The sequence below is a fragment of the Escherichia sp. MOD1-EC5433 genome, from assembly GCF_002966005.1.
GTDB lineage: Bacteria > Pseudomonadota > Gammaproteobacteria > Enterobacterales > Enterobacteriaceae > Escherichia > Escherichia ruysiae.
The window spans coordinates 57,672-115,342 of record NZ_PTRL01000001.1 but is presented as its reverse complement, the minus strand read 5'-3'; the positions used below and the strand labels follow the sequence as shown (position 1 = coordinate 115,342).

General features: G+C 52.7%; 50 protein-coding genes (2 of these 50 cut by a window edge). 21 read left to right on the top strand and 29 right to left on the bottom strand.

Annotated elements, in window-relative coordinates:
• On the bottom strand, positions 1–733 hold the 5' portion of the coding sequence (locus C3D30_RS00590; RefSeq protein ID WP_105286318.1) for a diguanylate cyclase regulator RdcB family protein. 140 nt of this gene lie to the left of the window's left edge; 733 of the gene's 873 nt are visible here — the first part of the coding sequence; it begins with the start codon at positions 731–733; its stop codon lies beyond the left edge, outside the window.
• Positions 730–2,958 carry a clamp-binding protein CrfC gene (gene crfC, locus C3D30_RS00585; RefSeq protein WP_000288530.1) on the bottom strand — a complete coding sequence of 743 codons (2,229 nt, stop codon included), beginning with the start codon at positions 2,956–2,958 and terminating at the stop codon, positions 730–732. Before crfC ends, C3D30_RS00590 begins: the two co-directional genes overlap by 4 nt.
• A 400-nt stretch (positions 2,959–3,358) precedes the next feature.
• On the opposite strand from crfC, the gene C3D30_RS00575 reads away from it, so the two are divergent.
• Positions 3,359–3,694: a zinc ribbon domain-containing protein YjdM gene (locus C3D30_RS00575; RefSeq protein WP_001300891.1), complete on the top strand. Its 336-nt coding sequence runs from the start codon at positions 3,359–3,361 to the stop codon at positions 3,692–3,694.
• Positions 3,695–3,833: 139 nt separating this feature from the next.
• The gene (gene yjdN / locus C3D30_RS00570) at positions 3,834–4,277 is read left to right on the top strand and encodes a VOC family metalloprotein YjdN (RefSeq protein WP_001131296.1); all 444 of its coding nucleotides are present in this window, start codon (positions 3,834–3,836) and stop codon (positions 4,275–4,277) included.
• 63 nt (positions 4,278–4,340) lie between these two features.
• Here yjdN and yjdP read toward each other — a convergent pair whose 3' ends face one another.
• From yjdP to C3D30_RS00555, 3 genes are all read right to left on the bottom strand, one after another.
• Positions 4,341–4,670: a DDRRRQL repeat protein YjdP gene (gene yjdP / locus C3D30_RS00565; protein ID WP_105286317.1), complete on the bottom strand. Its 330-nt coding sequence runs from the start codon at positions 4,668–4,670 to the stop codon at positions 4,341–4,343.
• Positions 4,671–4,738: 68 nt separating this feature from the next.
• A complete protein-coding gene (locus C3D30_RS00560) occupies positions 4,739–5,371 on the bottom strand; it encodes a GNAT family protein (protein WP_000636711.1) in 633 nt (210 codons plus the stop codon).
• A 112-nt stretch (positions 5,372–5,483) separates the two neighbouring features.
• A complete protein-coding gene (locus C3D30_RS00555; protein ID WP_105286316.1) occupies positions 5,484–7,748 on the bottom strand; it encodes a hybrid sensor histidine kinase/response regulator in 2,265 nt (754 codons plus the stop codon).
• 113 nt (positions 7,749–7,861) lie between these two features.
• Here C3D30_RS00555 and C3D30_RS00545 point away from each other — a divergent pair, with 113 nt between their 5' ends.
• From C3D30_RS00545 to C3D30_RS00530, 4 genes are read left to right on the top strand one after another with little or no spacing between them, the layout of a single operon-like run.
• Complete coding sequence (locus tag C3D30_RS00545; RefSeq protein ID WP_105286315.1) at positions 7,862–9,382, top strand: sugar ABC transporter ATP-binding protein; 1,521 nt, start codon at positions 7,862–7,864, stop codon at positions 9,380–9,382.
• Complete coding sequence (locus C3D30_RS00540) at positions 9,379–10,353, top strand: ABC transporter permease subunit (RefSeq protein ID WP_000213465.1); 975 nt, start codon at positions 9,379–9,381, stop codon at positions 10,351–10,353. The genes C3D30_RS00545 and C3D30_RS00540 overlap by 4 nt, the downstream gene beginning before the upstream one ends.
• A 30-nt stretch (positions 10,354–10,383) precedes the next feature.
• A complete protein-coding gene (locus C3D30_RS00535) occupies positions 10,384–11,325 on the top strand; it encodes an ABC transporter substrate-binding protein (protein WP_001237477.1) in 942 nt (313 codons plus the stop codon).
• 60 nt (positions 11,326–11,385) lie between these two features.
• Entirely contained in the window at positions 11,386–12,387 is a 1,002-nt protein-coding gene (locus tag C3D30_RS00530; protein ID WP_105286314.1) for a carbohydrate kinase family protein, read from the top strand.
• On the opposite strand, the gene C3D30_RS00525 is transcribed toward C3D30_RS00530, so the two are convergent.
• Complete coding sequence (locus C3D30_RS00525) at positions 12,384–13,091, bottom strand: response regulator transcription factor (RefSeq protein WP_105286313.1); 708 nt, start codon at positions 13,089–13,091, stop codon at positions 12,384–12,386. The genes C3D30_RS00530 and C3D30_RS00525 overlap by 4 nt on opposite strands.
• 290 nt (positions 13,092–13,381) lie before the next feature.
• On the opposite strand from C3D30_RS00525, the gene yjcS reads away from it, so the two are divergent.
• The 7 genes from yjcS (at position 13,382) to yjcO (ending at position 23,543) form a co-directional block, all read left to right on the top strand.
• Entirely contained in the window at positions 13,382–15,367 is a 1,986-nt protein-coding gene (yjcS, locus tag C3D30_RS00520) for an alkyl sulfatase YjcS (RefSeq protein WP_105286312.1), read from the top strand.
• 208 nt (positions 15,368–15,575) lie between these two features.
• A complete protein-coding gene (locus C3D30_RS00515; protein WP_010351753.1) occupies positions 15,576–15,851 on the top strand; it encodes a YtcA family lipoprotein in 276 nt (91 codons plus the stop codon).
• 18 nt (positions 15,852–15,869) lie between these two features.
• The gene (gene mdtN / locus C3D30_RS00510) at positions 15,870–16,901 is read left to right on the top strand and encodes a multidrug efflux transporter periplasmic adaptor subunit MdtN (protein WP_000446396.1); all 1,032 of its coding nucleotides are present in this window, start codon (positions 15,870–15,872) and stop codon (positions 16,899–16,901) included.
• Positions 16,901–18,952: a multidrug efflux transporter permease subunit MdtO gene (gene mdtO, locus C3D30_RS00505; RefSeq protein ID WP_105286311.1), complete on the top strand. Its 2,052-nt coding sequence runs from the start codon at positions 16,901–16,903 to the stop codon at positions 18,950–18,952. Before mdtN ends, mdtO begins: the two co-directional genes overlap by 1 nt.
• Positions 18,949–20,415 carry a multidrug efflux transporter outer membrane subunit MdtP gene (mdtP, locus tag C3D30_RS00500; protein WP_105286310.1) on the top strand — a complete coding sequence of 489 codons (1,467 nt, stop codon included), beginning with the start codon at positions 18,949–18,951 and terminating at the stop codon, positions 20,413–20,415. The genes mdtO and mdtP overlap by 4 nt, the downstream gene beginning before the upstream one ends.
• 197 nt (positions 20,416–20,612) lie before the next feature.
• Positions 20,613–22,760, top strand: a complete 2,148-nt coding sequence (gene fdhF / locus C3D30_RS00495) for a formate dehydrogenase subunit alpha (protein WP_077629246.1) — start codon at positions 20,613–20,615, stop codon at positions 22,758–22,760.
• Between the two features lie 93 nt (positions 22,761–22,853).
• Positions 22,854–23,543 carry a Sel1 family TPR-like repeat protein YjcO gene (yjcO, locus tag C3D30_RS00490; RefSeq protein WP_105286309.1) on the top strand — a complete coding sequence of 230 codons (690 nt, stop codon included), beginning with the start codon at positions 22,854–22,856 and terminating at the stop codon, positions 23,541–23,543.
• A gap of 82 nt (positions 23,544–23,625) precedes the next feature.
• Here yjcO and gltP read toward each other — a convergent pair whose 3' ends face one another.
• The 8 genes from gltP to nrfA all read right to left on the bottom strand — a co-directional run bounded on the left by gltP (position 23,626) and on the right by nrfA (position 31,657).
• A complete protein-coding gene (gltP, locus tag C3D30_RS00485; protein WP_000789605.1) occupies positions 23,626–24,939 on the bottom strand; it encodes a glutamate/aspartate:proton symporter GltP in 1,314 nt (437 codons plus the stop codon).
• 341 nt (positions 24,940–25,280) lie between these two features.
• Positions 25,281–25,877 carry a heme lyase NrfEFG subunit NrfG gene (gene nrfG / locus C3D30_RS00475; RefSeq protein WP_105286308.1) on the bottom strand — a complete coding sequence of 199 codons (597 nt, stop codon included), beginning with the start codon at positions 25,875–25,877 and terminating at the stop codon, positions 25,281–25,283.
• On the bottom strand, positions 25,874–26,257 hold the full coding sequence (gene nrfF / locus C3D30_RS00470; RefSeq protein ID WP_105285622.1) for a heme lyase NrfEFG subunit NrfF: 384 nt from the start codon (positions 26,255–26,257) through the stop codon (positions 25,874–25,876). The genes nrfG and nrfF overlap by 4 nt, the downstream gene beginning before the upstream one ends.
• Positions 26,250–27,968 carry a heme lyase CcmF/NrfE family subunit gene (locus C3D30_RS00465; RefSeq protein ID WP_176242206.1) on the bottom strand — a complete coding sequence of 573 codons (1,719 nt, stop codon included), beginning with the start codon at positions 27,966–27,968 and terminating at the stop codon, positions 26,250–26,252. Before C3D30_RS00465 ends, nrfF begins: the two co-directional genes overlap by 8 nt.
• Before the next feature lie 19 nt (positions 27,969–27,987).
• Positions 27,988–28,944 carry a cytochrome c nitrite reductase subunit NrfD gene (gene nrfD / locus C3D30_RS00460; protein ID WP_016159887.1) on the bottom strand — a complete coding sequence of 319 codons (957 nt, stop codon included), beginning with the start codon at positions 28,942–28,944 and terminating at the stop codon, positions 27,988–27,990.
• The gene (gene nrfC / locus C3D30_RS00455; protein ID WP_000220281.1) at positions 28,941–29,612 is read right to left on the bottom strand and encodes a cytochrome c nitrite reductase Fe-S protein; all 672 of its coding nucleotides are present in this window, start codon (positions 29,610–29,612) and stop codon (positions 28,941–28,943) included. Before nrfC ends, nrfD begins: the two co-directional genes overlap by 4 nt.
• Complete coding sequence (gene nrfB / locus C3D30_RS00450) at positions 29,609–30,175, bottom strand: cytochrome c nitrite reductase pentaheme subunit (protein ID WP_010350662.1); 567 nt, start codon at positions 30,173–30,175, stop codon at positions 29,609–29,611. Before nrfB ends, nrfC begins: the two co-directional genes overlap by 4 nt.
• A gap of 45 nt (positions 30,176–30,220) precedes the next feature.
• The gene (nrfA, locus tag C3D30_RS00445; RefSeq protein WP_000196877.1) at positions 30,221–31,657 is read right to left on the bottom strand and encodes an ammonia-forming nitrite reductase cytochrome c552 subunit; all 1,437 of its coding nucleotides are present in this window, start codon (positions 31,655–31,657) and stop codon (positions 30,221–30,223) included.
• A 393-nt stretch (positions 31,658–32,050) separates the two neighbouring features.
• Between nrfA and acs the strand changes: the two genes are divergently transcribed.
• From acs to actP, 3 genes are all read left to right on the top strand, one after another.
• The gene (gene acs, locus C3D30_RS00430) at positions 32,051–34,009 is read left to right on the top strand and encodes an acetate--CoA ligase (protein WP_105285618.1); all 1,959 of its coding nucleotides are present in this window, start codon (positions 32,051–32,053) and stop codon (positions 34,007–34,009) included.
• 266 nt (positions 34,010–34,275) lie between these two features.
• Positions 34,276–34,590: a DUF485 domain-containing protein gene (locus tag C3D30_RS00425; RefSeq protein WP_001296646.1), complete on the top strand. Its 315-nt coding sequence runs from the start codon at positions 34,276–34,278 to the stop codon at positions 34,588–34,590.
• Positions 34,587–36,236 carry a cation/acetate symporter ActP gene (gene actP / locus C3D30_RS00420; RefSeq protein WP_000832546.1) on the top strand — a complete coding sequence of 550 codons (1,650 nt, stop codon included), beginning with the start codon at positions 34,587–34,589 and terminating at the stop codon, positions 36,234–36,236. The genes C3D30_RS00425 and actP overlap by 4 nt, the downstream gene beginning before the upstream one ends.
• 38 nt (positions 36,237–36,274) lie before the next feature.
• Here the strand turns inward: actP and C3D30_RS00415 are convergent, their stop codons facing one another.
• Complete coding sequence (locus C3D30_RS00415) at positions 36,275–36,964, bottom strand: LrgB family protein (protein ID WP_000181101.1); 690 nt, start codon at positions 36,962–36,964, stop codon at positions 36,275–36,277.
• The gene (locus tag C3D30_RS00410; RefSeq protein ID WP_000109437.1) at positions 36,957–37,367 is read right to left on the bottom strand and encodes a CidA/LrgA family protein; all 411 of its coding nucleotides are present in this window, start codon (positions 37,365–37,367) and stop codon (positions 36,957–36,959) included. The genes C3D30_RS00415 and C3D30_RS00410 overlap by 8 nt, the downstream gene beginning before the upstream one ends.
• Before the next feature lie 103 nt (positions 37,368–37,470).
• Between C3D30_RS00410 and C3D30_RS00405 the strand changes: the two genes are divergently transcribed.
• Positions 37,471–38,355 (top strand): LysR family transcriptional regulator, encoded by an 885-nt coding sequence (locus C3D30_RS00405; RefSeq protein WP_105286305.1) that lies wholly within the window; start codon positions 37,471–37,473, stop codon positions 38,353–38,355.
• A 35-nt stretch (positions 38,356–38,390) separates the two neighbouring features.
• Here C3D30_RS00405 and C3D30_RS00400 read toward each other — a convergent pair whose 3' ends face one another.
• The 3 genes from C3D30_RS00400 to soxR all read right to left on the bottom strand — a co-directional run bounded on the left by C3D30_RS00400 (position 38,391) and on the right by soxR (position 42,551).
• Positions 38,391–40,040: a Na+/H+ antiporter gene (locus C3D30_RS00400; protein WP_000402211.1), complete on the bottom strand. Its 1,650-nt coding sequence runs from the start codon at positions 40,038–40,040 to the stop codon at positions 38,391–38,393.
• 150 nt (positions 40,041–40,190) lie between these two features.
• Positions 40,191–41,540 carry a guanine/hypoxanthine transporter GhxP gene (gene ghxP / locus C3D30_RS00395; protein WP_000106865.1) on the bottom strand — a complete coding sequence of 450 codons (1,350 nt, stop codon included), beginning with the start codon at positions 41,538–41,540 and terminating at the stop codon, positions 40,191–40,193.
• Between the two features lie 546 nt (positions 41,541–42,086).
• The gene (gene soxR, locus C3D30_RS00375) at positions 42,087–42,551 is read right to left on the bottom strand and encodes a redox-sensitive transcriptional activator SoxR (protein ID WP_000412428.1); all 465 of its coding nucleotides are present in this window, start codon (positions 42,549–42,551) and stop codon (positions 42,087–42,089) included.
• Between the two features lie 85 nt (positions 42,552–42,636).
• Between soxR and soxS the strand changes: the two genes are divergently transcribed.
• Entirely contained in the window at positions 42,637–42,960 is a 324-nt protein-coding gene (gene soxS, locus C3D30_RS00370) for a superoxide response transcriptional regulator SoxS (RefSeq protein ID WP_000019358.1), read from the top strand.
• Between the two features lie 2 nt (positions 42,961–42,962).
• Here the strand turns inward: soxS and pdeC are convergent, their stop codons facing one another.
• Positions 42,963–44,549: a cyclic di-3',5'-guanosine monophosphate phosphodiesterase PdeC gene (pdeC, locus tag C3D30_RS00365; protein WP_000019885.1), complete on the bottom strand. Its 1,587-nt coding sequence runs from the start codon at positions 44,547–44,549 to the stop codon at positions 42,963–42,965.
• A gap of 447 nt (positions 44,550–44,996) precedes the next feature.
• On the opposite strand from pdeC, the gene C3D30_RS00355 reads away from it, so the two are divergent.
• Positions 44,997–45,278: a YjcB family protein gene (locus C3D30_RS00355; RefSeq protein WP_016159882.1), complete on the top strand. Its 282-nt coding sequence runs from the start codon at positions 44,997–44,999 to the stop codon at positions 45,276–45,278.
• A 98-nt stretch (positions 45,279–45,376) separates the two neighbouring features.
• Here the strand turns inward: C3D30_RS00355 and ssb1 are convergent, their stop codons facing one another.
• Positions 45,377–45,913: a single-stranded DNA-binding protein SSB1 gene (gene ssb1, locus C3D30_RS00350; RefSeq protein WP_000168309.1), complete on the bottom strand. Its 537-nt coding sequence runs from the start codon at positions 45,911–45,913 to the stop codon at positions 45,377–45,379.
• Between the two features lie 250 nt (positions 45,914–46,163).
• On the opposite strand from ssb1, the gene uvrA reads away from it, so the two are divergent.
• Entirely contained in the window at positions 46,164–48,986 is a 2,823-nt protein-coding gene (uvrA, locus tag C3D30_RS00345) for an excinuclease ABC subunit UvrA (protein WP_000357756.1), read from the top strand.
• Between the two features lie 229 nt (positions 48,987–49,215).
• Here uvrA and C3D30_RS00340 read toward each other — a convergent pair whose 3' ends face one another.
• The 6 genes from C3D30_RS00340 to dnaB form a co-directional block, all read right to left on the bottom strand.
• Positions 49,216–49,572, bottom strand: a complete 357-nt coding sequence (locus C3D30_RS00340) for an MmcQ/YjbR family DNA-binding protein (RefSeq protein ID WP_000155671.1) — start codon at positions 49,570–49,572, stop codon at positions 49,216–49,218.
• 3 nt (positions 49,573–49,575) lie between these two features.
• The gene (locus tag C3D30_RS00335; protein WP_000270381.1) at positions 49,576–49,992 is read right to left on the bottom strand and encodes a secondary thiamine-phosphate synthase enzyme YjbQ; all 417 of its coding nucleotides are present in this window, start codon (positions 49,990–49,992) and stop codon (positions 49,576–49,578) included.
• Positions 49,993–50,102: 110 nt separating this feature from the next.
• Positions 50,103–50,816: an acid phosphatase AphA gene (aphA, locus tag C3D30_RS00330; RefSeq protein WP_010344812.1), complete on the bottom strand. Its 714-nt coding sequence runs from the start codon at positions 50,814–50,816 to the stop codon at positions 50,103–50,105.
• Between the two features lie 335 nt (positions 50,817–51,151).
• Positions 51,152–52,345 (bottom strand): aromatic amino acid transaminase, encoded by a 1,194-nt coding sequence (gene tyrB, locus C3D30_RS00325; protein WP_105285613.1) that lies wholly within the window; start codon positions 52,343–52,345, stop codon positions 51,152–51,154.
• A 242-nt stretch (positions 52,346–52,587) separates the two neighbouring features.
• Positions 52,588–53,667: an alanine racemase gene (gene alr, locus C3D30_RS00320; protein WP_001147290.1), complete on the bottom strand. Its 1,080-nt coding sequence runs from the start codon at positions 53,665–53,667 to the stop codon at positions 52,588–52,590.
• 52 nt (positions 53,668–53,719) lie between these two features.
• Positions 53,720–55,135 (bottom strand): replicative DNA helicase, encoded by a 1,416-nt coding sequence (dnaB, locus tag C3D30_RS00315; protein WP_000918355.1) that lies wholly within the window; start codon positions 55,133–55,135, stop codon positions 53,720–53,722.
• 82 nt (positions 55,136–55,217) lie between these two features.
• On the opposite strand from dnaB, the gene C3D30_RS00310 reads away from it, so the two are divergent.
• Positions 55,218–56,201 carry a quinone oxidoreductase gene (locus C3D30_RS00310; RefSeq protein ID WP_000235547.1) on the top strand — a complete coding sequence of 328 codons (984 nt, stop codon included), beginning with the start codon at positions 55,218–55,220 and terminating at the stop codon, positions 56,199–56,201.
• Positions 56,202–56,364: 163 nt separating this feature from the next.
• On the opposite strand, the gene pspG is transcribed toward C3D30_RS00310, so the two are convergent.
• Together pspG and dusA are read right to left on the bottom strand one after the other, a co-directional pair.
• Positions 56,365–56,607, bottom strand: coding sequence for an envelope stress response protein PspG (gene pspG / locus C3D30_RS00305; protein WP_000891404.1), 243 nt, complete (start codon positions 56,605–56,607; stop codon positions 56,365–56,367).
• A gap of 135 nt (positions 56,608–56,742) precedes the next feature.
• Positions 56,743–57,671 carry the 3' portion of a tRNA dihydrouridine(20/20a) synthase DusA gene (gene dusA / locus C3D30_RS00300; protein WP_001272043.1) on the bottom strand. 67 nt of this gene lie beyond the right edge of the window, so the window shows 929 of its 996 coding nt (coding positions 68–996); its start codon lies off the right edge, out of view — the gene reads right to left on this strand; the stop codon is at positions 56,743–56,745.

Below are 57,671 nucleotides of genomic sequence, written 5' to 3'. Positions count from 1 at the left end.
TGCCAAGCCAACTTAAAAAGTCAGCATGATCCCCGCCAGTCGGGGTAGTAGGAGAGGAAAACCACTGATGGTAATAATGGCGAGTAGTCGGTGCCGCATTGATACTTTCAGCCAGATATTGCGTCGCTTTCACGCGTAAATCGTCAAGCAACAACGCCGCTGCTTGTGGGTTTCCCAGACGGCAGGCATCACCAAACGCCCCCCAGCGCAGCTCTTCCAGAGCAATAAAACAACGTCCCGGCAGCGACCAGGCGTTGTACGCACCAGCACACCAGCGGGTAAAAATTTGTTCACTCTGCTCACCTGCCTGAACCAGTAACCCTCGTTGCATTAACGCTTTTTCCTTCCAGCGACAGCGGGCAGAAAACCACTCATACAAGGCGGCAATTTGCTGGGGAAGTTCCGGGAAAGCGGAGTGCGAGCGGTGATCCATTTTTTGCAATAGCGCCAGATGTTGCGTGATCTGCGTCAGCGCCAGATGGCCGGGATCCAGCATCGCCGCCAGTTTTTCCACCAATGTCAGGCGCAGGCTAAGTGGCGCATTTAACATTCCGACATTCGCCCACGCCTGAAGCTGTGCGCGCGCAAGGATCTCCTGCATCAGTCGTTCACGAAACTGCTGCTGATGGGCTTGTGGATAGCGGGCATCATCGCCCTGCGCCAGATCCACCAAAAAGCGGGGATAAACCGACTCCAGTACGCGACCGGAGCCGTCCAGTAACGTCTTTGTCAATACTGTTCTGCCATGAAAAGAGTTTGAATATCATCGCGTAACAACTGAGAGTCCGTATAAATCCAGCCATGAATCATCACGGTCTGTTGCAATTGCTGCTGCATCATCCTGACCACGGATTCATTTTGTTGACGCAGAGCCAGACTATCGCGTAAACGCGCCTGTAATTCCGTCAAACATAACGCGAAATCAGCGAAAAAAGTGTTCATGCCTGCCGTGACAGAATCATCGACCTGAACCGCCAAAGCTTTAGCCATTTGTTGGCAATAAAGGTCTACTTCTTCGGTTAACGTTCGTTGTAGCGCACTGTAATCAACGGCCTCTGGCGGGGATTTCTCACCACCCCGTCCCCAGTCAGGCTGATTCAGCCAGCGCGAGAACGTCTCACGCACAATGCCAAAACGGCTGCTCTGCTCATCCGTTGCTTCCTGGTGGGATATTGCATCGCTGAACAACTGGCGAGTATTGAAGTGTGGGACTGCGCCATGAAAAGCAGGAAAATGAAAGCCGGGGCGAAACCCGGACTCATTCAATTCTGTTTTTACCCGCTGCTCGATGGGGTGAATAACATCGGTTAACACCCGGCAAAGGGTTGATTCCAGTTCAGCAAAACGCAGCGTAAAATCACGGCTGATTTTGGTCTGCGCCGCCTGTAACAGCGTCTCGCAGCGGGTACGAATCTCGCTTAACGACCATGAATCATGTTGAAAAAGTACAGCTAACTGGGTATTCACCTCATCTTGCTGCTGACGCAGAAAGTCGTTGGCTGATACCAGAGCCACCTCGATTTCATGTTTAATCTCGCCACTCACCTGCACCTGATTGAGCTGCAATAGCTGCATATTTTCTTCAACCTGGCGGATATTTTGCCGCAATTGCTCGCAGACGACGTTCAGCCCGTGTGCGCGAAAATCAAGGTATTCCCGCGCTTGTTGGGCATAATTCAACAACTTATGCGAGGCAGATCGCAGAGCATATAACGACGCGTTGGCGTAGGCAGCATGGAGTAATGCCTGAACCGGTTGCGCGAACAGCGAATCTTCCCACAGTTGATCGGCGGCATGACGAATACGGTCGATATCTGCCAGATCGGCATTGCGCCAGCGCCTGCCAAGCGCGGCATGGGCAAAATCCTCCACCCAGCGTTGTTGCTCCGGCGCAGGCAACTTCCCATTGTTAGCTAACTCATGACGTGCCCGATTCGCCAGATAGCCCCACATCGACGATACCGGAAATATCTGCCCTGGCGTAACACAGCCTTTCATCAGCGTTCCGGAAATCAGCGCCCGCACCTGTTCGGCATCGTCACTGTTACGATCCTGCTGATCGAACTTATTGACGAGCACATACAGCGGTACTGATTTCCCCACCGCTAAAACCGCCTCACGCACCTCTTCATCGGAGATTGACTTCAGTTGCGTATAGTCCAGCACCGCCAGCACTGCGGAGGCGCGCGCCAGTTGCTCGTTAAGCATTTTTTGCAGATGCGGTTGTCCGGCTTCATTCGGTCCGGGGGTATCCAGCAACGTCAATTGACCGGGATAACTCTCCAGCCCCGCCAGATGGACAAACTCCACTTCAATTACTGGAATATGCTCAATGGCGGCGTAAGCAGAAAAAGGAAAATCGACGTCCAGCGCCTTCGCCAGACGCACCAAATCATTCAAACTTTTCAGACAATGAAAAATTGGCTGGGCACCAAGATAATATTTTTCAAAAGCAACGCCATTTTCGATCCGCTGCATAAGCGCACGCATATCTTTATCTATTTCCAGCAGTTCGGTCAGATGCTCAATATCGCAATCGCGCAGGCGTTGTTGTAATTGTTGGATTAAACAGTCGATTGGTGCGACATGTGAAAAATGCAGCACCGGTTCTTTTTGCCCCGGCGTATGGCGAATAAGCGTCGGCAGCGCAGTCATAGGGCGATTGCGATTAGGCAGAACTTCAGTGCCAACAATAGCGTTAATGGTGGTTGATTTCCCTGCTTTCATGGTGCCAATAATCGCCAGCACCATTTCCAGACGGGAAATTTTACGCAGCTCATTATTCAGCATCGCATGACGCTCGGCGATATTAGGCTGACTCCAGGGTAAAGTCAGTGGTGGTGCATCTTCTCCGGGCACAGAGAGCGGCATTTTTTCCAGTAACTGCAACTGTTGTCGGGAAAGCTGTAACAGACGCTCAGCCTCCTGACTTAATTCATATATTGTCTGTGTGTACATGGAAAATTCTTCCTTAAGGCAAATTTCATTATTTTTTATTTAGCCAGATCGTTTTTTAGTTCTGTTGTCGGCTTTTATAATTACTGCAGGAAATAATTTTTATATTTAATATATTGTTTTTATTAGGATGAATAAATCTCTTCCGACAAGTTAAAAGTCAGAAAGATAAAATAACAATTTAATTAAAAAAAGAACAAGAAGAGAGTTAACCTTAACTTAAATAATAAACAGAGGCAAAAAGATTATTTTCTTTTTGCGTTGTCTTTCAAATGAAAACGATCGTCGACTAAAATCAGCAGTACCCCCGACAAACTCAGGGATTTTGTGTATAATTGCGGCCTTTTTCGGCAATCTGCCGTTTTTTGGCGCTTTTGCCCTGCTGACTTTTGAGGAAATCCACATGTCATTACCACACTGCCCGAAATGCAACTCCGAATACACCTACGAAGATAACGGCATGTACATCTGCCCGGAATGCGCCTACGAATGGAACGACGCCGAACCTGCACAGGAAAGCGACGAGCTGATCGTTAAAGATGCTAACGGCAACCTGCTGGCTGACGGCGACAGCGTTACCATCATTAAAGATCTGAAGGTGAAAGGTAGCTCTTCGATGCTGAAAATTGGCACCAAAGTGAAAAACATCCGCCTGGTTGAAGGCGACCATAACATCGATTGCAAAATCGACGGTTTTGGTCCGATGAAACTGAAATCTGAGTTTGTGAAAAAGAACTGATTTCGAATGCCGGGTGCGATACATCCGGCAACGGTGCCAAATGCCTGATGCGACGCTTGCGCGTCTTATCAGGCCTACTCTTCATCTGTACAAAATTCAAACTACACTTAACTGACTTCTCTTAACTGAGGTCACCATCATGCCGTTAAGTCCCTATATCTCTTTTTCCGGTAACTGTGCCGACGCGATAGCCTATTACCAACGCGCGTTAGGCGCGGAACTGCTCTATAAAATCAGCTTTGGGGAAATGCCGAAACCCACGCAAGAAAGCACCGAAGGCTGTCCCTCAGGGATGCAATTTCCCGATACTGCCATCGCCCATGCTAACGTGCGCATTGCCGGAAGCGACATCATGATGAGCGATGCCATACCGTCAGGAAAAGCCAACTACTCCGGCTTTACGCTGGTGCTCGATTCGCAACAGGTCGAGGAAGGGAAACGTTGGTTTGACAACCTTGCCGCCAACGGAAAAATCGAAATGGACTGGCAGGAAACCTTCTGGGCGCATGGCTTCGGCAAAGTTACCGATAAATATGGTGTGCCGTGGATGATTAATGTCGTTAAGCAGCAGTCAACACAATAGCCGGGCTTTAATAGCTGATGGGGAGAATTAGGGGGAGGGGCGATGCCTGCTCCACACCCAACATCACCGCCCATACTCATCTTCCATTCTCCGCTCTTCATCTTCCAGCTGCCGACGCTCCTGATCAAGCTGGCGCTGGCGGTCGTCAAGCTGCCTGCGGCGATCTTCAAACTGGCGGCGGCGGTCGTCATATTGTCTGCGACGATCGTCGCTCACTTGACGCTGCCAGCCGTCGTCGCGCGAATCTTCATAGTCACGCCCACGGTCAGGGTTATAAGCGTCGTTAATCGCCTGCTGAATATTACCAATCGTGTCGTCAATAATATCGGCCTCAGCCGGAACGGTGGTCAGCGTGAGCAGGGTGAAAAGAAAGAGCGTGGAGTAAGGTTTCATAAGTCAGTCTCTGTGATGGACTGGCTTAACGTTAGTTGAGTGTGAATAACCGGAGTAGCGGAGTAATCTCAAATACGGTAAGGCGCAGACTCTTCCATTAGCTGGATAGCTCGCCGTTTATTTTCCGCCACCAGCACAATGCTATGACATTTTTGATCCGGAGAAATACTCCAGATACGTTCTTCCGGAATGCAGCCACCATCGTAGATCACTTTCGTGCCATCGTAAGGCCAAAATGTCTCTTGTTCAGTGTCTAATATAAACACTGAAATCTGATCGGACTCGCGCGCGATCTTCTGCCAGAGCATCTTCCCGCCATCATACTGATCAAAATCGCTGATGAGTGTGATTCCGCATTGCAGGATTAACGCTTCATACAGTCGCGTTGCCAGACCTTTATCGCGTTCACCTGGGGAGACGCAGATACCTTCCACTTGTACCAGATCCGAGTCTTCCCACCAGCGTTCAACGGCAATAATATCGCTGCCGAACTCTTTTTTACGCTGCAGGTCGAGAGCGGCAAGTACCCGATGACGTGGCACGCCTGCAAAAACTTCAATGTCCGCTTCAATGATGGCCGCTCTTGGCGTCTGGCTGTCATAAATCACCTGTAACAGACGCCCGGAAAGCTCGATCTCTTCCACCACGCGAAAAGAACGAGCAACCGTCATTGGGCTATAGGTGGTTGGCATCACGATCATATGTGAATCGCCTCTTGTCAGTACTGGCATAATTCCTTTTATATCCCATTCAGAGCAGAATTGCTCACAATAGCAGCACATTTGCTCCAGGCCTCTTGATAAATTCTGAAAATCATCCCTCAATTTGCCCCAATGCCTGCGCCAGTTGCACGCGGGTAAAAGGTTTGCGCAGCAGCGCCACTTCTGGCAACGCGGGGTTATAGCTGGGGCGTAAATCCTGACCGCTGATAAGCAACAGCGTCAGGTGTGGGTAGCGTTTGCGTGCTGCATTGACCACTTCTGCGCCGCTCATACCGCCTGGGAGCATTAAGTCGCTGATAAAGATATCGATTTCCGCTGATGCCGCCAGCAGATCCAGCGCCTGTTCGCCGCTGCTGGCTTCCAGCGTCAAATAGCCCAGTAGGTGCAACTGTTCGCAGATTGTCTGGCGTACCGCAGCTTCATCTTCCAGCACCAACACCAGCTTATCGCCGCTGACGGCTGTCTGTTCTACCACCGCTGACGATACATTTTTCGCCGCCAACAACGCACGGGGAAGCTGTAGTCTGACTGTCGTTCCCTGCCCCGGCGCACTTTCGATTTCCACCCTCCCGCCGGACTGACGCACGAAACCATAGACCATCGACAAGCCCAGCCCGCTGCCGCTCCCCGTCTGTTTGGTGGTAAAGAACGGTTCGAACACCTGGTCTTTCACCTCCTGCGACATTCCACAGCCATGATCGATAACCTCCAGAGCCACCATGTCCTGACGCTGCCCACCGCTACGGGTGACACGCTGGTTCCAGGTGCGGATTTTGAGGGTTCCCGTCAGCCCTTCCATCGCATCACGAGCGTTCATCACCAGGTTGATGATGGCATTTTCCAGTTGGCTGACGTCAATCCACGCAGGCCACGCCGGAGACTGCGCTTCAATCTCCAGCGTCAGCGTTGCCGGTAAGGAGTGGCGCATCAATTCGCTTAACTCTTCCAGCAGTGTTTTCAGTTCAATGGCTTGTGGATGTAAGGACTGCTTGCGGGAAAATGCCAACAGCCGTTGGGTCAGTAGCGCGCCACGTTCGGCGGCTTGCTGCGCCCGCTGTATTCGCGGCGCGTCGGGCGAGTCCGTGTTCACCAGCTCCAGGCTGCCAATAATCACCGCCAACAGATTATTAAAATCATGCGCCAGTCCCCCCGTCAGTTGCCCGACCGCTTTTAGCTTCTGGCTGTGCAATAGCGCCTCTTCCAGCCCCTGCCGCTCGGTTTGGGCAATCTCCATCTGCGTGGTTTTCTCTTTCAGCAGCCGTGACGTCCGTTCAAGCGATGCGGTATTACGGGCGAAGACGTTAAAGGCGCGTGCCAGTTCCCCCAACTCATCGCGCCGCTGTAACGCCGGAAAGCTGACGTCTGCTTCACCGTGCGCCAGACGACTCATGGCGCGAGAAATCGCCGTCAGGTTTGAGCCAAGATTGCGATAGATGTACCAACCTGCAAACGCGGTGATCACCACCGCTAACAGGGCAAAGATCATGATCACTCTCTCGCCGGAGCGCAGATCCTGGTAACTTTGCGCTACCCGCTGACCTGAAAGCATCGCCACCTGTTCGGCATAATGGTTAATATCGCTGTTAAGGATCGCCACCAGAGCTTTGATGTGAAACATATACCAGCTAATCGCCAGATCGCTTTGCTCCAGAGCGGCAGAAAGCGGCGCGAGTTTACGTAGTTCATCATTGAAATCAGTAAGTAGCGTATTTACTAACGGCGTATCACTATGAGTCGGCAGCGCAGACATCACTTCAACCAGTTGATGAATAATCGCCTGCGGTGCTGGAGTGGCAATGGCGGCAACAATCAGCCGGTTCATCTCGTTAAGCAAAAGATCATCTTCCGCGTAAGCGACTTTTTGCAGATGCCGCAGATAACTTAAGTTTTGATATAGCGAACTTAACAGCGCGTTACGCTCCAGATGCCGCCTTTGCCCCCGCTCCAGCATTCCGCCGACGCTGGTTTGCAGTTCATTGCTGCGCTGGATGATTCGCGCCACCAGCCCGGCGTCCTGCTGTGCTAAAGGCGCTGTCGCCAGTTGCTCAAGTGAGTTTTTTAACGCCCGCTGTGTCTCCAGCAATCGCTCGGCTTCGCCTTTATATTCCAGCGCCCCCACCACCTGTGACAATCGCACCGCCGCCGTCGCCACGTTTGCCGTGTCGCGCGCCAGATTCAGGCTGCCGGTCATATCATCTACCGTTTGCTGCTGCACCTGCTCCTGCATCTGGCTGGCATGACGAAAGCCCATTACCGCCACGCCGCTGACCATCAGCGTCACTGCCACCACCAGCAAATTCAAAAGCAGCAATCGCCCGCGCGCGCTGGCAAAAAAGTGACGTCCGGGGTGCGCCATATCACGCTCCGTGAAGAAAATTCGCAATATGACAAATATGAACGGCTTCTGACATTTTGCATTTACTTTCCTGTGATGGAGTGCTGATATCGACAACCTCGCAGGAGTCCACCATGAACAGCACGCCAGTTCTGGAGATGCGCAATATTGCCAAAGCCTTCGGCAAATTTTATGCGCTCAAAGGGGTGGATTTGACGGTTTACCCTGGCGAGATCCATGCCCTGATGGGGGAAAACGGCGCAGGAAAAAGCACGCTGATGAAGGTGCTGGCAGGGGCTTATACCGCCACCAGCGGCGAGATCCTGATTGATGGCAACCCCTTTCACATTCGCACGCCAAAAGATGCCTTAAGCGCCGGTATTACGCTGATTTATCAGGAGATGCAGCTGGCACCCAATTTGACGGTGGCAGAGAACATTTTCCTCGGCAGCGAGCTTTCCCACGGCGGGCTGGTGCAGCGTAAAGAGATGCTGGTACAGGCGCAAAAAGTGATCGACCGCCTTGGCGCGCAGTTCAAGGCCAGCGATAAAGTCATGACGCTGACCATTGCCGAACAACAGCAGGTCGAAATTGCCCGCGCGCTGCATCGCAACAGCCGCATTCTGGTGATGGACGAACCCACCGCCGCCCTCTCCTCCCGCGAAACTCACCGCTTGTTTGAACTGATTATGCGGCTGCGCGATGAAGGGATGGCGATTATCTACATCAGCCACCGCATGGCAGAAGTGTATGAGCTTTCCGATCGCGTCAGCGTGCTGCGCGACGGGCAATACGTTGGCAGCCTGACCCGCGACAACCTCAACGCTGCTGAACTGGTGCGGATGATGGTTGGCAGGCCGCTGAGCGATCTGTTCAATAAAGAACGCGATATCCTGCCCGGCAAAGCCCGCCTGAACGTTCACCACCTGACCGACGGCGGCAAAGTGCAGCCGAGCAGTCTGCTGGTGCGTTCCGGCGAAATTGTCGGCCTCGCAGGGCTGGTGGGTGCCGGACGTTCCGAACTCGCGCAGTTAATTTTCGGCGTGCGTAAAGCAACGGGCGGAATGATTGAAGTGGATGGCGAACCGGTGGTGATCCACTCCCCGCGCGAAGCCATCGATCTTGGCATTGGATTTCTGACCGAAAACCGTAAAGAACAGGGGCTGTTCCTTGAAATGGCGGCAGCCGAAAACATCACCATGGCAACCCTGGAGCGCGATGCCAGCTGGGGGATGCTCAACCGCAAAAAAGCGCAAACCATCTCCGATGACGCCATTAAGTTGCTCAACATTCGTGTGCCACATTCCCAGGTGCGAGCGGGCGGGCTTTCCGGCGGTAATCAGCAAAAACTGTTGATCTCCCGCTGGGTGGCGATTGGCCCGCGCATTTTACTGCTCGATGAACCCACGCGCGGCGTGGATGTCGGCGCAAAAAGCGAGATCTACCGGATCATGAACGAGATGGCGCGCAAGGGCGTGGCGATCCTGATGATCTCCAGCGAACTGCCGGAGATAGTCGGGATGAGCGATCGCGTTTATGTAATGCGCGAAGGCAGCATTGCCGGTGAGTTAAACGGCAACAACATCACCCAGGAAAACATTATGACCTTAGCGACCGGCGTCAACGACGCCCATTCCCAGGCGGTGCGCTCATGACAACATCTGCAAAGACCTCTGCCAAAAAAATGTTAATGAGCGATCTGATGCAAACGGTCGGCATTTTGCCGATTCTAATCCTGATCGTGGCAGTTTTTGGCTTTATCGCGCCAAACTTTTTTACCGAAAGCAACCTGCTGAATATTACCCGCCAGGCGTCAATCAACATTGTGCTGGCGGCGGGAATGACCTTCATTATTTTGACCGGCGGGATCGATCTTTCTGTAGGTTCAATTCTTGGCACCACGGCGGTAGCGGCGATGGTCGTCTCCCTTAGCCCGGAGTTCGCCATGCTGTCGATCCCGGCTGCGCTGATGCTCGGCCTGCTGCTGGGGTTGTTCAACGGCGCGCTGGTGGCCTTTGCCGGATTACCGCCGTTTATTGTCACACTCGGCACCTATACGGCGCTGCGCGGGGCAGCGTATCTGCTGGCGGATGGCACTACGGTTATCAACTCCAACATTAATTTCGAGTGGATAGGCAATAACTATCTTGGGCCGATCCCCTGGCTGGTGGTCATTGCGCTGGCGGTAATCGTGCTGTGCTGGTTTATTCTGCGCCGTACCACGCTTGGCGTTCATATCTACGCCGTCGGCGGCAATATGCAGGCGGCACGTCTTACCGGCATAAAAGTCTGGCTGGTGCTGCTGTTTGTTTATGGCATGAGCGGCCTGCTTTCAGGGTTGGGCGGGATTATGAGTGCCTCGCGACTGTACAGCGCCAACGGCAACTTAGGCATGGGTTACGAACTGGACGCCATTGCGGCGGTGATCCTCGGCGGCACCAGTTTTGTCGGCGGCATCGGCACCATCACCGGCACGCTGGTGGGGGCGCTGATTATCGCCACGCTAAACAACGGCATGACCTTAATGGGCGTCTCTTACTTCTGGCAACTGGTGATCAAAGGGGCGGTGATCATCATTGCGGTGCTGATCGACAAATACCGTACCCGACACCATCAAAGCGCATAACAACAATACCCTACATATGAGGAATACAGCATGAGATTGAAGCCCTTAGTGACCGCGCTCTGTGCAGGCGCGCTGCTGGTCGCAGCACCGTTCGCCCAGGCGAAAGAACTGAAATCGATAGGCGTGACGGTGGGCGATCTGGCGAACCCGTTCTTCGTGCAGATAACCAAAGGCGCGGAGTTGGAAGCGCGCAAACTGGCAGGCGATAACGTCAAAGTGACGCTGGTGTCCAGCGGCTACGATCTGGGCCAGCAGGTGTCGCAAATAGACAACTTTATCGCCGCCAACGTCGATATGATCATTTTGAATGCTGCCGATTCAAAAGGGATCGGCCCGGCGGTGAAACGGGCGAAAGACGCCGGGATCGTGGTAGTGGCGGTTGACGTAGCGGCAGAAGGTGCCGATGCCACCATCACCTCCGATAACACCCAGGCGGGCGAAATGGCCTGTAAATACATCACCGATCGCCTGAAAGGCAAAGGCAACGTGGTGATCATCAACGGGCCGCCGGTGTCCGCCGTGCAGAACCGCGTCGAAGGCTGCCAGACCGAATTTAAACGCCATCCTGACATCAAGGTGCTCTCTGACAACCAGAACGCCAAAGGCAGTCGTGAAGGTGGGCTGGAGGTGATGACCGGGCTGCTGGCGGCGAATCCGAAGATCGACGGCGTGTTTGCGATTAACGATCCCACCGCGATCGGTGCCGATCTGGCAGCAAAACAGGCACAACGTAACGAGTTCTTTATTGTTGGCGTGGATGGTAGTCCGGACGCCGAAGAGGCGCTGAAGCGTGAGAACTCGTTGTTTGTCGCGACTCCCGCGCAAGACCCACAGGTGATGGCGGCGAAAGCAGTTGAGATCGGTTATGACATTTTGCAGGGCAAACCCGCGCCGAAAGAGCCGGTGCTAATCCCGGTGACGATGATCGACAAAGACAACGTCGGCAATTACAAAGGCTGGACGGTGAAATAAGTCCGAGGCCGGGCGGCGACGCTGCCCGGCGGTAGCGCATTAGCTAATCCAGGAGCTGGCATGATGGAACGTAAAGGTATTATCGCAGCAGGAAATATGTTGGTTGATCACGTCCACCAGATTATCCAGTGGCCGGAGCGCGGCTGGCTGGCGGAGATCACCCACAGCGAACGCTCTACCGGTGGCGCACCGCTTAACGTCCTGCTGACGCTGGCGAAAATGCGCGCCGGGCTGCCTTTGCAGGCGGTCGGACTAATCGGTCAGGATAGCGATGGCGATTACATTATGGCAATGCTGGAGCAATATCACGTCAACCGCCAGCATGTGCAGCGCACCACCTTTGCGCCGACGTCGATGTCGCAGGTGATGACCGATCCCAGCGGACAGCGCACATTTTTCCATTCACCGGGCGCTAACCGGCTGCTGGATCTCCCGGCGTTCGACCAGCTTGATAGCAGCATGAAAATCTTCCATCTCGGCTATCTGCTCCTGCTCGAAAGCCTGGATATGCCAGACGATGTTTATGGCACTCGCAGCGCCCGCCTGCTGGCGCAGATGCATGACGCTGGCTATGAAACCTGTCTCGATCTGGTTTCCCGCAAGGGCGATCCGCGCTATCAGCCGCTGGTATTGCCCGCGTTGCGTCATCTGGATTATCTGGTGATTAACGAACTGGAGGCTGGGGAATTTAGCGGGCTGGAGATTCGTTTGCCTAACGGCGAGCCACATATCGCGCATATTGCCGCCGCCGCGCGCGAACTGTTAGATGCGGGCGTGCGCCAGCGCGTGGTGATTCACTGCGCGGAAGGCGCATGGGGAGAGACGCCAAAACAGGGCGGCATGTGGATACCCTCACGGAAATTAGAACCGCGCGAGATTATCGGTAGCGTCGGCGCGGGTGATGCGTTTTGTGCCGGATTTTTGTATGGCTGCCACGAACGCTGGACGCTTACCGAGAGCATCAAACTGGCACATGCCTGCGCACGCGCGAGCCTGTTATGCGCCAACGCCATCGACGGGGCAAAAACACTGGAAGAGCTGCAAACAGAAATGTCGGATTAATGCACGTCGGCAGCGAAGACATAACCCAGACCGCGCAGAGTTTTAATCAACATTGGCTGATGCGGGTTCAGTTCGATTTTGCGTCGTAGTCGCATGATTAATACGTCGATGGTGCGATCAAACACCTCTATGCTGTCACTATGGGTAAACTCCAGCAACTGCTCGCGGCTCAATACCCGACGGGCGTTTTGTGCCAGAGCCAGCAACAAGCCATATTCGCCCTGAGTCAGCTCAACAAGTTGCTGTCGCGGATTGTGTAGCTGGCAGCGTGTGGTATCGAGATACCAGCCATTAAATGACAGCCCGGCATTTTTCTCCTCATTGACCGCCAGCACGCCAACGCGCCGTAACACCGCTTTTAGTCGCGCGACCACTACCCGTGGGGTAAATGGCTTGCAGATGTAATCATCCGCGCCCATTTCCAGCCCGACCACCACATCAGACTCACTGCCCAGACCGGTCAGCATCACCACCGGCAATGCAGGACGCATTTTCTGTAGTTGTTGTAATACCATCAGGCCGTTGGTATCAGGCAACATCATATCCAGCACCACCAGCGCAATGTCAGGATCGCCTTCACTACACGATATTGCCTCCTGTCCGGTATGGCAGACTGAAACCGTAAAGACATGTTCGCTTAACACGTCCTGCAACAGTGCACAGATAGCCGCGTCATCATCCACCACCAGCACCACGGGTTTCATGGTTACACTCCGCATTATTCACCTGATTAATCATTGTGCGTACTTCCTGGCGAAGTGAAAGAGGAAAGCAATATATATAATGAAAATATAATTCATGTCACATTATTGATATTATTAATAGATATGCCGTACTTTTTCACCTTCAGCACAAATGCCTAATAAAATGGCTCGTTCCGCTCACACTTCCGTTTATTAAAGTCGTCGTTTCCCAATTATGATAACGCCAGCTTTAAATGACGTATTTTGCATGGATTACATATTTACGACATAAATGATAAATGGAGATTTATATGAATAACTCTCAGTTATTCCGTTTGAGCAGGATTGTTATTGCCTTAACCGCCGCCAGCAGCATGATGGTAAATACCGCTTACGCAACAGATGAAGCGAAAGCCGCCACTCAATATACGCAACAGGTAAATCAGAATTACGCCAAATCATTACCGTTTAGCGATCGTCAGGATTTTGACGATGCCCAGCGTGGATTTATCGCCCCGCTGCTCGATGAAGGTATTCTGCGTGATGCGAACGGCAAAGTTTACTACCGCGCGAACGATTACAAATTTGATATTAATGCCGCTGCGCCGGAAACGGTAAACCCCAGCCTGTGGCGTCAGTCGCAGATCAACGGTATTTCTGGCCTGTTCAAAGTCACCGATAAAATGTATCAGGTGCGTGGTCAGGACATCTCCAACATTACGTTCGTGGAAGGCGAGAAAGGCATTATTGTTATCGACCCGCTGGTGACGCCACCAGCCGCAAAAGCTGCACTTGACCTTTACTTCCAGCATCGTCCGCAAAAACCGATTGTTGCGGTTATCTACACCCATAGCCACGCCGACCATTATGGCGGTGTGAAAGGCATTATCTCTGAAGCTGATGTTAAATCGGGAAAAGTTCAGGTGATCGCTCCGGCTGGCTTTATGGACGAAGCCATCAGCGAAAACGTACTGGCGGGTAATATTATGAGCCGCCGTGCGCTCTACTCTTACGGCCTGTTACTGCCGCACAACGCGCAGGGTAACGTGGGTAACGGCCTCGGCGTGACGCTGGCAACCGGTGACCCAAGCATTATTGCGCCAACCAAAACTATCGTCAGAACTGGCGAGAAGATGATTATCGACGGTCTGGAGTTTGACTTCCTGATGACCCCTGGCAGCGAAGCGCCAGCGGAAATGCACTTCTATATTCCGGCACTGAAAGCCCTATGTACCGCCGAGAACGCTACTCATACCCTGCACAACTTCTACACTCTGCGCGGCGCGAAAACCCGCGACACCAGCAAGTGGACCGAGTATCTGAACGAAACGCTGGATATGTGGGGTAACGAAGCGGAAGTCCTGTTTATGCCGCACACCTGGCCGGTATGGGGCAATAAGCATATCAATGATTATATTGGTAAATATCGCGATACCATCAAGTACATTCACGATCAAACCCTGCACCTGGCAAACCAGGGCTACACCATGAATGAAATCGGCGACATGATTAAGCTGCCGCCAACGCTCGCCAATAACTGGGCCAGCCGTGGCTATTACGGTTCTGTCAGCCACAACGCCCGTGCGGTATATAACTTCTATCTCGGCTATTACGACGGTAACCCGGCAAACCTGCATCCGTATGGACAGGTGGAGATGGGTAAACGTTATGTGCAGGCGCTGGGCGGTTCCGCACGCGTCATCAACCTGGCGCAAGAAGCGAACAAGCAGGGTGATTATCGCTGGTCGGCAGAACTGCTGAAACAGGTGATTGCCGCCAATCCTGGTGATCAGGTAGCGAAGAATCTGCAAGCCAATAACTTTGAACAGCTCGGTTATCAGGCAGAGTCCGCCACCTGGCGCGGTTTCTACCTGACTGGCGCGAAAGAGCTGCGCGAAGGGGTACATAAGTTCAGCCACGGCACCACCGGTTCCCCGGATACCATTCGCGGGATGTCGGTCGAAATGCTGTTCGACTTTATGGCTGTTCGCCTCGATAGCGAAAAAGCCGCCGGGAAGAATATCAGCCTGAACTTCAATATGAGTAACGGCGATAACCTCAACCTGACCCTGAACGATAGCGTGCTTAACTACCGTAAAACGCTGCAACCGCAAGCCAACGCCTCTTTCTACATTAATCGTGAAGATCTGCACGCCGTGCTGACCGGACAGGCGAAAATGGCGGATCTGGTAAAAGCGAAGAAAGCCAAAATTATTGGCAATGGTGCGAAACTGGAAGAAATTATTGCTTGTCTGGATAATTTTGATTTGTGGGTGAATATCGTAACCCCGAATTAATTCCACTCATTTTCGGGGGCATTCAAGCCCCCGAAAGCATTTATATTAAAAATATATGCAGCAAATTAATACACAATATATATAAGTTATGAATGCGGTGGCTGAATAAAGCTATTTTTATTCATCAAGAAAATAGCCATACTGACGCCTTCAATGGATATTGATATTCACTACAGATATTGTTCGCAGCAGACAGGATGTATTTAATATGCCAACAGTTCTCTCTCGCATGGCGATGCACCTCAAAAAAACAGCCTGGATAGTTCCCGTCTTCATGGTTTCGGGATGCTCATTATCTCCGGCAATCCCGGTGATCGGCGCTTATTATCCCAGCTGGTTTTTCTGCGCCATTGCCAGCCTTATTTTGACGCTCATCACGAGGCGAATTATTCAGCGGGCAAATATCAATCTGGCATTTGTCGGAATTATTTATACCGCCCTTTTTGCTCTCTACGCCATGCTGTTCTGGCTGGCATTTTTCTAATCTATTTGAGATGCGCTCATGGAAAGTACGCCGAAAAAAGCTCCTCGCAGTAAGATCCCTGCCCTGCTGGTCGTTGCGCTGGCGCTGGTTGCCCTTGTTTTCGTTATCTGGCGCGTAGACAGTGCGCCATCAACCAACGACGCTTATGCTTCTGCCGATACCATCGATGTGGTGCCGGAAGTCAGCGGTCGTATTGTGGAACTGGCAGTCACAGACAACCAGGCAGTCAAACAGGGCGATTTGCTGTTTCGTATCGATCCTCGCCCTTACGAAGCGAATCTGGCGAAAGCCGAAGCCTCCCTCGCCGCACTGGATAAGCAAATTATGCTCACCCAGCGTAGTGTTAACGCCCAACAGTTTGGCGCCGACTCAGTTAACGCCACGGTAGAAAAAGCCCGCGCCGCCGCTAAACAGGCCAGCGATACATTGCACCGTACCGAACCATTACTGAAAGAAGGTTTTGTTTCTGCTGAAGAAGTTGACCGTGCGAGAACTGCACAGCGCGCTGCAGAGGCCGACCTTAATGCCGTATTGTTGCAGGCGCAGTCAGCCGCCAGCGGCGTCAGCGGCGTCGATGCACTGGTCGCCCAACGTGCAGCGGTGGAAGCGGATATCGCGCTGACCAAACTGCATCTGGAGATGGCAACCGTTCGCGCGCCGTTTGATGGTCGGGTCATTTCCCTCAAAACCTCGGTTGGACAATTTGCCTCCGCAATGCGCCCTATTTTCACGCTAATCGACACCCGTCACTGGTACGTTATTGCCAACTTCCGCGAAACCGATCTGAAAAATATTCATGCTGGTACGCCTGCGACAATTCGCCTGATGAGCGACAGCGGCAAAACCTTCGAGGGTAAAGTGGATTCCATTGGCTACGGCGTGCTGCCGGATGACGGCGGTCTGGTGCTTGGCGGCCTGCCGAAAGTGTCTCGCTCTATTAACTGGGTTCGCGTCGCCCAGCGTTTTCCGGTCAAAATCATGGTCGATAAACCTGACCCGGAAATGTTTCGCATCGGCGCGTCGGCAGTCGCTAATCTTGAGCCGCAATAATGAGCGCCCTCAACTCCCTGCCATTACCGGTGGTCAGGCTGCTGGCGTTCTTTCATGAAGAGTTAAGCGAGCGGCGGCCTGGTCGTGTGCCGCAGACCGTGCAGCTCTGGGTTGGCTGCCTGCTGGTGATTCTGATCTCAATGACCTTCGAGATCCCCTTCGTGGCGTTATCACTGGCGGTGCTGTTTTACGGTATTCAGTCGAACGCGTTTTACACCAAATTTGTGGCGATCTTGTTTGTGGTCGCCACGGTGCTGGAGATCGGCAGCCTGTTTTTGATCTACAAATGGTCATACGGCGAACCGTTGATCCGATTGATCATCGCAGGTCCTGTCCTGATGGGCTGTATGTTTTTGATGCGCACCCATCGGCTGGGACTGGTCTTTTTCGCCGTCGCCATTGTCGCTATTTACGGGCAAACCTTCCCCGCCATGCTCGACTATCCGGAAGTGGTCGTGCGTTTAACGCTGTGGTGCATCGTTGTCGGCCTCTATCCAACCTTGCTGATGACGTTAATCGGCGTGCTGTGGTTTCCCAGCCGCGCCATTACGCAGATGCATCAGGCGCTTAATGATCGGCTTGATGACGCGGTACGTCACCTGGCAGAAAGTCTTGCGCCGCTACCCGAAACGCGGATTGAAAGAGAGGCGCTGGCGCTGCAAAAACTGAATGTCTTTTGCCTCGCGGACGACGCCGACTGGCGAACCCATAGCGCATGGTGGCAAAGCTGCGTGGCAACGGTAACCTACATTTACTCCACGCTGAATCGCTACGATCCCACCTCTTTTGCGGATTCGCAGGTAATCATTGAGTTTCGGCAAAAATTAGCCTCTGAAATCAACAAGCTGCAACATGCTATTGCCAAAGGGCAGTGCTGGCAAAGCGACTGGCGGCTTAGTGAAGATGAAGCGATGGCGGCACGGGAATGTAACCTGGAGAATATCTGCCAGACACTGTTACAGCTTGGTCAGATGGACCCGCACACGCCGCCAACGCCCGCCGTCAAACCGCCGTCAATGGTCGCCGATGCCTTTACTAATCCGGACTATATGCGTTACGCGGTAAAAACACTGCTGGCCTGTTTGATCTGTTACACCTTCTACAGCGGCGTGGACTGGGAAGGCATTCACACCTGTATGCTGACCTGCGTGATCGTCGCTAATCCAAATGTCGGTTCGTCGTACCAGAAGATGGTGCTGCGTTTTGGCGGAGCTTTTTGCGGTGCAATTCTGGCGTTGCTGTTTACGCTACTGGTCATGCCATGGCTGGACAATATTGTCGAATTGCTGCTCGTACTGGCACCGATTTTCCTGGTGGGCGCGTGGTTCGCCACCAGCTCTGAGCGTTCTTCTTATATCGGCACGCAGATGGTGGTGACCTTTGCTCTCGCCACGCTCGAAAACGTCTTTGGTCCAGTTTACGACCTGGTGGAAATACGCGATCGTGCCATCGGCATTCTTATCGGTACGGCGGTATCGGCGGTGATTTACACCTTTGTCTGGCCTGAAAGCGAAGCGCGCGCGCTGCCGCAAAAACTGGCTGGCGCGCTGGGTATGTTAAGCAAACTGATGCGTATCCCGCGCCAGCAGGAAGTCACGGCTCTGCGCACTTATCTGCAAATTCGTATAGGTCTACATGCGGCGTTTAATGCCTGTGAAGAAATGTGCCAACGCGTGGCGCTTGAACGTCAACTGGACGGCGATGAACGCGCCTTACTGATTGAACGCTCGCAAACAGTTATTCGTCAGGGACGCGACGTTCTTCACGCCTGGGATGCCACCTGGAACTCGGCTCAGGCGCTGGATCACGCGCTCCAGCCGGACAGAGCCAGCCACTTTGCCGATGCACTGGAGAAATACGCTGCCGGTCTGGCAACCGCGCTCAGCCATTCTCCCCTGATAACGCTTGAAGATATACCCGCCTCGCAGGCCATCCTGCCCACCTTATTAAAACAGGAGCAACACGTCTGTCAGCTCATCGCCCGCTTGCCAGACTGGACAGCCCCGGCATTAACGCCCGCCACGGAACAGGCACAAGGAGCCACTCAATGATCAATCGTCAACTTTCACGCTTGTTGTTGTGCAGCATTCTCGGCAGCGCGACGCTGATTTCCGGCTGTGCGTTAGTGCGTAAGGATTCAGCCCCTCATCAACAGCTTAAACCAGAGCAGATCAAACTTGCCGATGATATTCATCTTGCCAGTTCCGGCTGGCCGCAAGCGCAGTGGTGGAGACAGTTTAATGATCCACAACTGGATGCGCTGATCCAACGGACGTTAAGCGGTTCTCACACCCTCGCCGAAGCGAAATTGCGGGAAGAAAAAGCGCAGTCGCAGGCAGATTTGTTAGATGCTGGTTCACAATTGCAGGTGGCGGCATTAGGGATGCTCAACCGCCAGCGCGTCTCTGCCAACGGCTTTTTAAGCCCTTATGCGATGGATGCGCCCGCACTGGGAATGGATGGTCCGTACTACACCGAAGCCACCGTAGGTTTATTTGCCGGATTAGATCTCGATTTATGGGGCGTACATCGCTCAGCGGTTGCCGCTGCCATTGGAGCGCATAACGCCGCGCTGGCAGAAACCGCAGCGGTGGAGCTATCGCTCACAACGGGCGTGGCGCAGCTTTATTACAGTATGCAGGCCAGCTACAAGATGCTCGATCTGTTAGAGCAAACCCGCAGCGTGATTGATTACGCAGTGAGAGCGCACCAGAGTAAAGTGGCGCACGGCCTGGAAGCGCAAGTACCGTTCCACGGCGCGCGGGCGCAGATTCTGGCCGTCGATAAACAAATTGCTGCCATCAAAGGGCAAATCACTGAAACACGAGAATCTCTGCGCGCATTGACTGGCGCGGGCGCCAGCGATATGCCGGAGATCAAACCAGTGGCATTACCGCAAGTCCAGACCGGTATTCCGGCGACACTCTCTTATGAGTTGCTCGCCAGACGTCCGGATCTGCAAGCCATGCGCTGGTATGTTCAGGCGTCATTAGATCAGGTGGATTCCGCACGGGCGCTGTTCTACCCAAGCTTTGATATCAAAGCGTTTTTCGGACTGGATTCCATCCACCTGGATACCTTATTCAAAAAAACCAGTCGCCAGTTCAACTTCATTCCGGGTCTGAAATTGCCGTTGTTTGACGGTGGGCGGTTGAATGCCAATCTCGAAGGCACTCGTGCTGCCAGCAACATGATGATTGAACGTTACAACCAGTCCGTGCTGAACGCAGTGCGCGACGTTGCAGTCAATGGCACGCGTCTGCAAACGCTGAATGACGAGCGGAAGATGCAGGCAGAACGCGTAGAAGCGACCCGCTTCACCCAGCGCGCCGCCGACGCCGCCTACAAGCGCGGTTTAACCAGCCGCTTACAGGCAACCGAAGCCGAATTGCCGGTGCTTGCCGAAGAGATGTCACTACTGATGCTGGATAGCCGCCGCGTGATCCAAAGTATTCAGTTGATGAAATCGCTGGGCGGCGGGTATCAGGCGGCTCCCATCACCGAGAAAAAATAAAATGTCTGCCGCGTGATGGCTGTCACGCGGTATTTCGTTTCGTCACGTCAAAACTGACGACAGCCTGTTTTTCGTCAGAGTTTTGAATAAATAGTGCCCGTAATATCAAGGAATGTCCCCAAATAAAATGTGGCATAAAAGATGCATACTGTAGTCGAGAGCGCGTATGCGTGATTTGATTAACTGGAGCGAGACCGATGAAAAAAGTCGTCACGGTTTGCCCATATTGCGCATCAGGTTGCAAAATCAACCTGGTCGTCGATAACGGCAAAATCGTCCGGGCGGAGGCAGCGCAGGGGAAAACCAACCAGGGTACTCTGTGTCTGAAGGGTTATTATGGCTGGGATTTCATTAACGATACCCAGATCCTGACCCCGCGCCTGAAAACCCCCATGATCCGTCGCCAGCGTGGCGGCAAACTCGAACCTGTTTCCTGGGATGAGGCACTGAATTACGTTGCCGAGCGCCTGAGCGCCATCAAAGAGAAGTACGGTCCGGATGCCATCCAGACGACCGGCTCCTCGCGTGGTACGGGTAACGAAACCAACTATGTAATGCAAAAATTTGCGCGCGCCGTTATTGGTACCAATAACGTTGACTGCTGCGCTCGTGTCTGACACGGCCCATCGGTTGCAGGTCTGCACCAATCGGTCGGTAATGGCGCAATGAGCAATGCTATTAACGAAATTGATAATACCGATTTAGTGTTCGTTTTCGGGTACAACCCGGCGGATTCCCACCCAATCGTGGCGAATCACGTAATTAACGCTAAACGTAACGGGGCGAAAATTATCGTCTGCGATCCGCGTAAAATTGAAACCGCGCGCATTGCTGACATGCACATCGCACTGAAAAACGGCTCGAACATCGCGCTGTTAAATGCGATGGGCCATGTCATTATTGAAGAAAATCTGTACGACAAAGCGTTCGTCGCTTCTCGAACAGAAGGCTTTGAAGAGTATCGTAAAATCGTTGAAGGCTACACGCCGGAGTCGGTTGAAGATATCACCGGCGTCAGCGCCAGTGAGATTCGTCAGGCGGCGCGGATGTATGCCCAGGCCGAAAGCGCATCCATTCTGTGGGGCATGGGGGTTACCCAGTTCTATCAGGGCGTGGAAACCGTACGTTCTCTGACCAGCCTCGCAATGCTGACGGGTAACCTCGGTAAGCCACATGCGGGCGTTAACCCGGTTCGTGGTCAGAACAACGTGCAGGGTGCCTGCGATATGGGCGCGCTGCCAGATACGTACCCAGGCTACCAGTACGTGAAAGATCCGGCTAACCGCGAGAAATTCGCCAAAGCCTGGGGCGTGGAAAGCCTGCCTGCTCATACCGGCTATCGCATCAGCGAGCTGCCGCACCGTGCGGCACATGGCGAAGTCCGTGCGGCGTACATTATGGGCGAAGATCCGCTGCAAACTGATGCGGAACTGTCGGCAGTACGTAAAGCCTTTGAAGATCTGGAACTGGTCATCGTCCAGGATATCTTTATGACCAAAACCGCGTCGGCGGCGGATGTTATTTTACCGTCAACCTCGTGGGGCGAGCATGAAGGTGTCTACACTGCGGCTGACCGTGGCTTCCAGCGTTTCTTCAAGGCGGTTGAACCGAAGTGGGATCTGAAAACGGACTGGCAAATCATCAGTGAAATCGCCACCCGTATGGGTTATCCGATGCACTACAACAACACCCAGGAGATCTGGGATGAGTTGCGTCATCTGTGCCCGGATTTCTACGGTGCGACTTACGAGAAAATGGGCGAACTGGGCTTCATTCAGTGGCCTTGCCGCGATACATCAGATGCCGATCAGGGGACTTCTTACCTGTTTAAAGAGAAGTTTGATACCCCGAACGGTCTGGCGCAGTTCTTCACCTGCGACTGGGTAGCGCCAATCGACAAGCTCACCGACGAGTACCCGATGGTGCTGTCAACGGTGCGTGAAGTCGGTCACTACTCTTGTCGTTCGATGACCGGTAACTGTGCGGCGCTGGCGGCGCTGGCTGATGAACCTGGCTACGCACAAATCAATACCGAAGACGCCAAACGTCTGGGTATTGAAGACGAGGCATTGGTTTGGGTGCACTCGCGTAAAGGTAAAATTATCACCCGCGCGCAGGTCAGCGATCGTCCGAACAAAGGGGCGATTTACATGACCTACCAGTGGTGGATTGGTGCCTGTAACGAGCTGGTTACCGAAAACTTAAGCCCGATTACGAAAACGCCGGAGTACAAATACTGCGCCGTGCGCGTCGAGCCGATCGCCGATCAGCGCGCCGCCGAGCAGTACGTGATTGACGAGTACAACAAGTTGAAAACTCGCCTGCGCGAAGCGGCACTGGCGTAAATCAGTCCCTCTTACAGCCTCCTTTCGGAGGCTGTTTTTTTATCTATTCGAACTCTTTATACTGGTTACTCCCTACCCAATCGTATTATCAAAATGAAAAAAATTATCGCATTGATGTTATTTTTGACATTCTTTGCCCACGCAAACGACTCCGAACCCGGCAGCCAGTATGTAAAGGCAGCAGAGGCCGGAGATAAACGCGCACAATATTTTCTTGCCGATAGCTGGTTTAGCTCCGGCGATTTGAGCAAAGCCGAATATTGGGCACAGAAAGCCGCTGACAGCGGTGATGCCGATGCCTGCGCGCTGTTAGCGCAGATCAAAATCACTAATCCGGTCAGTCTGGACTATCCACAAGCAAAAGTTCTTGCCGAGAAAGCGGCACAGGCGGGCAGTAAAGAAGGTGAAGTGACGCTGGCGCATATTCTGGTAAATACTCAAGCGGGTAAACCGGATTATCCAAAGGCGATTTCGCTGTTAGAAAACGCCTCGGAAGATTTAGAGAATGATACTGCCGTTGATGCCCAGATGCTGCTTGGCTTGATTTACGCCAACGGCGTGGGCATTAGGGCCGACGATGACAAGGCAACCTGGTATTTCAAACGCAGCTCTGCAATTTCCCGAACCGGTTATTCCGAGTACTGGGCGGGAATGATGTTCTTAAACGGTGAAGAAGGTTTTATCGAGAAGAACAAGCAAAAGGCGCTGCATTGGTTGAACCTGAGCTGTATGGAAGGGTTTGATACCGGGTGTGAAGAGTTTGAAAAATTAACCAACGGCTAAGCCAGGCCTGATAAGACGCGTTAAGCGTCGCATCAGGCATCCACACATTGCCGGGTGGATATGACCTCCCGGCAATCTTCAATTACTGATCCGCAGTCTTATCAAATTTGCCCAGCATTTCACGTTCATAGGCCATCGCCTTTTTGCGGTCAAATTTGTGTTCCCACTTGGCAATCACCAGCACCGCCAGCGCATTACCCACCACGTTCAGCGCGGTACGTGCCATGTCGAGGATACGGTCAACACCGGCAATAAACGCCAGGCCTTCCAGCGGAATACCCACGCTCCCCAGCGTTGCCAGCAGCACCACAAACGACACGCCCGGCACGCCTGCAATCCCTTTCGAGGTCACCATCAGCGTCAGCACCAGAATGATTTCCTGCCAGATGGAAAGGTCAATGCCATACAACTGCGCGATAAAGATAGCGGCAATACTTTGATACAGCGTCGAACCATCGAGGTTAAAGGAGTAACCGGTCGGCACCACGAAGCTGGTGATCGACGCCGGTGCACCGTAGGCTTCCATCTTTTCAATAATTCGCGGCAGCACGCTTTCAGAGCTGGCAGTGGAGTACGCCAGAATCAGCTCATCTTTCAGAATGCGAATCAGGATCCAGACGCTCAACCCGCACAGACGCGCCACAATTCCCAGCACCACCAGCGCGAAGAACAAAATAGCGAAATGCACCAGCAGCACCAGTTTCGCCAGTGGCCACAGAGAAGAGAAACCGAAGTTAGCCACCGTCACCGCAATCAGCGCAAATACACCCACCGGTGCATAACGCATCACCATGTGAGTCACTTTAAACATGGTTTCAGAGATGGAGCGGAACACAGTCACCAGCGGTTCACGATGCGTCGCTGGCAGGGAGGAAAGCCCCAGACCAAACAGCACCGAGAAGAAGATGATCGGCAGCATTTCACCTTTCGCCATCGACGCCACAATGTTCGTCGGCACCAGCGACAAAATCGTGCCCATAATGCCGTGGGAACTGCTTTGTACCGCTTCCGTAGTGCTCTGATATTTCGAGATATCAACGGTCGCCAGCTGCGACATATCCACCCCGGCACCGGGCTGGAAGACGTTTGCCAGAGTGATCCCCAGAATGATGGCGACGGTGGTGATCACTTCAAAGTAGATAATGGTTTTCGCGCCGATACGCCCGAGCTGTTTAGCATCACCAACACCTGCAATCCCAACCACCAACGTGGAGATAACAATCGGCACAACAATCATTTTGATCAGGTGGATGAAGATATCACCCGCCGGAGAGAGCAAATTGACGACCAGCCATTCTCGACTGTCGCTATGGTAGTGCAGGTAACTTCCCAGGAGAATGCCCAGCACCATAGCAAACAGAATCTGCCAGGCCAGGCTGAATTTTATATTTTTCATATGAATGACTTCCTCAATGGAGCGCCGTTCCCCGCTCAGAAACGCGAGAACGTGACATACTGCCAGGGCATGAATTGTGTTGCGTTGGTTTGTAGATTTTTTTAACGCTTATGATCAGTATCATTTGCGCGGTATGTTGCGCAACCCTTTAACAACAGAGCTTTTCGCTGCATTAATGCATAATAACGCGAGTTTATGACAGGTTATATGAATAACCATTTGTTATGGAAAGATTTTTATTTGTTTAATCTGCAATAATACTGATTGGTGATTATTTTTTACATGTGTTCATTCGATTATTTTTTACGCAGCTCAATAACATAATCTGCAATACCGAATGATTAGTCCGATCGCCGTTGAAGGAGTTTTGCCATATTAATCGACTCAACCAACTGTGTCCGGTTGACCCTGGGTGAATTGAGATCCATCACTTTTTGCCATAGTTCGATGGCTCGCGCGTAATTCGCCTGCATAAACGCATCGGAAGCCAGCAGCATCAGGGCGGTGATTTCGTTTTCGTCCAGCGCGAGAGCTTTGTCGATCATCGCGCGAGTCTGGGCGGTCATATGCTGGCTGGCCTGGTAATAAAGCACCGTCGCCAGCGCCGCGTACAGTTCTGCATTTTCACCACGCAGCCGTAGCGCCTGACGGTACGCCAGCAGCGAATTACTGTAATCGTTTTGCCACAGGTAATACTCGCCCAGCAACGCCCATTGTTCGCTGTTTTGCGGGTTGGCGCGGATTTTATCTTGCAATGCCAGAAGCTGTGTCTCTGGTGTTTGCTGGCTGGCAAACTGATGCAACGGATCGCGCTGACGCTGATACTCCGCATGTACCGCCTGCCATTTTGGGGTTAACAGATAACTGCCAATACAGACAAATACCATCAAAATCGTGAGTGTTACCAGCATTTTTACCGGCATTTTAGGCTTTTTCATCGCTTCACCCTCACCCGCCAGAGGATCAGCACCATCAGCAGTAACAGCACCACTGGCAGCGCCCAAAGGAGCAAAGTCTGACCGGTCAGCGGTGGGTTATAGCGAACAAAATCACCGTAGCGTTCGGTCATCCAGCCAATGATTTCAGCTTCGCTTTTCCCCTCCGCCACCATGCCGTAAACCTGATGACGCATACTGACTGCCACCGGCGCATTAGATTCCAGTAAGTTCTGATTCTGGCACTGCGGACAGCGTAACTGACTGGCAATACTTAACGCCTGTTCCTGTTGTTGCGGATTGGCGAATTGCCAGGTGTCTACGACCTGAGCGTGCACAAAACAGGCGAACAGCAGCAGCAAAGTGAGAAGCCCTTTATTCATCGCGCTTCCTCCCCCGCCATCCGCTTAATAACGCGCCCGCAATCATCAACAATCCTCCCCCCCAAATCCAGCGCACACCGCTTTGTACATACAAACGAAATGCATAGCGATCCGACCCGGTTTTTTCTCCCATGACCGCATACCAGTCATGGATGCCGTTCCAGCGAATTGACGGCTCCATCATTTGCTGGCGACGAGCTTCATAAAAACGCCGCTCCGGCGTTAATTCACCAATACGTTGCTGATGGTCAAACAGCGCCACTATCGCTTTTTCGCTGGTGTAATTGCCTTTGGCTTGTAGATCGAGGCGTTCAAAACGGAAGGTGTATCCTGCCAGCGTCACCTGCTGACCCGGCTGTAAATTCAGGCTGATCTCCTGACGGCTGACGCTGGAGACCACAATCCCGGCGGCAAACAACAGCACGCCCGCATGTGCCAGCAGAGCCGGAAGCTGCGCGCGTTTGCCAGAGACAAGCGTCGCCAGCACAATCACCACCAGCATCAACAGGCCAAATGGTAACGTCGCGCGGTTAAAATACGGCGCGCCAACGGAGAGGCGTCCCCAGCCCAGCAGGCCGTAAATCATCGGATAAAGCGTTCCCACCAGCACGATCAGTAGCACCGCGCAAAACAGCAGCAGCGTTGCGAGGATTAACATTTCTCGCGATAACCCCGAAAAACGCCCCGCCGGCTCACCGTCCCGCGCTCGCCAGCCATATAGCGCCAGAGACGCAAGGCTAATCAGCGCAAACAGGCTAAACAGCGGCACAGCGCGGACATTATCCAGCGCGAACGCATGAACCGAAACCAGAATGCCAGAACGGACAATCAACGTGCCCAGCAAGGACAACATCAGGGTAACTATCGCCAGCAGCAGCGACCAGTGGCGGAAAATCCCCCGCTGGCGTGTCAGGGACAAACTGTGCAGCAGCGCAGTGGCAGAAAGCCAGGGTAATAAAGAGGCGTTTTCCACCGGATCCCAGAACCACCAGCCGCCCCAGCCCAGTTCGCAATAGGCCCACCAGGAACCGAGGATGATCCCCGCCGTTAATGCGCTCCAGCCAGGTAGTGCCCAGCGCCAGCAAATTCGGGCGCTGGCCGCATCAAACTCGCCGCGCAGTAAACTCGCCAGCGCCACGCTCGCCGCCACCATCAAACCGCCATAGCCGAGATAAAGCAGCGGTGGATGAAAGATAAGGCCGGGATGTTGCAGCATCGGATTGAGATCGCGACCTTCAATTGCTGGCGGAAATATCCGTACAAAGGGATCGGACCACAGCACCACAAACAGCAACAGTGCGGCGAGCATGAGAGATAAAACGGCTAACGTCAGCGGAAATAACGGATCGGTTTGCTGCCGATAATGCCAGGCAAACAGCGCGCTCCAGGCGGAAAGTAACAACACCCAAAGTAGCAACGAACCTTCATGACCGCCCCACACCGCCGCCAGTTTGAGTTCCCACGACAGCAGGCTGTAGCTATGTTGGGCGACATAAATGACCGAGAAATCGCTGATGAGAAAACAATATGTCAGCACGCCAAAGGCGAGCAGCAGGAGCACGAACTGCGCCAGAATGCCGATGCAAGTGAGTCGCATCATGGCAGGCCAGCGCAACCGCACTCCCGCGAAGGTCGTCAACGGGGTCAACACATTGACCCCAAGACTTAACAACAACGCCAGAAAACCGACTTCAGGAAGGAATACGTCCAGAAACCACCTCTTTTCTGGTTTACGCCACCGTCAACTGTCCGGCGTAGAGAATGAAAAAGCGCAGCATCAATACACCGACCAGGCTGGCTCCACACGCCGCCAGCACGGCAGGAATGCCGGAACTGCGATTCACCCACGGTTTGAGCAGCATTGGCACAATCAGCCCCAGCCCGGCAACACCAAGCCAGAACCACCACGTCCAGAAACCGCCGCCCAACGCCGCCACCAGCGCACGCACTTTACCGTCATCGCCCAGCGCCAGACCGACGAAAAACGCCACCAGCAGGAAGATTTCACCCCATACCACGGGAATTTCCATACGGTGAACAAAGTGCGCTTCCGTAGAATGCGGATTACTGCGCTGGCGTATCGCCATGGCGATCAGCGCCACCGCCGCACCGGACGAGATACCGGAGAACAGGAACAGCACCGGCAGGATCGGGTTATTGAGGAACGGATACGATTTCAGCGCCGACAGCAGAAAGCCGGTATAAGCCCCCAACAACACCGCCAGCACCAGCATCAGCGTTTCCAGTCCGCGATGAACGGGCGTCAGCAGGTTCAGAACCTTTTGCACGATCCCCAGCTTCGGCAACCAGCGTTGTTGCAGGGCAAGCAAATCGTGTTCAAAGATTTTCGCCAGCCACAGCACCAGCACCACCATGTAGAGCTGAAACAGCATTACCCCCATCGACATCACCGAGGTAAAACTGTAGTGGAACATCAGCTTCCAGAAGGTCCACGGCCTCGTCAGATGGAAGACGAGGATCAACAGACCGAGGATCACCGCGCCAGGCCCGACAATCAGCGTGGTTCGCAGCAACGTACTGTCTGCGCCGCCCGCCTGCGGGTAGAAGCGACGCAGCAACACCGCCAGCGTCACCAGCCCGGCAGAAATCCCCACCAAAAACAGATAGATGGCAATCGGCCAGTCCCACACCAGCGATTCAAAATGAAATGCGGAAGCCTGCGTCATTGGCTCACCTCCCCGTATTTAAACGGTACGCGGTACAGCTTCGGTTTGGTTCCCAGCGCCAGCTTGTAGCGGTAAGTGGGCTTCTGGCGCAGCAGTTGCGAAATCTCACTGTTGGGATCGTCCAGATTGCCAAACGTCAGCGCCTTCGTCGGACAAGCCTCGACGCACGCGGGCAGCTTACCGGCCTGCAAATTGGTCTTACGGCAGAAATCACATTTGTCCGCCGTCTTCGTGACCGGATGGATAAAGCGCACGCGGTACGGACAGGCGGCGATGCAGTACTGACAACCGACGCAGAGATCCGGGTTAACATCGACAATCCCGCTGGCAGCATCGCGAAAAGACGCACCTGTCGGGCAGACGTCAACGCACGGCGCATGGTCGCAGTGCTGGCAAGATTTACGGAAGAAGCGATATTTCACATCAGGAAATTCGCCCTGTGGCTCGCTACGAATAATCGTCAGGCGCGAGACACCTTCCGGCACCTTGTTCACTTCCCGACAAGCATCCATACAGGCGGTACAGCCGATGCATAACGACTCGTCATGCACCATGCCGTAACGCACGCCATTAATATTCAACGTTTTCGCCACCACGCGCCCTGCGGTGCCGCTGACGGCTGCCAGCACGCCGACGCCGGTGAGAAACTGGCGACGAGACCAGGTCATGGCTGCTCCTTAAGCAACGGAACAGACGCCGGGTTAAAGTTCGGATTGGTGCGCTGATCGCTGTGGCAATCGACGCAAATCTTAATCCGTCCTTTGTCACTTAACGTCTGCATCGTATCTTGCTGTGGATGCAGGGAATGGCAGCTGGCGCACGCCACTTTGGTCACGTGGACATCGTGCGGCCAGAACGCTTTTTGCAACTGTTCCGGCAGATGGCAGGACATACAGACGCTGTTCTGCTCTCCAACCTTGTACATCGGCTCGTTAAAGCGCATCACATCTTTCACCCCTTCGCGGTGTTGCGGTGATGGCTGGCCGTGACAGTTGGTGCAGGTGACCGGCAGTTTGTTATTCGGGTTGATAACGGAAGCATGTTTACCATGCATACCTTCGGTATCTGGTTTATGACAGTCCAGACAGGCGGCATCCGGGTTACGCTGCTGGGTAACTTCGTAGCGATCTTCCGATGCCTGCGCCGCAGGGGTAGCGGTAATTCCGTTCAGGCTCCACAACAGGCCCGACGCCAGCACCCCGGCAGTTAATAACGAACGTAATACGCTCATATTCACTCCATTGTGTTTTCCGCCCCTTGCGAGGCGGAACGGGGGTTATTGGCTTAACAGACCGTTTTTACGTGCCTGCTCTTCCCACTGCGGGATCACCGTTTTGATGAAGTCCTGCTTCTCGGCCTTGATTTGCTCCATGTTCAGGCCAATTGCCTGCTGGGCTTTCTCTTTGGTCGAGATATCCGGGATCTGGATTTCATGGGTGATGCCTTTGGTCGCCAGCAAACGCGCCAGTTTGGTACGCGCATCCGCCGCTTTATCCATCGCCGTGCCAAGCATCCGCAGACCTTCTTCCGGCGCGTGCATATGAATGCCGTGGGAAGCGATCGCCAGATCCCAACGCCACTGAGCATGACGGATATCGTCCTGAATCGGCTTCATTTCGGCTTCCGTCGCGCCTGCATCCAGCGCCGCTTTCGCTTCGAAGTGGGCGTGAACCAGTTGATCTTCGACCTTGATTTTCAGGTCGTTAATCGACTGTTTACGCTCCGCGACCACTTTTTGCAGCGTGGCTTTGTCCTGGGTATGGCAGTTCGCACAGGTCTGGGCAAAGTTATCAAACGGATTGCCAATTTTATGGTCGGTGTAGAGTTTGCCTTCGGCGTTCTGCACTTTCGGCATGTGACAGTCGATACAGGTCACGTTATTTTTGCCGTGAATGCCCGCACTCCAGGTTTCATATTCCGGATGCTGCGCTTTCAGCATTGGCGTTTTGGACAGGGAGTTAGTCCAGTCAGAGAAGGCAATTTTGTCGTAATACTGCTCCATGTTTTCGACTTTCATGCCGTTATCCCACGGGAATTTAACGGCCTTATCTTTACCGTCAAAGTAATACTCCACGTGGCATTGACCGCAGACCATTGACTGCTGGTCGAAGCGTCCGCCTTTCTCAAAAGGTTTACCAATCGCTTCCATCGCACGAGCCGCATACGGACGTGAAAGGGTTAACTCCGGTTTGCCTTTGGCGAACTCTGGTGAGGCGGTGTTATGGCAGTCAGCACAACCCAAGTTGTTGACGATTTCCGGGCCGCCGCGCGCCCATTTACCGTGGAAGTAGCCATCTTCGCCGTCTTTCTGGATCAGACGCGCCACATCCGGGCTTTTACAACTCCAGCAGGCCATTGGCATCGTGCCATCTTCGGCATTTTTCGGTGCACCGGTACGCAAAGTTTCACGCACATCGGTCACAGCAAAGGCATGTCCGCGCGGCTTGTTGTAATCGCGTGAGAAGGGATATCCCGCCCACAGGATCACCAGACGTGGATCTTCCGCCAGTGCGTCAACACGCTCTGATTGTTCCGAGGTGGCTTTCCAGGAGAGATATTGATCGGGGTGCTGCGGGGCAAAGGTTTCATTCTTCGCTTCCACAGTTACAGGTTTCGCGGGAGCGGCCGTTTGTTCAGCGTGAACAGAAGTGAAAAAGAAAAAAGGAATCAATAAGCTGAAGATACGGCGTGCGTTTATTTTTATCCTTGTCATAGGGGCTTCATCCAAATTTTGCCATTGAGGAAATGGCAGTTTTTATTGTTTTTTCATAACAGTAACCGCACATACACTGTTATGACATTGCTCGCCCCTATGTGTAACAAATAACCACACTCAGAATGTTGTCTTTAATCAATTGTAAGTGCATGTAAAATACCACTTTAGAGTTAGCCGGTATCTTCCTCGTTTTCAACAGCATGCATAACTGCATGTTCCTCAAAGAATTAATCAACTTTTGTTGGTGACCTTCAAAAATTACCCTGCCGTTTATTTGCACAATTCTACTTTTGCGTGATCTGTCGCCCAAATACTAAACAAAACTGCCAATACCCCTACATTTAACGCTTATGCCACATATTATTAACATCCTACAAGGAGAACAAAAGCATGAGTCAAATTCACAAACACACCATTCCTGCCAACATCGCAGACCATTGCCTGATAAACCCTCAGCAGTACGAGGCGATGTATCAACAATCTATTAACGCACCAGATACCTTCTGGGGCGAACAGGGAAAAATTCTCGACTGGATCAAACCCTACCAGAAGGTGAAAAACACCTCCTTTGCCCCCGGTAATGTGTCAATTAAATGGTACGAGGACGGCACGCTGAATCTGGCGGCAAACTGCCTCGACCGCCATCTACAAGAAAACGGCGATCGTACCGCCATCATCTGGGAAGGCGATGACGCCAGCCAGAGCAAACATATCAGCTATAAAGAGCTGCACCGCGACGTCTGCCGCTTCGCCAATACCCTGCTCGAGCTGGGCATTAAAAAAGGTGATGTAGTGGCGATTTATATGCCGATGGTGCCAGAAGCCGCAGTCGCGATGCTGGCCTGCGCCCGCATTGGTGCGGTGCATTCGGTGATATTCGGCGGCTTCTCGCCGGAAGCCGTTGCCGGACGCATTATTGATTCTAACTCACGGTTGGTGATCACTTCCGACGAAGGTGTACGCGCCGGGCGCAGCATTCCGCTGAAGAAAAACGTCGATGACGCGCTGAAAAATCCGAACGTCACCAGCATTGAACATGTGGTTGTACTGAAGCGTACTGGCGGGAAAATTGACTGGCAGGAAGGGCGAGACCTGTGGTGGCACGACCTGGTTGAGCAAGCCAGCGATCAGCACCAGCCGGAAGAAGTAAACGCCGAAGATCCGTTGTTTATTCTCTACACCTCCGGTTCTACCGGTAAGCCGAAAGGCGTGCTGCACACTACCGGCGGTTATCTGGTGTACGCGGCGCTGACCTTTAAATATGTCTTTGATTATCATCCGGGCGATATCTACTGGTGTACCGCCGATGTGGGCTGGGTTACCGGACACAGTTACTTGCTGTACGGCCCGCTGGCCTGCGGCGCGACCACGCTGATGTTTGAAGGCGTACCGAACTGGCCGACGCCTGCCCGTATGGCGCAGGTGGTAGATAAGCATCAGGTCAATATTCTCTATACCGCGCCAACAGCCATTCGCGCACTGATGGCGGAAGGCGATAAAGCGATTGAAGGCACCGACCGTTCGTCGCTGCGTATTCTCGGCTCCGTGGGCGAGCCAATCAACCCGGAAGCGTGGGAGTGGTACTGGAAGAAGATAGGCAACGAGAAATGCCCGGTGGTTGATACCTGGTGGCAGACCGAAACTGGCGGTTTCATGATCACCCCGCTGCCTGGCGCTACCGAGCTGAAAGCCGGTTCGGCAACACGTCCGTTCTTCGGCGTGCAACCGGCGTTGGTCGATAACGAAGGTAACCCGCTGGAAGGGGCCACCGAAGGCAGTCTGGTGATCACCGACTCCTGGCCGGGTCAGGCGCGTACGCTGTTTGGCGATCACGAACGTTTTGAACAGACCTACTTCTCCACCTTCAAAAATATGTATTTCAGCGGCGACGGCGCGCGTCGTGATGAAGATGGCTATTACTGGATCACCGGGCGCGTGGACGACGTGCTGAACGTCTCTGGTCACCGTCTGGGAACGGCAGAGATTGAGTCGGCGCTGGTGGCGCATCCGAAGATTGCCGAAGCCGCTGTCGTCGGTATTCCGCACAATATTAAAGGTCAGGCGATTTACGCCTACGTCACGCTTAATCACGGGGAGGAACCGTCACCAGAACTGTACGCAGAAGTCCGCAACTGGGTGCGTAAAGAGATTGGCCCGCTGGCAACGCCAGACGTGCTGCACTGGACCGACTCCCTGCCTAAAACCCGCTCCGGCAAAATTATGCGCCGTATTCTGCGCAAAATTGCGGCGGGCGATACCAGCAACCTTGGCGATACCTCGACGCTTGCCGATCCAGGCGTGGTCGAGAAGCTGCTTGAAGAGAAGCAGGCTATCGCAATGCCATCGTGACCCACAATTGCCGGATGCGGCGTAAACGCCTTATCCAGCCTACGTTCGGTAACGGCTGTAGGTCGGATAAGATGCGCCAGCATTGCATCCGACAACAAGCGCCGGATGCGGCGTAAACGCCTTATCCGGCCTACATTTGGCAACGGCTGTAGGCCTGATAAGACGCGACAGCGGCGCATCAGGCGATGGGTTACCTGAGCGTTAACCTTCTCCCATAAGGGAGCAGGAATTAAAACAATCCCTACATTACCTCTGGAGAATCTGTGATGAATGGCACTATTTATCAGCGGATAGAAGACAATGCGCATTTCAGGGAGTTAGTCGAAAAACGGCAACGGTTTGCCACCATCCTGTCGATTATTATGCTGGCAGTTTATATCGGCTTTATTTTACTGATCGCCTTCGCGCCCGGCTGGCTGGGCACTCCGCTGAACCCGAACACCAGCGTCACACGCGGGATTCCAGTCGGTGTTGGAGTGATTGTGATCTCCTTTGTTCTCACTGGTATCTACATCTGGCGGGCGAACGGCGAATTTGACCGTCTTAATAATGAAGTCCTGCATGAGGTACAAGCATCATGAAAAGAGTTCTGACGGCGCTTGCCGCCACACTCCCTTTCGCAGCTAACGCGGCGGATGCTATTAGCGGGGCCGTAGAGCGCCAGCCAACGAACTGGCAGGCGATTATTATGTTCCTGATTTTCGTCGTGTTTACGCTCGGTATTACCTACTGGGCGTCAAAACGCGTACGTTCTCGTAATGACTACTACACCGCAGGCGGCAATATCACCGGTTTCCAGAACGGGCTGGCGATTGCGGGTGACTATATGTCTGCCGCCTCATTTTTGGGGATATCCGCGCTGGTGTTTACTTCCGGCTATGACGGCTTAATTTACTCGCTGGGCTTCCTGGTGGGCTGGCCGATTATTCTGTTCCTGATTGCCGAACGTCTGCGTAACCTCGGTCGCTATACCTTTGCAGATGTAGCTTCTTACCGTCTGAAGCAGGGGCCAATCCGTATTCTTTCGGCCTGTGGTTCTCTGGTAGTTGTGGCGCTTTATCTCATCGCCCAGATGGTAGGCGCAGGTAAACTGATCGAACTGCTGTTTGGCCTTAACTATCACATTGCGGTGGTTCTGGTCGGCGTACTGATGATGATGTACGTCCTGTTCGGCGGAATGCTGGCGACCACCTGGGTACAGATTATCAAAGCCGTACTGTTGCTGTTCGGTGCCAGCTTTATGGCCTTTATGGTGATGAAACACGTCGGCTTTAGCTTCAACAATCTGTTCAGCGAAGCGATGGCGGTACACCCGAAAGGTGTCGACATCATGAAGCCTGGCGGACTGGTGAAAGATCCGATCTCCGCGCTGTCGCTGGGGCTGGGACTGATGTTTGGTACGGCTGGCTTGCCGCATATTCTGATGCGTTTCTTTACGGTCAGCGATGCCCGTGAAGCGCGTAAGAGCGTGTTCTACGCCACCGGATTTATGGGTTACTTCTATATCCTGACCTTTATTATCGGTTTTGGCGCGATCATGCTGGTCGGTGCGAATCCGGCCTATAAAGACGCGGCAGGGGCGCTGATTGGCGGTAACAACATGGCGGCGGTTCACCTGGCCAATGCGGTAGGCGGTAACCTGTTCCTCGGCTTTATTTCAGCGGTTGCTTTCGCCACCATCCTCGCGGTGGTTGCGGGTCTGACGCTGGCAGGTGCATCGGCGGTTTCGCATGACCTGTACGCCAACGTCTTCAAAAAAGGCGCGACCGAACGTGAAGAGCTGCGGGTATCGAAAATCACCGTGCTAATTTTGGGTGTGATTGCCATTATCCTCGGCGTCCTGTTTGAGAATCAGAACATCGCCTTCATGGTGGGTCTGGCGTTTGCCATCGCGGCGAGCTGTAACTTCCCAATCATTCTGCTTTCTATGTACTGGTCGAAACTGACCACGCGTGGTGCGATGCTGGGCGGCTGGTTAGGATTGATTACTGCGGTGGTACTGATGATCCTCGGCCCGACTATTTGGGTACAGATCCTCGGTCACGAAAAAGCCATCTTCCCGTATGAATACCCGGCGCTGTTCTCGATCACCGTGGCATTCCTCGGCATCTGGTTCTTCTCGGCAACCGATAACTCAGCGGAAGGAGCGCGTGAGCGTGAACTGTTCCGTGCGCAATTTATCCGTTCCCAGACCGGCTTTGGCGTTGAGCAAGGCCGCGCGCATTAATCTCTACCCTTCCCCGGTCGCCTGATCGGGGAATTCCTTCAGAACATCATCCAGGCCACCAGCGGCGACACCAGTACCATCAATACGCCAGAAAGCATCATGACCAGACTGGCAACCACTCCCTCTTGTTGACCCAGTTCATACGATCGCGCAGTCCCGGCGCCATGAGACGCCGCGCCAAATCCGGCGCCTTTCGCCATCCCTTCGCGAATAGATAGACGTAAAAACAGCACGTCGCCAATCGCCATACCAAATACGCCGGTGACCACAACAAACAACGCCACCAGATCGGGCTGTCCGCCGAGCGACTGGCTCGCTGCCAGAGCAAATGGCGTAGTGACCGAACGCACCGCCAGGCTCCGCTGGATCTCATCCGGCAGGGTAAATAATCGCGCCAGCCACACCGAGCTGGTCACTGCCACCACCGTTGCCGTCAGTACGCCCGCCGTCAGCGACATCCAGTGACGTTTAATGATCGCCCGATTGTCATATACCGGCACCGCAAAGGCGATGGTTGCCGGGCCTAATAGCCATAGTAGCCAGTGCGCTTCGCCAATATAGTTTTGCCAGGAAATATTGCCAAAAACCAGCAGCATAACCAGTAGCGCAGGCGTCAGCACCAGAGGCATCAACGGCAGTTTACGAAAGCGGCGATAAAGGCGTTTGTTAAGAAAATAGATAACCAGCGTAATCGCCAGGCAGAGCATACTTAGCTGAAAATTAGTCACGGTTTAACCTGCGCATTTCATAGCGATAGACTTTTTCCACTACCCAGGCGGTCGTGCCCAGAACCATCACCGTGCTCAACGCGATCACCGCAAAAATACGCCAGCCATCTGCCAGTAATAGTTGTGCATAGTTCACCACCGCCACCACGGCAGGGACAAAAAACAGCAGCATTTCGGCCAGTAACCAGCGCGCCCCGGCACGTACCCATTGCAGAGGAATAATGCGGCAAACAATCAGCGCCAGCATCAGGATCATCCCCACCAGATTGGCGGGTAGCGGCAAATGCAGCCAGGAGACGAGATATTGCGCAAAAATAAATAAACCTGCATACAGCACAACCTGCACAAATACCTGCATAGATTGCACAACGGCAGGGGTAATGCGGCGAAGCGCCACGGACATGAGGGGATATCCTGAAAATAAAACAGAACGCTAAGTATAGAGAGCCTCATGCCGCTACTGAAATGAATTAAAATCATTGCAGGTATAGTCAAAGGGAATAGTTATGGATATCAGAACGCTGCGTTATTTTGTCGAAGTCGTGCGCCAGCAGAGCTTCACCCGCGCAGCGGAGAAGCTGTTTGTGACCCAGCCCACCATCAGCAAAATGCTGAAGAATCTCGAAGACGAGCTGAACTGTATATTGTTGATCCGCGATGGCCGTCGGCTGCTTCTCACTGATACTGGTCGCGTCGTGTTTGAGCGTGCACTGGCAATTCTTGCTGAGTTTCGGCAACTGGAGGCCGAGCTGGATGATATAAACCAACTCAATAAAGGCATATTGCGGCTGGGAATTCCGCCAATGGTTGGCATGTTAATGGCTGGACCTGTGGGGCTGTTCCGCCAGCGTTACCCCGGCGTGGAACTGAAGATTTCGGAGTTTGGTGGTCTGACGGTACAACAAGCGGTAATGAACGGCGAACTGGATATGGCACTGACCGCCCTGCCAGTAGAAGAAAGTGGCCTGACAACGTTATCGCTGTTTAGTCATCCGCTTTGTGTGCTGGCGCCGCGTTCAGGTAAATGGCTTGAGCGTGATGCCGTCTCACCAGAGACACTGGCGGAACATCCTCTACTTATCTATAACGAAGATTTTGCCTTAAGTAAGCAATTAATGGCGTTATTCGATGAACATGGCGTTAAGCCGAGGATTGCGGTTCGCAGCGGGCAATGGGATTTTCTCGCCGCGATGGTTCAGGCCGGTGTCGGAATAGCCATTTTGCCGGAACCCATTTGCCAGCGATTAGATAAAAACACCTTAAAATGGCTGCCGCTGGAAAGCGAACTACGCTGGAAATTAGGCATGATTTGGCGTGAGGGCGTTTACCTTTCCCACTGTGCCCAGGCGTGGCTGACCTGTTGTGAAGGATACTGGTTAACCACAGAGTAAGGCAGGTTGGCGGACTCACCCGCCAACCATGCAGATTATTGATTTTCCTCAATCAACAACGCTTCCAGCAAATCGAGATCGTGCAGTAATTTTTGCAGCGTTTCGTTGCTGATCTCCCGCGTGGCGCGCAGGTGGTAGAGTTCAGCGCGTTCAGAACGCAGCGCCGCCAGACGGAAGCGACGCTCCAGGTTCTCTTCCTGAACTGAACTTTCGACGTCGTTGCGACCATCGGCGCGACGGCGCAGATTACCAATGACGCGAGAGCTGACTTCAGTGAGCAACTGGTTGTCGATATTCTCTTCGGTGTCCGCCGCCAGACGCTCCTCCATTTTCTGGATCGCCACAATCGCCACTTCAGCGGTTGCTGCACGCGCGATTCGCTCCTCTTTCAACTGTTGAGAGTGGTCCGCGACTTCAATGTGTTGCAGCAGAACAGGCAGCATCACTACGCCGACAAACAGCGAAAAGAGAATGACGCCAGCCGCCAGGAACACCAGTTCATAGCGCGCCGGGAAGACATTTCCATCCGGCAACAGCAGAGGGATAGAGAGCACACCAGCAAGAGTGATTGCCCCGCGCACCCCAGCGAAAGACGCGATCAGAATTTCTCGTGTAGTCCACGAACCAAACTCCATCGGCTTCTTCTTCAGGAAACGGTTGCTGAACTTTTTCATCGTCCACAGCCAGCCAAAACGTACCAGCATTAGCGCCGCATAAATCAAGATGATGTCGGTAAACAGCATCCAGATTTCGACGTTAGGGTCAATTTCCGCCGCAACCAGCGACGTTTCCAGAATCCCTGGCAGTTGCAGGCCCAGCAGCAAGAACACCATGCCGTTAAAGACAAATTCCAGCATCGCCCAGGTGCTGTTCGCGCGCAATCGCATCGCCAGCGGCGCACGGCGCATCACGCCGGAACGGGTGATGGTCATCCCGGCGGCAACTGCTGCGAGGATGCCGGAAACGCCAATATGTTCGGCAATCAGATAAGAGGCAAACGGCAGCAGGAACAGCAATACGATCTGCGTCGCGGGTTCATCGCCGCCCCAGCGACTGAGGAAACGCAACGAGCGACCATACAGCCAGCTCACCACGAAGCCCGCCAGAATGCCGCCAATGGCCACTTTCATAAATTCGACCGTCGCACCGCCAACGGTGAAGATCATCGTCCCCATCGCAACTGCTACAGCAAACTTCAGCGACACCAGGCCGGAGGCGTCATTCATCAACGCTTCGCCCTGCAAAATGCCCATGATTTTTTTCGGAATGCGCCCTTCGCCAACAATCCCGGAGAGCGCCACGGCATCGGTCGGAGAGAGCACCGCCGCCAGCGCAAAGGCGGGTATCAGCGGGATACCCGGCACCACCCAGTAAATAAGGAAGCCAATGCCGACCACGGTGACCACCACCAGCGCCAGCGCGAGGCCGAATATTTCCCGACCATGTTCGAGAAATTCGCGGGTTGGTGTTTTCCAGCCATCAGCAAACAGCAACGGCGGGATAAACAAGACTAAAAAGAGTTCAGGATCAAACTCCACATGCAAACCAAACGTCGGCCACGCCAGTAGCGCACCGATGGCAATTTGCATAAGCGGAAGCGGGATCTGAAAGGGCATGACACGAGTGACCACCCCGGACAGCGAGACCACGAGGGTCATTATCAGTATGGTGAAGAAGATTTCCATGCGTTCCCTGTTTGCAATGTTTTTTATGATTTGAGAAAGGCGTTATGCCCGGACTCTCAGTTTTTCAGAATATCGCAAAAGCTCACACAATGTACGGAGAAAAATAAAAACGGGCAGCTATTGCCACCCGTTTTCAGAATCTTATTAAGCTTAGATGGCCCAGCCTCCGGCATAGAAGGTGACCAGTGCCACGGCGATAACGACCGTACCGATGTTCAGCTTACGCCATTCGCCAGAAACCAGACGACCAATCACCAGGGTCGCGAAGCCGATCATGATGCCAGTTACGATATTACAGGTCAGCACGATGAATACTGCCGTTACCAGACCCGCCATTGCATCGACGAAATCAGCAAAGTCGATTTTCGCCACGTTGCTCAACATCAACAGGCCAACGTACATCAGCGCCGGAGCTGTTGCGTAACCCGGAACGAGGTAAGAGAGCGGAGAGAGGAACAGAATCAGCAGGAACAGCACGCCAACCGTGATTGCCGTCAGACCGGTTTTACCGCCCGCCGCTGTACCCGCCGCAGACTCAATGTATACCGCAGCCGGAGCCGCACCGACCAGGCCAGAAAAAACACTGCTCAGGGAGTCGGTGGTCAGAGCTTTGCCGCCGTCGATAATCTGCCCGTCTTTATCCAGCAGGTTCGCCTGACCGGCTACCGCACGGATGGTTCCGGTGGCATCGAAAACAGCAGTCATCACCAACGCCAGTACGCTCGGCAGTACCACAGGGTTCAGCGCCCCCATAATATCCAGGCTACCAATTAGCGAATTACCGTTCTCATCGCTCAATGAAGGCATGGCGAAAACGCCAGAGAAGTGGACGTTAGGATCAAAAAGCAGACCCACAATCGAGATGCCGATAATGGTTAACAGGATACCGCCTGGTACTTTCAGTTTTTCCAGGCCGATAATCACCGCCAGACCTACCAGCGACATAATCACCGGGAAGGTCGCGAAATCACCCAGCGCCACTGGCAGACCATCGAGCGGGTTTTTAATCACCAGACCGACACCATTAGCGGCAATCAGCAGCAGGAACAGACCGATACCAATCCCCGTGCCGTGCGCCACGCCGTGCGGTAAGTTGCGCAAAATCCAGCTACGGATACCCGTGGCAGATATTACCGTAAACAGCACACCCATCAGGAACACGGCACCCAGCGCGACAGGTACGCTAATATGTTGCCCCAGCACCAGGCTGAATGCGGTAAACGCCGTCAGAGAGATGGCGCAGCCGATAGCCAACGGCAGATTGGCCCATAACCCCATCGCGATAGAGCCAATCCCGGCAACCAGACAAGTCGCAACAAAAACTGCCGCTGGCGGGAAGCCCGCTTTACCCAACATACCTGGAACGACGATAACCGAGTAAACCATCGCCAGAAACGTTGTTAACCCGGCAACCACTTCCTGACGGACGGTGCTTCCGCGTTGTGAAATTTTAAACCAGGCGTCGAGTGAACCGCCGGTACGCGCTGATGGCGTAGACATAAGAAAACATCCCCTGAGAGTTTATTTTTCGTCAAGATGCGTGGCGGACAATCCCCTGCCAGCGAAACGTTATCTTCCTGCTTCAGGTTTGCGACAATCTGGGGCGTCGCAAAAAAGCAAACGTTTAGCTCCGCGCATACAAAACGGGTGGTAAAAAAAAGCAAACGATTATCCGGCGATCATAGCGGCTTTTTCAACCGAAGTTTGCTGCTTTTTTCCCTTTTCTTGTGCTGACGATGAAAAACCAGGCAATTGATGCGCAAACGTTATCGTTGATGCGCAAAATTACGGCATTTGTAGGCAACTTGTGGCGAAGGTTCGCGGTAAAAAATCACGCAAGATGACAAAAATATTGCGGCTAAAAAGGATCACTTTGCACTGGCGAAGAAACAGCGGTGACATACAATTAAAGTATCAACACTAACCGGAACCTCCACCACGTGCTCGAATGAGGTGTGTTGACGTCGGGGGAAACCCTCCCGTGTACCAGCGGGATAGAGTGAAAGACAAAGACCGGAAAACAAACTAAAGCGCCCTTGTGGCGCTTTAGTTTTGTTCATCTTCCAGCAAGCGTGCGCCGGTGCCTTCTTCCCCTAAGCGGTCGCCGGGGTTACGCAACGGGCAGTCGCTACGCGAAAGGCAGCCGCAGCCAATACAACCGTCCAGTTCATCACGCAGCGCGACTAAGGTATGAATGCGCCGATCCAATTCTTCTCGCCATTGCGAAGATAGCTGTTTCCACTCTTTCGCACTTAACGTATGCCCTTCGGGCAACACACCAAACGCTTCACCAATGGTCGCCAGCGGAATGCCAATGCGTTGAGCAATTTTGATAATTGCGACATATCGCAACACATCACGCTTATATCGCCGCTGATTACCGCTATTGCGGATACTGGTAATCAATCCTTTGCTTTCATAGAAGTGCAGCGCCGATACCGCCACGCCGCTACGTTTCGCCACTTCGCCTGGAGTAAGCAAGGCTTTAATGCGGGGTAATTTCTTTTCCATAAATCGCTTTACCTCAAGTTAACTTGAGGAATTATACTCCCCAACAGATGAATTAACGAACTGAACACTGAAAAGAGGCAGATTTATGTCCCATCAGAAAATTATTCAGGATCTTATCGCATGGATTGACGAGCATATCGACCAGCCGCTGAACATTGATGTGGTGGCGAAAAAATCAGGTTATTCAAAGTGGTATTTACAGCGGATGTTCCGCACAGTGACGCATCAGACGCTTGGCGATTACATTCGTCAACGCCGCCTGCTACTGGCTGCCGTTGAACTGCGCACCACCGAGCGCCCTATTTTTGATATCGCGATGGATCTGGGTTACGTCTCACAGCAGACCTTTTCCCGCGTTTTCCGTCGGCAATTTGATCGCACTCCCAGCGATTACCGCCACCGGCTCTAGGGTTACTGCCCGCGCATGGCGTCATGCGCGGGTAATTGCTCTGCCCATGCCATAAAAACCTGCGGCGGCATCGCCTTTGCAAAGTACCAGCCCTGACAATAGCGCACGCCGCGTTTGCGCAGCCAGTTGACCTGATCCTCAGTTTCCACCCCTTCTGCAATCGTTTTTAGACCCAGACTGTGTGCCAGTTCGATGATGTGTTCCGCTATCAAATGGCTGGTTTTATGCGTGGTCAACGTCTCAACAAACGATTTATCGATTTTCAGGATATCAATATTCAATGAGTTAAGGTTATGCAGGTTGGAGTAGCCAATACCAAAGTCATCGATCGCCACTTCGTAACCAGCCTGACGGAAAGCCAGAATAATCGGCGTCATTTTGGCAACATCAAGAAATGCATGTTCAGTGACTTCAAATTTAATTTGCTGCGGACGCACCGTGAATTGCTCTATTTTTTGATTAGTTAAGGCAATCACCCTTGAAGTATGAAAATCGGAGGCAGACAAATTAATTGAAGTAGATAATTCAGGGTGTTTTTCCAGCCAGGAACCGAGATCGTCAAACACCATATTAATGACATAATCTGTCACCTGCGCAATTAGCCCCTCTTGTTCCGCCAGCGGAATAAACTCTGCTGGCGTCATTACCTGTCCCTGATTCCCCGGCCAGCGTAGCAATGCCTCAGCGCCAATACATTTATTCGTTTTAATATCAATAATCGGTTGGTAATAGAGACAAAGCTGCCGTTTTTCGAGGGCACGTTGCAATTTACGCTTAGGTGACTGGTACTTCTGGTTTATACGCAGCCAGAGTAAAAGCAGCACCAGGCTGCCCATAATGCCTGCCGGTAAGGCAAATACAAGGTGATTATAAAAATGTGACAAAATGCGCTGAGTTGAGGTTGCAACGATAGCAGCAATGGGACGTTTTGTTGAATGGACTATCGCATATAAATAACCGTTATGCTGTACGGTTATTTCCCTTTGATGAATCAATGGTGAAAATTTTTCTGCTGAGGCTTGTTTGCTTAAAGAGAAAAAGGTTTTCGTCACCGTATCATATACCCCCCATTGCAGCGTTGGATCGTCAGACATCACCTCGCTCCAGAATAAAGGGTTAATTACCGCGACATAGTTTCCTCGCTGCATATAAGTCATTTTATAACCGGCAAAAAAAGGAGTGTCGCGATAATAATAGATTGAGACATTAGGTTCACGCTTATAGTTCGCTGGCGGCATCGTATAGCCGTTAACGGGAGCCATTAATGTTGAGCATAAAAAAAGGTTATCGTGGGCATAGATCAATTCGTTGATATAAAGATAACCACGGATAATATTCAGCATTTGTTGTTGATGAGAGGGAGTACAAATTTGTCCCTGATAGCGTTCCGCATCGTCGCTTGCTAAATCTGCCTGGCGAATGACCAGCTCGGATTTCTCCAGTGCCAACAGAGCAAAAGCACGAAGTTGATTATTCGCTTCCGCTTTAGCCCAAAGAAAGGCAATCCATAGCGACAGAATGATGGGAAGGAGGACTACAAAGATAATACCCGGCAACGCCAGCAATTTGTGTCGCACACTATGGCTCATTTCTATCAATTCCCTGCCTGGTTATACCTGGTCATTGCAAGGTGAAAACCCTGACTGCCGACGACGTTAGATAAATCTTACGGTATAAATAGCACTTTTGCCTGATTTGAAATTGATACCTTTATAATTGTTGTTTAAATGAAAATAACTCGCTGATATCAAAAGGGCTTTGTTGAAAAAACGCAGGTCAGGCAGGAAGTTACAATATTTCTTTATTGTGCATTGTCTCGATTTCACTGAAAAACCACATAATTAGTGCAGCAATAAAAGTAGCTGCATAATCTGGCTAACAAACGAGCAATTGTGATATAGTTCACAAAAATTTATGAAACAAACTAAGTGTTTCATTTTATGTTCTGAAAGTCCCGCGATAGCCAGAGTGTACCACGCCCCCCGTGAGTAATGCCGCGCTATCCAGGGCTTGGTAATTTTCAGAGGAAATGTTTGATGGCTACCCTCACCACTGGCGTGGTTCTTCTTCGCTGGCAGCTTCTTAGCGCCGTATTGATGTTTCTGGCCAGCACGCTCAACATCCGCTTTCGGCGCTCTGATTATGTCGGGCTGGCAGTGATCAGTAGCGGTCTGGGCGTGGTTTCCGCCTGTTGGTTTGCAATGGGGTTGCTTGGCATCACAATGACCGATATTACCGCCATCTGGCACAACATTGAGTCGGTGATGGTGGAAGGGATGAGTCAAACTCCACCACAGTGGCCGATGATTTTGACCTGATATGCAGAAGCCTCCATAACGGAGGCTTCTTTTTTATGACTGGCGGATGCTTTAATCATCCACCTTAAAACAATATAACCTATTGTTTTAATGACAAATCAGAACGGAATGTCGTCATCGAAATCCATCGGCGGCTCGTTAGACGGCGCTGCCGGTGCGGACTGCTGCGGGCGAGACTGAGCACCGCCGCTGAACTGATTGCCACCCTGCGGCTGCTGAGGCTGACCCCAACCGCCCTGCGGCTGGCCGCCGCCGACGTTACCGCCTGCCGGTGCGCCGCCGCCCTGGCGACCACCCAGCATCTGCATGGTGCCGCCAACGTTCACCACCACTTCTGTGGTGTAGCGATCCTGACCGGATTGGTCAGTCCATTTGCGGGTACGCAGCTGACCTTCGATATAAACCTGAGAACCTTTACGCAGATATTCGCTGGCAACTTCCGCCAGTTTGCCGAACAGCACAACACGGTGCCATTCAGTCTGCTCTTTCATCTCGCCGGTCGCTTTATCACGCCAGGATTCGGAAGTAGCCAGCGTAATGTTGGCAACTGCGCCACCATTTGGCATATAGCGTACTTCCGGGTCCTGGCCCAGATTACCAACGAGAATAACCTTATTTACGCCTCTGCTGGCCATGTCGTGTCTCCTGAAAAAAACGTTCTAATAAGTGTAAACGCGCGATTGTAGCATTACCAATAGCGGTTTTACCACGATGTGACCTCGGTTCCGGTAAACAAACATGGCCCGACATTGTTACACAGCACTCCGGGTTTTGCATTCCAATACTGTATATTCATTCAGGTCGATTTGTGTCATAATTAACCGTTTGTGATCGCCGGTAGCGCCATGCCGCCGGGCAAAAAAGTGTTTAATCCGGGAAAGGTGAATGGATAAGATCGAAGTTCGGGGCGCCCGCACCCATAATCTCAAGAATATCAACCTCGTTATCCCCCGCGACAAGTTAATTGTCGTCACCGGGCTTTCGGGTTCTGGCAAATCCTCGCTCGCTTTCGACACCTTATATGCCGAAGGGCAGCGTCGTTACGTTGAATCCCTTTCCGCGTACGCGCGGCAGTTTCTGTCACTGATGGAAAAACCAGATGTCGATCATATTGAGGGGCTTTCTCCCGCCATCTCAATTGAACAGAAATCGACGTCGCATAACCCGCGCTCCACAGTGGGGACCATCACTGAAATCCACGACTATTTGCGTCTGCTGTACGCTCGCGTCGGCGAGCCGCGCTGCCCGGATCACGACGTTCCGCTGGCGGCGCAAACCGTCAGCCAGATGGTGGACAACGTGCTGTCGCAGCCTGAAGGCAAACGTCTGATGCTACTCGCGCCCATCATCAAAGAGCGCAAAGGCGAACACACTAAAACGCTGGAGAATCTGGCGAGTCAAGGTTATATCCGCGCGCGCATTGATGGCGAAGTCTGCGATCTTTCCGATCCGCCCAAACTGGAACTGCAAAAGAAACACACCATTGAAGTGGTTATCGATCGCTTCAAGGTGCGTGACGATCTGACCCAGCGTCTGGCGGAATCGTTTGAAACCGCACTGGAGCTTTCCGGCGGTACAGCGGTTGTTGCGGATATGGACGATCCCAAAGCGGAAGAACTGCTGTTCTCCGCGAACTTCGCCTGCCCGATTTGCGGCTACAGTATGCGCGAACTGGAACCACGCCTGTTCTCGTTTAACAACCCGGCGGGTGCCTGCCCGACCTGTGACGGCCTCGGCGTACAGCAATATTTCGATCCCGATCGCGTGATCCAGAATCCGGAACTGTCGCTGGCTGGCGGTGCGATCCGTGGCTGGGATCGTCGCAATTTCTATTATTTCCAGATGCTGAAATCACTGGCAGATCACTATAAGTTCGACGTCGAAGCGCCGTGGGGCAGCCTGAGCGCAAATGTGCATAAAGTGGTGCTGTACGGTTCTGGCAAAGAAAATATCGAATTTAAATACATGAACGATCGCGGCGATACCTCTATTCGTCGTCATCCGTTCGAAGGCGTGCTGCACAATATGGAGCGCCGTTATAAAGAGACGGAATCCAGCGCGGTACGTGAAGAGTTAGCCAAATTTATCAGCAATCGCCCGTGCGCCAGTTGTGAAGGGACGCGTCTGCGCCGTGAAGCGCGCCATGTTTATGTCGAGAATACGCCGCTGCCTGCAATCTCCGACATGAGCATCGGTCATGCGATGGAGTTCTTCAACAATCTTAAACTCGCCGGACAACGGGCGAAGATTGCAGAAAAAATCCTCAAAGAGATTGGCGACCGCCTGAAATTCCTCGTTAACGTTGGGCTGAATTATCTGACACTTTCCCGCTCGGCAGAGACACTTTCCGGCGGCGAAGCCCAGCGTATCCGTCTGGCGAGCCAGATTGGCGCAGGCCTGGTTGGCGTTATGTATGTGCTGGATGAGCCGTCTATCGGCCTGCATCAGCGCGATAATGAACGTCTGCTGGGTACGCTTATCCACCTGCGCGATCTCGGTAATACCGTGATTGTAGTGGAGCACGACGAAGATGCGATTCGCGCCGCTGACCACGTTATCGACATCGGTCCGGGCGCAGGTGTTCACGGTGGTGAAGTGGTCGCGGAAGGGCCGCTGGAAGCGATTATGGCAGTGCCAGAATCGTTGACCGGGCAGTACATGAGCGGTAAACGCAAGATTGAAGTACCGAAGAAACGCGTTCCGGCAAATCCGGAAAAAGTGCTGAAACTGACGGGCGCACGCGGCAACAACCTGAAAGATGTGACGCTAACGCTGCCGGTGGGTCTGTTTACCTGCATTACAGGGGTTTCAGGTTCCGGTAAATCGACGCTGATTAACGACACACTGTTCCCGATTGCCCAACGCCAGTTGAACGGCGCGACTATCGCCGAACCGGCACCCTATCGCGATATTCAGGGGCTGGAGCATTTCGATAAAGTTATTGATATCGACCAAAGCCCAATTGGTCGTACTCCGCGTTCCAACCCGGCGACCTATACCGGCGTGTTTACGCCTGTGCGCGAACTGTTTGCGGGCGTACCGGAATCCCGCGCGCGCGGTTATACGCCAGGACGATTCAGCTTTAACGTCCGTGGCGGGCGCTGCGAGGCCTGTCAGGGCGATGGCGTGATCAAAGTTGAAATGCACTTCCTGCCGGATATTTACGTACCGTGCGACCAGTGCAAAGGTAAACGCTATAACCGCGAAACGCTGGAGATAAAGTACAAAGGCAAAACCATCCACGAAGTGCTGGATATGACCATCGAAGAGGCGCGTGAATTCTTTGATGCCGTACCGGCGCTGGCGCGTAAACTGCAAACGCTGATGGATGTTGGCCTGACGTACATCCGCCTCGGGCAGTCCGCCACCACGCTTTCCGGTGGTGAAGCCCAGCGCGTGAAGCTGGCGCGTGAGCTGTCAAAACGCGGCACCGGGCAGACGCTGTATATTCTCGATGAGCCGACCACCGGTCTGCACTTTGCCGATATTCAGCAACTGCTCGACGTGTTGCATAAACTGCGCGATCAGGGCAATACCATTGTGGTGATTGAGCACAATCTCGACGTGATTAAAACCGCCGACTGGATTGTCGATCTTGGCCCGGAAGGCGGTAGCGGTGGCGGCGAAATCCTCGTCTCCGGTACGCCAGAAACCGTCGCAGAGTGCGAAGCTTCGCATACAGCGCGCTTCCTCAAGCCAATGCTGTAATCACAAAGGCCGCTTTCTGAGCGGCCTCAGACTGATGACAAAGCTCGGACAGTCCCCTCGCCCCTCCGGGGAGAGGGTTAGGGTGAGGGGAACAGACCAGCACTGGCGTGATTATTTACCCTCACCCCGGCCCTTTCCCTAAAAGGGCGAGGGGGAAAACCGTGCCGCTTTTGACTTTTAAGCCAGTTTTTCAGCAATATCAGGCCGCTTTCTGAACGGTCTTTTCCTTTCAGAGTTGCACCAGCAATTTACGTTTTTCTTCCGGCAGCAAATTCACTGCCTGCTGATACGACGCATCGACCAGATAATAGATTTGTGAATCCGGCAACGATCCGTCGAGATATACGGTACTCCAGTGCGCTTTATTCAGATGTCGGCTGGGACGTACATCGCTGTGCTGCTGACGCAGAAGATCCGCCAGTTCCGGGCTGGTTTTCAGCGAAACTGCCGGGCGATTTTCCACTTCTTTCACCATCGCAAACAGCACATCTTCCACTTTGATTTGCGTCGCTTTCCAGTCGCTGTGAACGCTCTGTTCAGCGCCAGGTTTTGCCATGCAATATTGTAGCAACTCCGATATGGTCATTTTTTACTCCCCTTGTAGTGTCGCGATGATGCGACGCGATCCGCCGTGGACACGATGTTCCCCCAGCCAGATACCCTGCCAGGTGCCGGTCTGAATACGTCCTTTATGCACTGGCAAAACAAGCGATACTCCCAGCATGGAAGATTTGATATGTGAAGGCATATCGTCTGCCCCTTCATAATCATGCTCATAGTTTCCGTTATCGGGAACAGTGCGGAGGAAAAAACGCTCCATGTCCTGGCGTACCGTGGGGTCGCAATTCTCATTAAGTGTCAGAGAGGCGGAAGTGTGTTGCAGCAACAGGTGCAGTAAACCGACATTAACACGCGGCATATCAGCCAGTTGATTCAGAATTTCATCCGTTACCAGATGAAACCCACGAGATTTGGCGCTAAGCGTGAGCGTCTTTTGATACCACATGTGCTGCTCCTTGATAAAACTCTCTTATTCAGTTTGCAGCAAGACAGCGAAAGGATAAAGGTGTGATTAAAAAAACAGCATTCGGGAGAGTGAAACACTCTCCCGCACTATCAGTATTCTGAATTAACGATCACCTCTTCACCAAAAGCACCCGCTTGTGGCAAGGGTTTGTAGGTAGAGTTGGAGGCACGCAGAATACGGATACCACGAATGCCGACATCACGCGCGGCAGTCATATCATTATCGGAATCGCCATAAAACATTCGGATATTTTTATCCTGCAACCACTGCGTTTTCGTGTTTTGTCCCGGTTTATCACCCGCAAAAATTACCGGATTCATACTGCTTGCCGGAATGTGGAAATCATCGGCTAATGTTTTCGAAACCGTTTCTGTTTTCGTTGGGCTACGGCCAGTCACAAAAAAGATGGTATCGCCACGGCGGACATGTATATCAATTAGCTGACGTGCGACCTCTTTTGGAATGCTGAATTCATCCCAACCGTTGTTCATCTTTTCCCAGAATGCTGGGTTCTTCAGATAATCTTCGCTTTCTGGTGAGAATATTTTCTTGCCGCGCCAGAATCCGGGGCTGGAAAACAAAACGGTATCATCGATATCAAATCCAACCGCCATCGGTGGGCGACCGGCAAGGCTATTTTCAATTTGTGCGACTGATACCCAATGGACAGGTGCCTGTTCAGCGAGTCTGGCAACATTAGTGCCGGGATTAAGCGGTGAAGGTGAAGAGGCCAACGCAACAGCAGAACTGTTTAGAGCGAACAATAAGCAAACGGCACTCAATGCCTGTGTGATCTTGCGCATATTTTTCCCTAAATAGTCAGTAAGTTGAAACTTTTTATTATGAAGTTTGTTGAAAAAGCCATCCGACCATAACGCCAGCAGCAAGGGAAAGGAAGGATTATCTGCGGCTTTTGTGAAGAAAGGGAGAAGGATCACATGAGACCAGCCCGTGTTTGTGACTATTTAATAACTTAATATATTTCCATGGTATAAAAATGTTCGGAAATAAAACGCCTATTTTATTCACTTTTATAAGAAATAAGTCTTCATCTCCTTCGTACTATTTGCCTGGATAATACATAGCCCCCCTTATTTATAATAGAGCAGGCGGCTTTTCAACCGCCTGCTGGTTAACCTTACATCACGGCAGCAAACGCCTTTGCAACGCGCTGCACGTTCGCAGAGTTAAGCCCGGCAACACACATACGACCGCTGGCGATCAGGTAAACGCCAAACTCCTCGCGCAGGCGATCGACCTGGGCGGCGCTTAAGCCGGTATAGCTGAACATGCCGCGTTGCTTAAGCAGGTAATCAAAATTGCGCTCCGGCATCTCAGTGCTCAACACCTGTACCAATTGCTGCCGCATTGCCAGAATACGGGTCCGCATTTCTTCTACTTCCGCCAGCCAACTGGCTTTCAACGCCTCATCGTTCAGCACCGTTGCCACTACCTGCGCACCAAAATTCGGCGGGCTGGAGTAAATACGGCGCACAGTAGCTTTCAGTTGCCCCAGCACGCGACCTGCGGCTTCAGCATCTTCACACACCACCGAAAGACCGCCGACACGCTCGCCGTACAGGGAGAAAATTTTTGAGAATGAATTGCTTACCAGTGCAGGTAATCCGGCGCTGGCAATGGCACGAATGGCGTAGGCATCTTCATCCATACCGGCACCAAATCCTTGATAGGCGATATCGAGGAATGGGATAAGCTCGCGTGCTTTGAGAATTTCAATGACCGCGTCCCATTGGTCGTTGGTGAGATCGGCGCCCGTTGGGTTATGACAGCACGGATGCAGCAGCACAATACTGCGGGCAGGCAATGTTTTCAGCGTCGCCAACAGATCGTCAAAGCGCACACCGTTGGTCGTTTCATCATACCAGGGGTAAGTGCTCACTTCGAATCCAGCCCCGGCGAATATTGCTACGTGGTTTTCCCAGGTGGGATCGCTGACCCACACACCTGAATCCGGGAAGTAGCGTTTCAGGAAGTCAGCCCCCACTTTCAATGCCCCTGAACCGCCAAGCGTTTGAATAGTCGCCACGAGCTGTTGTTGTAACACCGGATGATTAGCGCCAAACAGCAGTGGTGCAATAGCATGACGATAGCTGTTAAGCCCTTCCATCGGCAGATAAAGTGAAGCGCCATGAGGCTGCGCATTCAGGCGCGCTTGCGCTTCTTCGACGGCTTTTAATTGTGGAATAATCCCGTCTTCGTTGTAGTACAGACCGATACTCAAATTCACTTTGTCGCTGCGAGGGTCTTCTTTAAAACGCTCCATAAGCGAAAGAATCGGGTCGCCAGCGTAGGCGTCAACTTTTTGAAACACGCGATGGTTCTCCAGGTTTACGGGCAGGTGGTTAAAACACAATAAACCGGAAGATGGGGAAGATCGAGAGGATGTTTAGCAATGAGCGGCAATTAATAACGCAGCGAGGCTGATAAAAAACGCAAAACCTTCAGAGGTACGAACGACAAGAGTGTATCAATTTATTGAATTTACATAGCTTTGCAGGCCGGATAAGGTTTTCACACCGCATCCGGCACAGACAATCAACTATTGCAGAACGATTAATCCACGTACTTCATCGCCACCCTTGACGTCAGGCGCGTGATAAGTTCGTAAGCACTCACTTTTGTCATTTCTGCGATACGCTCTACGGGCAGACCTTCGCCCCATAAAATGACCTGATCCCCGGCTTTATCCTGCGCCTGTGGACCTAAATCTACGCAGATCATGTCCATCGCGACTCGCCCAACAATCGGCACTTCGCGACCGTTCACCAGCACTGGCGTACCGGACGGCGCGGCGCGCGGGTAGCCATCGCCATAGCCCATCGCCACCACGCCAAGGCGGGTATCGCGCTCGCTAATCCAGGTGCCGCCATAGCCTACCGGTTCACCTGCTTTATGCTCACGCACGGCAATCAGGCTGGAGGTCAGTGACATCACTGGCTGGCAACCGAAATCGGCACCGGTGGAGCCATCTTCCAGCGGTGACACGCCATAAAGAATGATGCCTGGGCGCACCCAATCAAAATGCGACTGCGGCCATAACAAAATTCCGCCCGATGCGGCGATTGAACGCTTGCCAGGTCTGCCTTCGCAAAAGGTATTGAATATATCGAGTTGTTTCTCAGTCGCACCACATTTTGGCTCATCGGCACGAGCAAAGTGGCTGACAATATTCACCGGCTGGCGAACATTTTTACATTGCGTAAGACGTTGATAAAACGCCTCAGCTTGTTCCGGTAACACGCCCAGCCGGTGCATACCGGTATCGAGTTTCATCCAGACGGTAACTGGCTCCTCCAGATTGGCCTCTTCCAGAGCAGCAAGCTGTTCTTCGTTATGCACGGCGGTATGCAGATGTTCAGCGGAGATCGTCGGCAGATCGTCAGCTTCAAAAAAGCCTTCCAGTAACAAAATAGGTTGCGTGATGCCCCCCGCCCTAAGCCGCAGGGCTTCTTCGAGACGGGCAACGCCAAAGGCGTCGGCATCGGGGAGCGTTCGCGCGGTCTCAATCAGACCGTGACCGTAGGCGTTCGCTTTCACCACCGCAACCAGTTTACTGGCAGGTGCCAGTTCACGCAGACGTTGCAGGTTGTGTCGCAGAGCGCGGCGGTTAATCACAACAGTTGCCGCTTGCATTTGTGTTCCTTGATAAGTGTTTGCTTTAATTACCTAATTCATAAAATAATTATTATTCGTCGTCGTACTGTGGTCCCGCGTAGTTGTCGAAACGCGACCATTGACCGTTAAAGGTCAGGCGTACCGTCCCGATTGGGCCGTTACGTTGTTTACCGATAATAATTTCCGCGATGCCTTTTAAGTCACTATTTTCGTGATAAACCTCATCACGATAGATAAACATGATCAAGTCCGCATCCTGCTCGATGGAGCCGGATTCACGCAGGTCGGAGTTGACCGGGCGTTTGTCGGCACGTTGTTCCAGAGAACGGTTCAACTGAGACAGCGCCACCACCGGCACATTCAGTTCTTTCGCCAGGGCTTTTAGCGAGCGGGAGATTTCTGCAATTTCCAGCGTACGGTTGTCTGAAAGCGCCGGTACGCGCATCAATTGCAGGTAGTCGATCATGATGAGTCCGATGCCACCGTGTTCTCGGGCAATACGGCGTGCACGGGAGCGCACTTCCGTTGGCGTCAGACCGGAGGAGTCATCAATATAGATATTTCGTTTTTCGAGCAAAATGCCCATCGTGCCGGAAATGCGCGCCCAGTCTTCATCATCCAGTTGCCCGGTACGGATTTTGGTCTGGTCAACGCGCGACAACGATGCCAGAGAACGCATCATAATCTGTTCCGATGGCATCTCCAGCGAGAAGATCAATACTGGTTTATCCTGCAACATCGCCGCATTTTCAACGAGGTTCATCGCAAATGTCGTTTTACCCATCGACGGACGCGCGGCGACGATGATCAAATCCGACGGCTGCAAGCCAGCGGTTTTTTTGTTGAGATCGTCATAGCCGGTATTTACCCCGGTAACGCCATCGTGTGGCTGCTGAAACAACTGCTCAATACGCGCCACCGTGGCGTCGAGCACATCGGCGATGTTCTTCGGCCCTTCGTCTTTATTGGCACGGCTTTCGGCAATTTTAAAGACGCGGGATTCAGCAAGGTCGAGCAAGTCTTCGCTGGTGCGCCCTTGCGGATCAAAACCGGCTTCGGCAATCTCATTCGCAACAGAGATCATCTCGCGGACAACGGCACGCTCGCGCACGATGTCGGCATAGGCACTGATGTTCGCTGCACTTGGCGTATTTTTTGACAGCTCCGCCAGATAAGCAAAACCACCAACACTATCAAGTTGCCCCTGACGTTCCAGCGATTCCGCCAGGGTGATCAGGTCAATTGGGCTACCGCTTTCCTGCAAACGCGCCATTTCGGTAAAGATATGGCGGTGCGGACGGGTGTAGAAATCATCTGCCACCACTCGCTCGGCCACATCGTCCCAGCGTTCGTTATCCAGCATTAAACCGCCCAACACCGACTGCTCCGCTTCGATCGAGTGCGGAGGCACTTTCAGCCCGGCAACTTGTGGATCGCGATCGCGGGGTTCAGCCTGCTGTTTGTTGAAGGGTTTATTTCCTGCCATAGTGAATGGAGTTACCGAGATAAAGAATGGGTCGAAACTTTACCATATGAAGCAGACCCTGACGATACGTTCTGGAGGACACATGGCAACACGAATTGAATTTCACAAGCACGGTGGCCCGGAAGTACTTCAGACTGTGGAATTTACTCCTGCCGATCCGGCAGAGAATGAAGTCCAGGTCGAAAATAAAGCCATTGGCATCAATTTTATCGACACGTATATCCGCAGCGGCCTTTATCCGCCGCCATCGCTACCCAGCGGATTAGGCACCGAAGCGGCTGGCATTGTGAGCAAAGTCGGCAGCGGCGTGAAACATATTAAAGCAGGCGATCGTGTGGTTTATGCGCAGTCAACGTTAGGGGCTTACAGCTCTGTGCATAACGTCAATGCCGATAAAGCGGCAATTCTGCCAGCGGCGATCTCTTTTGAGCAAGCTGCCGCGTCGTTCCTGAAAGGCTTAACGGTTTATTATCTGCTGCGCAAAACGTATGAAATCAAACCTGACGAACAGTTCCTGTTCCATGCGGCTGCTGGCGGCGTGGGCTTAATTGCCTGCCAGTGGGCAAAAGCCTTAGGGGCAAAACTTATTGGCACTGTGGGCAGCGCGCAAAAAGCGCAAAGTGCATTAAAAGCGGGAGCGTGGCAGGTAATTAACTATCGCGACGAAAATCTGGTCGAGCGATTAAAAGAGATCACCGACGGCAAGAAAGTGCGCGTGGTGTACGATTCCGTAGGCAAAGATACCTGGGAACGGTCGCTGGATTGCCTGCAACGTCGCGGTTTAATGGTCAGTTTTGGTAATTCATCAGGCGCGGTGACGGGGGTGAACTTAGGCATTCTCAATCAGAAAGGCTCGCTGTATGTGACACGCCCTTCCCTGCAAGGCTATATCACCACGCGGGATGAGTTAACCGAAGCCAGTAACGAACTGTTTTCATTGATTGCCAGCGGCGTGATTAAGGTCGATGTCGCAGAGCAGCAGAAATATCCGCTGAAGGATGCGCGGCGTGCGCATGAGATTCTGGAAAGCCGGGCGACACAGGGTTCCAGCTTACTGATCCCATAAAGAAATTGGGCTTCCACCTGGGAAGCCCTTTCTTTTATAGTTCGGCTGTATGTAGGGTACAGCACGATGAATCTGTTAGAGGCGCAATAGTGACAGATTTGATAATCAATTCCTATTTTGTTCTAAGGATAAAACCTTAGGTTGTGATCATCCGCACAATCCCTTAGTAACGCCAGCGGTCATAACGCTGATATTTCGGCACTTTTGGTGCTTTAATCGCCTTTATTACCCACACTACTGCAATCGCCAATAGCAGCCACGGCAGCAACTTGATCATCAACGCCAGCATACCACCGAGGAACATAATGGCCGTCGCCACAACCAGCGCGGCGATAATGCCCAGCAACGAAACGCCGGTGACCATCAACATGACAAAAAAGCCAATCACAAAAAGTAGTTCCAGCATGATGTTCTCCCAAAAATGAAATCTCTTGCAGCCATTACAAGAATCATGCCAAAACCTAACTTCATGATTTATCAAAAAATATGCCCCGCGACGGTGCGCAGGGCATAGTGAATTTGACTACTTTGTGGTGAAAAATTAACGCTTATCCGCCACCAGTTTGAGCGCATGTTCCAGCACGTTAATGTCAGCACCCGCTTTATGGGCATTTTCACTTAAATAACGACGCCACTGCCGCGCACCAGGAATACCCTGGAACAGACCCAGCATATGCCGGGTAATATGACCGAGATATGTCCCCTGGCTAAGCTCACGCTCAATGTATGGGTACATAGCGCGCACCACCGCCACCGGATCGGCATCGGTATCCGAGGAACCAAAGATCTCTCGATCTACCGCCGCCAGAATCCCCGGATTCTGGTACGCCTCGCGCCCAACCATCACACCGTCCATATGTTGCAAATGCGCTTTAGCCTCTTCCAGCGACTTGATGCCACCGTTAATCGACATCGTCAGATGCGGAAAGTCACGCTTCAGTTGATAAACGCGCGGGTAATCGAGCGGCGGGATTTCGCGGTTTTCTTTCGGGCTTAAACCAGAAAGCCAGGCTTTACGCGCGTGGATGATAAACATCTCACATTCGCCTTTACCGGAAACGGTGTTGATAAAATCACAAAGAAATTCATAGCTGTCCTGGTCGTCAATACCAATACGCGTTTTCACCGTGACTGGAATCGACACTACATCGCGCATCGCTTTCACGCAGTCGGCTACCAGTTGTGCATTACCCATCAGGCACGCGCCAAACATCCCGTTCTGTACCCGGTCAGACGGGCAGCCGACATTCAGGTTGATTTCATCGTATCCACGCGCTTCCGCCAGCTTCGCACACTGCGCCAGCGCCGCTGGATCGCTACCGCCCAACTGCAACGCCACCGGATGCTCTTCTTCACTGTACGCCAGGTAATCACCTTTACCGTGAATAATTGCCCCCGTGGTCACCATTTCGGTATAGAGAAGCGTATTACGGGAAAGCAGACGCAGGAAATAACGGCAGTGTCTGTCCG

Bases quoted from the DNA above. Each gene is read 5' to 3' on its own strand.
- C3D30_RS00525 (WP_105286313.1), bottom strand. From the start codon at position 13,091: ATGAAACCCGTGGTGCTGGTGGTGGATGATGACGCGGCTATCTGTGCA.
- C3D30_RS00555 (WP_105286316.1), bottom strand. From the start codon at position 7,748: ATGGCGCACCCCGGACGTCACTTTTTTGCCAGCGCGCGCGGGCGATTG.
- C3D30_RS00340 (WP_000155671.1), bottom strand. From the start codon at position 49,572: ATGACCATATCGGAGTTGCTACAATATTGCATGGCAAAACCTGGCGCT.
- ssb1 (WP_000168309.1), bottom strand. From the start codon at position 45,913: ATGGCCAGCAGAGGCGTAAATAAGGTTATTCTCGTTGGTAATCTGGGC.
- alr (WP_001147290.1), bottom strand. From the start codon at position 53,667: ATGCAAGCGGCAACTGTTGTGATTAACCGCCGCGCTCTGCGACACAAC.
- actP (WP_000832546.1), top strand. From the start codon at position 34,587: ATGAAAAGAGTTCTGACGGCGCTTGCCGCCACACTCCCTTTCGCAGCT.
- yjcO (WP_105286309.1), top strand. From the start codon at position 22,854: ATGAAAAAAATTATCGCATTGATGTTATTTTTGACATTCTTTGCCCAC.
- nrfF (WP_105285622.1), bottom strand. From the start codon at position 26,257: ATGAATAAAGGGCTTCTCACTTTGCTGCTGCTGTTCGCCTGTTTTGTG.
- yjcS (WP_105286312.1), top strand. From the start codon at position 13,382: ATGAATAACTCTCAGTTATTCCGTTTGAGCAGGATTGTTATTGCCTTA.
- dnaB (WP_000918355.1), bottom strand. From the start codon at position 55,135: ATGGCAGGAAATAAACCCTTCAACAAACAGCAGGCTGAACCCCGCGAT.
- ghxP (WP_000106865.1), bottom strand. From the start codon at position 41,540: ATGTCTACGCCATCAGCGCGTACCGGCGGTTCACTCGACGCCTGGTTT.
- crfC (WP_000288530.1), bottom strand. From the start codon at position 2,958: ATGTACACACAGACAATATATGAATTAAGTCAGGAGGCTGAGCGTCTG.
- C3D30_RS00575 (WP_001300891.1), top strand. From the start codon at position 3,359: ATGTCATTACCACACTGCCCGAAATGCAACTCCGAATACACCTACGAA.
- soxS (WP_000019358.1), top strand. From the start codon at position 42,637: ATGTCCCATCAGAAAATTATTCAGGATCTTATCGCATGGATTGACGAG.
- mdtN (WP_000446396.1), top strand. From the start codon at position 15,870: ATGGAAAGTACGCCGAAAAAAGCTCCTCGCAGTAAGATCCCTGCCCTG.
- pspG (WP_000891404.1), bottom strand. From the start codon at position 56,607: ATGCTGGAACTACTTTTTGTGATTGGCTTTTTTGTCATGTTGATGGTC.
- nrfD (WP_016159887.1), bottom strand. From the start codon at position 28,944: ATGACGCAGGCTTCCGCATTTCATTTTGAATCGCTGGTGTGGGACTGG.
- C3D30_RS00540 (WP_000213465.1), top strand. From the start codon at position 9,379: ATGACAACATCTGCAAAGACCTCTGCCAAAAAAATGTTAATGAGCGAT.
- C3D30_RS00560 (WP_000636711.1), bottom strand. From the start codon at position 5,371: ATGATCGTGATGCCAACCACCTATAGCCCAATGACGGTTGCTCGTTCT.
- C3D30_RS00400 (WP_000402211.1), bottom strand. From the start codon at position 40,040: ATGGAAATCTTCTTCACCATACTGATAATGACCCTCGTGGTCTCGCTG.
- C3D30_RS00355 (WP_016159882.1), top strand. From the start codon at position 44,997: ATGGCTACCCTCACCACTGGCGTGGTTCTTCTTCGCTGGCAGCTTCTT.
- yjdN (WP_001131296.1), top strand. From the start codon at position 3,834: ATGCCGTTAAGTCCCTATATCTCTTTTTCCGGTAACTGTGCCGACGCG.
- C3D30_RS00410 (WP_000109437.1), bottom strand. From the start codon at position 37,367: ATGTCCGTGGCGCTTCGCCGCATTACCCCTGCCGTTGTGCAATCTATG.
- nrfA (WP_000196877.1), bottom strand. From the start codon at position 31,657: ATGACAAGGATAAAAATAAACGCACGCCGTATCTTCAGCTTATTGATT.
- mdtO (WP_105286311.1), top strand. From the start codon at position 16,901: ATGAGCGCCCTCAACTCCCTGCCATTACCGGTGGTCAGGCTGCTGGCG.
- C3D30_RS00425 (WP_001296646.1), top strand. From the start codon at position 34,276: ATGAATGGCACTATTTATCAGCGGATAGAAGACAATGCGCATTTCAGG.
- C3D30_RS00515 (WP_010351753.1), top strand. From the start codon at position 15,576: ATGCCAACAGTTCTCTCTCGCATGGCGATGCACCTCAAAAAAACAGCC.
- gltP (WP_000789605.1), bottom strand. From the start codon at position 24,939: ATGAAAAATATAAAATTCAGCCTGGCCTGGCAGATTCTGTTTGCTATG.
- C3D30_RS00535 (WP_001237477.1), top strand. From the start codon at position 10,384: ATGAGATTGAAGCCCTTAGTGACCGCGCTCTGTGCAGGCGCGCTGCTG.
- soxR (WP_000412428.1), bottom strand. From the start codon at position 42,551: ATGGAAAAGAAATTACCCCGCATTAAAGCCTTGCTTACTCCAGGCGAA.
- acs (WP_105285618.1), top strand. From the start codon at position 32,051: ATGAGTCAAATTCACAAACACACCATTCCTGCCAACATCGCAGACCAT.
- nrfG (WP_105286308.1), bottom strand. From the start codon at position 25,877: ATGAAAAAGCCTAAAATGCCGGTAAAAATGCTGGTAACACTCACGATT.
- C3D30_RS00405 (WP_105286305.1), top strand. From the start codon at position 37,471: ATGGATATCAGAACGCTGCGTTATTTTGTCGAAGTCGTGCGCCAGCAG.
- nrfC (WP_000220281.1), bottom strand. From the start codon at position 29,612: ATGACCTGGTCTCGTCGCCAGTTTCTCACCGGCGTCGGCGTGCTGGCA.
- C3D30_RS00310 (WP_000235547.1), top strand. From the start codon at position 55,218: ATGGCAACACGAATTGAATTTCACAAGCACGGTGGCCCGGAAGTACTT.
- C3D30_RS00335 (WP_000270381.1), bottom strand. From the start codon at position 49,992: ATGTGGTATCAAAAGACGCTCACGCTTAGCGCCAAATCTCGTGGGTTT.
- uvrA (WP_000357756.1), top strand. From the start codon at position 46,164: ATGGATAAGATCGAAGTTCGGGGCGCCCGCACCCATAATCTCAAGAAT.
- yjdP (WP_105286317.1), bottom strand. From the start codon at position 4,670: ATGAAACCTTACTCCACGCTCTTTCTTTTCACCCTGCTCACGCTGACC.
- C3D30_RS00545 (WP_105286315.1), top strand. From the start codon at position 7,862: ATGAACAGCACGCCAGTTCTGGAGATGCGCAATATTGCCAAAGCCTTC.
- C3D30_RS00530 (WP_105286314.1), top strand. From the start codon at position 11,386: ATGATGGAACGTAAAGGTATTATCGCAGCAGGAAATATGTTGGTTGAT.
- pdeC (WP_000019885.1), bottom strand. From the start codon at position 44,549: ATGAGCCATAGTGTGCGACACAAATTGCTGGCGTTGCCGGGTATTATC.
- nrfB (WP_010350662.1), bottom strand. From the start codon at position 30,175: ATGAGCGTATTACGTTCGTTATTAACTGCCGGGGTGCTGGCGTCGGGC.
- mdtP (WP_105286310.1), top strand. From the start codon at position 18,949: ATGATCAATCGTCAACTTTCACGCTTGTTGTTGTGCAGCATTCTCGGC.
- aphA (WP_010344812.1), bottom strand. From the start codon at position 50,816: ATGCGCAAGATCACACAGGCATTGAGTGCCGTTTGCTTATTGTTCGCT.